This is a genomic window from Streptomyces sp. VNUA24 (genome assembly GCF_029167005.1).
Taxonomy (GTDB): Bacteria; Actinomycetota; Actinomycetes; order Streptomycetales; family Streptomycetaceae; genus Streptomyces; species Streptomyces scabiei.
In genome coordinates this window covers 1,891,619-1,949,159 of sequence record NZ_CP119143.1, presented here as the reverse complement: position 1 = coordinate 1,949,159, position 57,541 = coordinate 1,891,619, and the positions used below count along the sequence as shown (strand labels likewise).

General features: G+C 71.9%; 47 protein-coding genes and 2 pseudogenes (2 of these 49 cut by a window edge). 28 read left to right on the top strand and 21 right to left on the bottom strand.

The window, feature by feature from the left end; all coding sequences use genetic code 11:
* Together PYR72_RS08130 and PYR72_RS08125 are read left to right on the top strand one after the other, a co-directional pair.
* Positions 1-310 carry the end of a phospholipase D-like domain-containing protein gene (locus PYR72_RS08130; RefSeq protein ID WP_275454647.1) on the top strand. It extends 866 nt beyond the left edge of the window, so only the last 310 of its 1,176 coding nucleotides appear in the window; the start codon falls outside the window, past its left edge; its stop codon occupies positions 308-310.
* Positions 311-369: 59 nt separating this feature from the next.
* The gene (locus tag PYR72_RS08125) at positions 370-795 is read left to right on the top strand and encodes a DUF6003 family protein (RefSeq protein WP_275454646.1); all 426 of its coding nucleotides are present in this window, start codon (positions 370-372) and stop codon (positions 793-795) included.
* Positions 796-1,233: 438 nt separating this feature from the next.
* Here the strand turns inward: PYR72_RS08125 and PYR72_RS08120 are convergent, their stop codons facing one another.
* Positions 1,234-1,788 carry a S1 RNA-binding domain-containing protein gene (locus tag PYR72_RS08120; protein ID WP_275454645.1) on the bottom strand — a complete coding sequence of 185 codons (555 nt, stop codon included), beginning with the start codon at positions 1,786-1,788 and terminating at the stop codon, positions 1,234-1,236.
* 40 nt (positions 1,789-1,828) lie between these two features.
* Positions 1,829-2,344, bottom strand: coding sequence for a YceI family protein (locus tag PYR72_RS08115; protein ID WP_275454644.1), 516 nt, complete (start codon positions 2,342-2,344; stop codon positions 1,829-1,831).
* Positions 2,345-2,456: 112 nt separating this feature from the next.
* Between PYR72_RS08115 and PYR72_RS08110 the strand changes: the two genes are divergently transcribed.
* From PYR72_RS08110 to PYR72_RS08100, 3 genes are all read left to right on the top strand, one after another.
* Positions 2,457-2,981, top strand: a complete 525-nt coding sequence (locus PYR72_RS08110; RefSeq protein ID WP_275454643.1) for a MarR family transcriptional regulator — start codon at positions 2,457-2,459, stop codon at positions 2,979-2,981.
* A gap of 211 nt (positions 2,982-3,192) precedes the next feature.
* Positions 3,193-4,149, top strand: coding sequence for a polyphosphate kinase 2 (gene ppk2 / locus PYR72_RS08105; RefSeq protein ID WP_275454642.1), 957 nt, complete (start codon positions 3,193-3,195; stop codon positions 4,147-4,149).
* Positions 4,150-4,245: 96 nt separating this feature from the next.
* The gene (locus PYR72_RS08100) at positions 4,246-5,211 is read left to right on the top strand and encodes a YihY/virulence factor BrkB family protein (RefSeq protein ID WP_275454641.1); all 966 of its coding nucleotides are present in this window, start codon (positions 4,246-4,248) and stop codon (positions 5,209-5,211) included.
* Between the two features lie 15 nt (positions 5,212-5,226).
* Here the strand turns inward: PYR72_RS08100 and PYR72_RS08095 are convergent, their stop codons facing one another.
* The 6 genes from PYR72_RS08095 to PYR72_RS08070 form a co-directional block, all read right to left on the bottom strand.
* The gene (locus tag PYR72_RS08095) at positions 5,227-6,186 is read right to left on the bottom strand and encodes a hypothetical protein (protein ID WP_275454640.1); all 960 of its coding nucleotides are present in this window, start codon (positions 6,184-6,186) and stop codon (positions 5,227-5,229) included.
* 10 nt (positions 6,187-6,196) lie between these two features.
* Positions 6,197-7,681 (bottom strand): APC family permease, encoded by a 1,485-nt coding sequence (locus PYR72_RS08090; protein WP_275454639.1) that lies wholly within the window; start codon positions 7,679-7,681, stop codon positions 6,197-6,199.
* Positions 7,682-8,198: 517 nt separating this feature from the next.
* The gene (locus PYR72_RS08085) at positions 8,199-8,987 is read right to left on the bottom strand and encodes an SGNH/GDSL hydrolase family protein (protein WP_275454638.1); all 789 of its coding nucleotides are present in this window, start codon (positions 8,985-8,987) and stop codon (positions 8,199-8,201) included.
* A gap of 9 nt (positions 8,988-8,996) precedes the next feature.
* Complete coding sequence (locus tag PYR72_RS08080; protein WP_275454637.1) at positions 8,997-9,803, bottom strand: rod shape-determining protein; 807 nt, start codon at positions 9,801-9,803, stop codon at positions 8,997-8,999.
* Complete coding sequence (locus tag PYR72_RS08075; RefSeq protein WP_275454636.1) at positions 9,800-10,180, bottom strand: hypothetical protein; 381 nt, start codon at positions 10,178-10,180, stop codon at positions 9,800-9,802. Before PYR72_RS08075 ends, PYR72_RS08080 begins: the two co-directional genes overlap by 4 nt.
* A 47-nt stretch (positions 10,181-10,227) precedes the next feature.
* Positions 10,228-10,554 carry a TraR/DksA C4-type zinc finger protein gene (locus PYR72_RS08070; RefSeq protein WP_275454635.1) on the bottom strand — a complete coding sequence of 109 codons (327 nt, stop codon included), beginning with the start codon at positions 10,552-10,554 and terminating at the stop codon, positions 10,228-10,230.
* A gap of 293 nt (positions 10,555-10,847) precedes the next feature.
* On the opposite strand from PYR72_RS08070, the gene PYR72_RS08065 reads away from it, so the two are divergent.
* The 5 genes from PYR72_RS08065 (at position 10,848) to PYR72_RS08045 (ending at position 16,182) form a co-directional block, all read left to right on the top strand.
* Positions 10,848-11,801, top strand: a complete 954-nt coding sequence (locus PYR72_RS08065) for a sensor histidine kinase (RefSeq protein WP_275454634.1) — start codon at positions 10,848-10,850, stop codon at positions 11,799-11,801.
* A complete protein-coding gene (locus tag PYR72_RS08060; RefSeq protein ID WP_275454633.1) occupies positions 11,798-12,463 on the top strand; it encodes a response regulator transcription factor in 666 nt (221 codons plus the stop codon). Before PYR72_RS08065 ends, PYR72_RS08060 begins: the two co-directional genes overlap by 4 nt.
* Before the next feature lie 96 nt (positions 12,464-12,559).
* Entirely contained in the window at positions 12,560-12,991 is a 432-nt protein-coding gene (locus tag PYR72_RS08055; RefSeq protein WP_275454632.1) for a hypothetical protein, read from the top strand.
* A 66-nt stretch (positions 12,992-13,057) separates the two neighbouring features.
* Entirely contained in the window at positions 13,058-15,307 is a 2,250-nt protein-coding gene (secD, locus tag PYR72_RS08050) for a protein translocase subunit SecD (RefSeq protein ID WP_275454631.1), read from the top strand.
* 92 nt (positions 15,308-15,399) lie between these two features.
* Positions 15,400-16,182: a maleylpyruvate isomerase family mycothiol-dependent enzyme gene (locus tag PYR72_RS08045; protein WP_275454630.1), complete on the top strand. Its 783-nt coding sequence runs from the start codon at positions 15,400-15,402 to the stop codon at positions 16,180-16,182.
* Between the two features lie 116 nt (positions 16,183-16,298).
* Here PYR72_RS08045 and PYR72_RS08040 read toward each other — a convergent pair.
* Together PYR72_RS08040 and PYR72_RS08035 are read right to left on the bottom strand one after the other, a co-directional pair.
* A pseudogene (locus PYR72_RS08040) lies at positions 16,299-17,351 on the bottom strand (endo-1,4-beta-xylanase); the annotation flags it as partial.
* Positions 17,352-17,423: 72 nt separating this feature from the next.
* Positions 17,424-19,070, bottom strand: coding sequence for a glycoside hydrolase 43 family protein (locus PYR72_RS08035; protein WP_275460361.1), 1,647 nt, complete (start codon positions 19,068-19,070; stop codon positions 17,424-17,426).
* 522 nt (positions 19,071-19,592) lie between these two features.
* On the opposite strand from PYR72_RS08035, the gene PYR72_RS08030 reads away from it, so the two are divergent.
* Complete coding sequence (locus tag PYR72_RS08030; RefSeq protein WP_275454628.1) at positions 19,593-20,510, top strand: hydrolase; 918 nt, start codon at positions 19,593-19,595, stop codon at positions 20,508-20,510.
* 204 nt (positions 20,511-20,714) lie between these two features.
* Positions 20,715-21,167, top strand: a complete 453-nt coding sequence (locus PYR72_RS08025) for a DUF5707 domain-containing protein (RefSeq protein WP_275454627.1) — start codon at positions 20,715-20,717, stop codon at positions 21,165-21,167.
* Between the two features lie 71 nt (positions 21,168-21,238).
* On the opposite strand, the gene PYR72_RS08020 is transcribed toward PYR72_RS08025, so the two are convergent.
* Together PYR72_RS08020 and PYR72_RS08015 are read right to left on the bottom strand one after the other, a co-directional pair.
* Positions 21,239-22,381, bottom strand: coding sequence for a cellulose binding domain-containing protein (locus PYR72_RS08020; protein WP_275454626.1), 1,143 nt, complete (start codon positions 22,379-22,381; stop codon positions 21,239-21,241).
* 410 nt (positions 22,382-22,791) lie between these two features.
* Positions 22,792-23,049, bottom strand: coding sequence for a hypothetical protein (locus PYR72_RS08015; RefSeq protein ID WP_275454625.1), 258 nt, complete (start codon positions 23,047-23,049; stop codon positions 22,792-22,794).
* Between the two features lie 282 nt (positions 23,050-23,331).
* On the opposite strand from PYR72_RS08015, the gene PYR72_RS08010 reads away from it, so the two are divergent.
* Entirely contained in the window at positions 23,332-25,086 is a 1,755-nt protein-coding gene (locus tag PYR72_RS08010) for an IS1182 family transposase (RefSeq protein WP_275454624.1), read from the top strand.
* A gap of 258 nt (positions 25,087-25,344) precedes the next feature.
* On the top strand, positions 25,345-25,893 hold the full coding sequence (locus PYR72_RS08005; RefSeq protein WP_275454623.1) for a hypothetical protein: 549 nt from the start codon (positions 25,345-25,347) through the stop codon (positions 25,891-25,893).
* 277 nt (positions 25,894-26,170) lie between these two features.
* Here PYR72_RS08005 and PYR72_RS08000 read toward each other — a convergent pair whose 3' ends face one another.
* Positions 26,171-26,680: a recombinase family protein gene (locus PYR72_RS08000; RefSeq protein WP_275454622.1), complete on the bottom strand. Its 510-nt coding sequence runs from the start codon at positions 26,678-26,680 to the stop codon at positions 26,171-26,173.
* A gap of 305 nt (positions 26,681-26,985) precedes the next feature.
* Here PYR72_RS08000 and PYR72_RS07995 point away from each other — a divergent pair, with 305 nt between their 5' ends.
* Positions 26,986-28,488 carry a carboxylesterase family protein gene (locus PYR72_RS07995; RefSeq protein WP_275454621.1) on the top strand — a complete coding sequence of 501 codons (1,503 nt, stop codon included), beginning with the start codon at positions 26,986-26,988 and terminating at the stop codon, positions 28,486-28,488.
* A 142-nt stretch (positions 28,489-28,630) separates the two neighbouring features.
* On the opposite strand, the pseudogene PYR72_RS07990 reads toward PYR72_RS07995, so the two are convergent.
* Together PYR72_RS07990 and PYR72_RS07985 are read right to left on the bottom strand one after the other, a co-directional pair.
* Positions 28,631-29,362 (bottom strand): annotated as a pseudogene (locus PYR72_RS07990) (Tn3 family transposase); the annotation flags it as partial.
* 383 nt (positions 29,363-29,745) lie between these two features.
* Positions 29,746-29,955 carry a TetR family transcriptional regulator C-terminal domain-containing protein gene (locus PYR72_RS07985; RefSeq protein ID WP_275454620.1) on the bottom strand — a complete coding sequence of 70 codons (210 nt, stop codon included), beginning with the start codon at positions 29,953-29,955 and terminating at the stop codon, positions 29,746-29,748.
* Between the two features lie 103 nt (positions 29,956-30,058).
* On the opposite strand from PYR72_RS07985, the gene PYR72_RS07980 reads away from it, so the two are divergent.
* Positions 30,059-30,622 carry an MBL fold metallo-hydrolase gene (locus PYR72_RS07980; protein WP_275454619.1) on the top strand — a complete coding sequence of 188 codons (564 nt, stop codon included), beginning with the start codon at positions 30,059-30,061 and terminating at the stop codon, positions 30,620-30,622.
* A 147-nt stretch (positions 30,623-30,769) separates the two neighbouring features.
* The gene (locus PYR72_RS07975) at positions 30,770-33,259 is read left to right on the top strand and encodes a SpoIIE family protein phosphatase (protein WP_275454618.1); all 2,490 of its coding nucleotides are present in this window, start codon (positions 30,770-30,772) and stop codon (positions 33,257-33,259) included.
* A 148-nt stretch (positions 33,260-33,407) separates the two neighbouring features.
* On the opposite strand, the gene PYR72_RS07970 is transcribed toward PYR72_RS07975, so the two are convergent.
* The gene (locus PYR72_RS07970; protein WP_275454617.1) at positions 33,408-34,178 is read right to left on the bottom strand and encodes an SDR family NAD(P)-dependent oxidoreductase; all 771 of its coding nucleotides are present in this window, start codon (positions 34,176-34,178) and stop codon (positions 33,408-33,410) included.
* A gap of 242 nt (positions 34,179-34,420) precedes the next feature.
* On the opposite strand from PYR72_RS07970, the gene PYR72_RS07965 reads away from it, so the two are divergent.
* Together PYR72_RS07965 and PYR72_RS07960 are read left to right on the top strand one after the other, a co-directional pair.
* The gene (locus PYR72_RS07965) at positions 34,421-37,633 is read left to right on the top strand and encodes a cytochrome P450 (RefSeq protein ID WP_275454616.1); all 3,213 of its coding nucleotides are present in this window, start codon (positions 34,421-34,423) and stop codon (positions 37,631-37,633) included.
* 199 nt (positions 37,634-37,832) lie between these two features.
* Positions 37,833-39,020 carry an MFS transporter gene (locus PYR72_RS07960; protein ID WP_275454615.1) on the top strand — a complete coding sequence of 396 codons (1,188 nt, stop codon included), beginning with the start codon at positions 37,833-37,835 and terminating at the stop codon, positions 39,018-39,020.
* Between the two features lie 70 nt (positions 39,021-39,090).
* Here PYR72_RS07960 and PYR72_RS07955 read toward each other — a convergent pair whose 3' ends face one another.
* Positions 39,091-39,714, bottom strand: a complete 624-nt coding sequence (locus PYR72_RS07955; RefSeq protein WP_275454614.1) for a TetR/AcrR family transcriptional regulator — start codon at positions 39,712-39,714, stop codon at positions 39,091-39,093.
* A gap of 487 nt (positions 39,715-40,201) precedes the next feature.
* Here PYR72_RS07955 and PYR72_RS42935 point away from each other — a divergent pair, with 487 nt between their 5' ends.
* Together PYR72_RS42935 and PYR72_RS07945 are read left to right on the top strand one after the other, a co-directional pair.
* A complete protein-coding gene (locus tag PYR72_RS42935) occupies positions 40,202-41,473 on the top strand; it encodes a discoidin domain-containing protein (RefSeq protein ID WP_343245519.1) in 1,272 nt (423 codons plus the stop codon).
* A gap of 200 nt (positions 41,474-41,673) precedes the next feature.
* Positions 41,674-42,621, top strand: coding sequence for an ester cyclase (locus tag PYR72_RS07945; RefSeq protein WP_275454613.1), 948 nt, complete (start codon positions 41,674-41,676; stop codon positions 42,619-42,621).
* On the opposite strand, the gene PYR72_RS07940 is transcribed toward PYR72_RS07945, so the two are convergent.
* The gene (locus PYR72_RS07940) at positions 42,584-43,645 is read right to left on the bottom strand and encodes a LacI family DNA-binding transcriptional regulator (protein ID WP_275454612.1); all 1,062 of its coding nucleotides are present in this window, start codon (positions 43,643-43,645) and stop codon (positions 42,584-42,586) included. The genes PYR72_RS07945 and PYR72_RS07940 overlap by 38 nt on opposite strands.
* A 323-nt stretch (positions 43,646-43,968) precedes the next feature.
* Here PYR72_RS07940 and PYR72_RS07935 point away from each other — a divergent pair, with 323 nt between their 5' ends.
* The 3 genes from PYR72_RS07935 (at position 43,969) to PYR72_RS07925 (ending at position 46,555) form a co-directional block, all read left to right on the top strand.
* Entirely contained in the window at positions 43,969-45,285 is a 1,317-nt protein-coding gene (locus PYR72_RS07935) for a ferredoxin reductase family protein (protein ID WP_275454611.1), read from the top strand.
* 313 nt (positions 45,286-45,598) lie between these two features.
* Complete coding sequence (locus PYR72_RS07930) at positions 45,599-45,973, top strand: hypothetical protein (protein WP_012998513.1); 375 nt, start codon at positions 45,599-45,601, stop codon at positions 45,971-45,973.
* A 210-nt stretch (positions 45,974-46,183) separates the two neighbouring features.
* Positions 46,184-46,555, top strand: coding sequence for a metalloregulator ArsR/SmtB family transcription factor (locus tag PYR72_RS07925; protein WP_012998512.1), 372 nt, complete (start codon positions 46,184-46,186; stop codon positions 46,553-46,555).
* Between the two features lie 11 nt (positions 46,556-46,566).
* Here the strand turns inward: PYR72_RS07925 and PYR72_RS07920 are convergent, their stop codons facing one another.
* Complete coding sequence (locus PYR72_RS07920) at positions 46,567-46,947, bottom strand: VOC family protein (RefSeq protein WP_275454610.1); 381 nt, start codon at positions 46,945-46,947, stop codon at positions 46,567-46,569.
* A 157-nt stretch (positions 46,948-47,104) separates the two neighbouring features.
* Positions 47,105-48,931, bottom strand: coding sequence for a serine/threonine protein kinase (locus PYR72_RS07915; RefSeq protein WP_275454609.1), 1,827 nt, complete (start codon positions 48,929-48,931; stop codon positions 47,105-47,107).
* Positions 48,932-49,363: 432 nt separating this feature from the next.
* Between PYR72_RS07915 and PYR72_RS07910 the strand changes: the two genes are divergently transcribed.
* The 3 genes from PYR72_RS07910 (at position 49,364) to PYR72_RS07900 (ending at position 53,824) form a co-directional block, all read left to right on the top strand.
* Positions 49,364-52,636: a glycoside hydrolase N-terminal domain-containing protein gene (locus PYR72_RS07910; RefSeq protein WP_275454608.1), complete on the top strand. Its 3,273-nt coding sequence runs from the start codon at positions 49,364-49,366 to the stop codon at positions 52,634-52,636.
* Positions 52,637-52,765: 129 nt separating this feature from the next.
* Positions 52,766-53,389, top strand: a complete 624-nt coding sequence (locus tag PYR72_RS07905) for a TIGR03086 family metal-binding protein (RefSeq protein ID WP_275454607.1) — start codon at positions 52,766-52,768, stop codon at positions 53,387-53,389.
* A gap of 165 nt (positions 53,390-53,554) precedes the next feature.
* Positions 53,555-53,824 (top strand): hypothetical protein, encoded by a 270-nt coding sequence (locus PYR72_RS07900; RefSeq protein ID WP_275454606.1) that lies wholly within the window; start codon positions 53,555-53,557, stop codon positions 53,822-53,824.
* Here the strand turns inward: PYR72_RS07900 and PYR72_RS07895 are convergent.
* A complete protein-coding gene (locus PYR72_RS07895; protein ID WP_275454605.1) occupies positions 53,777-56,650 on the bottom strand; it encodes an XRE family transcriptional regulator in 2,874 nt (957 codons plus the stop codon). The genes PYR72_RS07900 and PYR72_RS07895 overlap by 48 nt on opposite strands.
* 236 nt (positions 56,651-56,886) lie before the next feature.
* Between PYR72_RS07895 and PYR72_RS07890 the strand changes: the two genes are divergently transcribed.
* A protein-coding gene (locus PYR72_RS07890; protein ID WP_275454604.1) for a tryptophan dimethylallyltransferase family protein crosses the window boundary here: on the top strand, positions 56,887-57,541 show its 5' portion. Its footprint extends 569 nt past the window's final position; 655 of the gene's 1,224 nt are visible here — the first part of the coding sequence; it begins with the start codon at positions 56,887-56,889; its stop codon lies beyond the right edge, outside the window.

Sequence of the window (57,541 nt, the reverse complement as noted above, 5' to 3'; positions counted from 1 at the left end):
CTACGAGCAACTCATCGCCTGTGGCGTGAAGATCTACCAGTACCAGCCGACGATGATGCACGCCAAGGTCATCACCGTCGACGGTGTCGCCGCGCTGATCGGCTCGACCAACTTCAACCGCCGCTCCCTCGACCACGACGAGGAGATCATGCTCGCCGTCCTCGACGACGCGTTCACCTCCACCCTCGACGACCACTTCGACGCGGACGTCCAGGTGAGCGAGCCGGTCCGGGCCGGTCGCTGGAAGAGACGTTCGGCCGTGCAGAGAGCCAGGGAGATGGCCGTGCAGCCCATCCGACGTTTCCTGTGACACCGCCCCGCACCGGGGTAGAGGGATGTCGATCCGGCCCCGTGGAGAGAGAGTTGAGGATGACCGACGACGCCTATCTGTTCCTGCTGGACGACGCGTCCGCGCCGCTCGGTGTGGCCCCGGCCGCGGTCGAGGGTCTCACGTGCATGGAGACTCCGGCGGTACGCGCCTGGCTGGACGCCCAGGGCAGCGCGCCGAACTCCCCGCACCTGCGCCTGCTGCCCCCGGAGGAGACCGCCGCCATTCCCGAGGGCGCGGAGCGCCTGCCCGTTCCGCTGAGCGACGAGGAACTGAGCCGGGTGCGCCACCAGTTGGCACCCGAACCGCTCGCCCGGGTCGAGGAGGAGCTGCTCGCCTACCGCGACAACGCGGACGGCCGGGACGGGCTGATCGCCCGCGCGCTGGCCGCCGGCGTGCCGCCGCACCGCATCGTCGAGCTGACCGGGGTGGACCCCGCCACGGTGACGGCCGCGGCGAGCGGCTGACGACGCGCCGCCCACGGCCTCTGGGGCCCGGCGGCCCGGCGGCCCGGTGGCCCGGTGGCTTCTGCGACGAAGTGGCGCAGGACCCGGCCGGACCCGGACCCGGACCCGGACCCGGACCTGGGCCTGGGCCTGGCCCCCGGACCCGGAACGGGAGCCGAATACGCAGCCGCAGCCGCAGCCGCAGCCGCAGCCGCAGCCGATGCCGGCCGTGGAGTGGGCCACATCGCACGGGCCGGCGGAGGCACCGTGCCCGGCGCACGGTACGGAACGCTGCCGCATGCGGTCCGACGGGCTCCCCGGCACCCGGCCCGGGCACCGGGCGGCGGTGGTGACACCCGGGAGACGAGGCATCGGCGGCAGGCACGGGACGTCGAGCCCCTGCACCTCACCCCACGTTCAGCCCGCGGACGGACCGCCCCCGCTGCGGCCCGCGAGCCCTCAGGAGAGGACCCCCTCGGCCGCCAGCAGCACGTGGCGCGCCTCGATCTCGACCGCGATGATCCGTACCGTCACCTCCTGGCCCACGCGGACGGTGCCCGCCGGGTCCTCGGCCGCTCCGGTGACGGGTACGAGCCCCTCCACACAGTCGGCGACACCGACGAAGTACCCGATCGGTGTGCGTCTCGTGACCGTGCCCGTGACGACCTGGCCCACGCGCTCGGCGCATCCGGGGAGCAGGTCCTCGTGCTCGGCCCATTCGCTCAGTTCGATGCCGACCTGGTGCTGGTGATCGGCATGCCAGACCACCTGGCCGGTGACCCGCTGTCCCACGAGCGGCAGTTCACGGCACCGGGGCATCCGGTCGATGCGTGCCAGGCCCACCGCCTCGGGGTGGCCGTCGACGGCGAGGAAGGCGCCGAAGGGCTGTCTGCCGATGACCTCGCCGGTGACCGGTGTGCCGACCGGCAGGGCACGGACCGTCGCGGTCCAGGCCGCTGCGTCACCGGCCGGAGTGGGCCGGCCGTTCTCGTACGGCCAGGAGTACGCGGACATGAACCGATCATGACACGGGACGGGCCGCGGGCGGCGACGGTCAGGCGCCGGCCCGGGCGAAGCGCAGGGTCGCGGAGATCGTCGCCGGGCCGCGCATCATGCCCAGTTGGTTCCAGCCGATGCCGAACTGCTCGCGGTCTACGGTGAACGCGGTCTCCAGGGTGAGCCCGGCGGCGCTCGCGTCCGTCAGGCGCGCGGTCAGGGAGTGCGACCTGCTGATGCCGCGCACGGTGAGCTGACCCACCACCTGCACGGTGTCCCCGTCGCGGAGTTCGGCGCTGCGGACCGCGAAGGTGATCTCGGGGTGACGCTCGACGTCGAAGAAGTCGGCGGAGCGCAGGTGCTCGTCGCGCTTGGCGTTCCTGGTGTCCAGGGAGGCGGCGTCGAAGGCCACCACGCCCGCGGCGGAGCCGTCGGGCCGGACCTCTCCCTGACCCCGGACGGTGCCGAAGGTGCCCTTCACGTTGACGAGGCCCCACATGGTCCTGTGCTGCACGGCGACGGTCGAGGCGGTGGTGTCGAGCTGCCACAGTCCGGTCTCCACGGCGACGGTCATGGTCCTTCTCCACTCGGTGAGGTCGTCCAAATTTGCATGACTGAAGCTAGTCTGTTATCCGAATTTGGACAACCCTGATTCTTCAAAATTGGACAACAGTTACACTTGGCCCATGGCCGACCCCGACGAGCAGCCCGCCCACCTGCCCACATGTCCCTCCGTCGGCGCGGACGGGCCGCTGCCCGCCGAGCTGCACGCCTGGATGCTTCTGCTGGCGGCGACGGGTGCGGTGGAGCAGCGGCTGCGCGCCGTCGTGAAGGAGCGGCTCGGGGTCTCGCACGACGAGTTCCTCATCCTCTGCCTGCTGGCCGCGCAGCCCGAGGAGGGGCTGCGGATGACCCGGATCGCGGAACTCCTGGGCCGCCCCAAGACCCGCCTCACGTACCAGATCGCCTGCCTCGGCCACGCCGACCTGGTGACCCGCGAGTCGGTGTGCGGAGACCGGCGCGGCATCCAGGTCGCCCTCACCGGCAAGGCGCGGCGCCTGCTGGAGGAGGCGTCCGGCACGCTCGCCGAGACGGTCACCTGTGCACTGGGCGAGTTCATGGGACCGGCCCAGCGCGAGGCCCTGCGGGGACTGCTGCCGGACCTCGTCGCCGGCCCCGCCGCCGCGCCGTCGGGGCCGGCGCCCGCGTGACGCGGAGCGTCGTCCGCGGAGCGCTCACATAGGCGGACGCCGACGGGGAACCCGTGCGCTCCCGACCGGTCGAGGGACGATGCGGGATCGTCGCCGCCCGGGCGGGCTGTGCGGCAGGCCGTCCCGGACGCGTTCCCGCGCCGTCGGACGCGGCGGCTCGACGGGCCGCCGTACCCGAGGCCGTATGCCGTTCTGACGCGGGAGTGGTGTGATGAACGCTGAACATGCCGACGGGCTGCTGGACGGACTGACCGTGGACACCAGCCGACGGGAGCGGCCGGTCGTGCTGGACGGGACCGGCCGCCCCCTCACGACATGGCGCGAGAACCATCCCTACGGGCGCAAGGTCGGCCGTCAGGAGTACGAGCGGCGCAAGCGCGTCCTGCAGATCGAGTTGCTCAAGCTCCAGCGGTGGGTGAAGGACGCCGGCGCGCGGGTGATCGTGGTGTGCGAGGGACGTGACGCGGCCGGCAAGGGCGGCACGATCCAACGTCTGACCGAGCGGCTCAACCCCCGTGGAGCCAGGGTGGTGGCCCTGGACAAGCCCACCGAGCGGGAGGCGGGGCAGTGGTACTTCCAGCGGTACATCGCGCACCTGCCGACGGCAGGAGAGATCGTCTTCTTCGACCGGTCCTGGTACAACCGGGCTGGCGTGGAACGGGTGATGGGCTACTGCTCGAAGGACGAGTACGAACTGTTCCTCGAACAGTGTCCGGCCTTCGAGCGGATGCTCGTCGACGACGGCTTCCTGCTGTGCAAGTTCTGGTTCTCCGTCTCCCGCGCCGAACAGCGCACCCGTTTCGCCATCCGGCAGGTCGACCCGGTGCGCCAGTGGAAACTGTCGCCCACGGACCTGGCCTCACTGGACCGGTGGGACGAGTACACGGAGGCCAAGGTCGACATGTTCCGGGCCACCGACACCGAACAGGCACCCTGGACCGTCGTCAAGAGCAACGACAAACGCCGCGCCCGACTGGAGACCATGCGCAGCCTGCTCTCGCGTATCGACTACGGCAACAAGGACACCACGGCGGTCGGCACCCCCGACCCGCTCGTCGTCGGCGCCGCCAACACCCTCCTGGAACCGGGCGAGGAGGACACGGCCCTCTCCCCGACACCTCTGTCCCCGCGCACCGACGGGCCCGGCAGCCATCCCGCATCCACCTGACGGCGGGGCGGGCCGCGCCCGGCTGTACCGTTCTCCCGGCGGCATGATCGCGTTCTCGCCCGGGCCGCGGGGAACGACGGGGAGGAGAGGTTCTCGATGGGGACCGTCGTACACGTCCCGCAGACACGGGACATGATCGGCGAGGAGCTGTCCGGCGACGAGGCGCTCACCGCGCTGCGCCACTACGGAGGCCGTCGGCTGCTCCTGGACGCGTTCTCCCGGTTCCGGTACGCCGACGGCTTCACCAACGCCCGTTCACTGGCGTTCCAAGTGGTCCTGGGGCTGGTGCCGTTCACCATCGCGCTGGTCGGCGTGGCCACCACCGTGCACACGGAGAGCGTGGGACGGATCATCGAACTCACCCTCGGCCAGATCGTGCCGGGCGCGAGCGCGGACCTGGTCGAGGACGCGCTGGACGGCACCGCGCGCAGCGCCGGTTCCGGCGTCTGGGGCGCCGTGGCGATGTGGGTCGGCCTGGCCTTCGCCGTCCTCAACCTCGCCTCCGCGCTGGGGCAGGTGGAACGCGGCGCCAACCGCATCTACGGCATCGAGCGCGACCGCCCCTTCCTCCACAAGTACGGCCGGTCGCTGCTCCTGGCCCTCGCCGCCGGCATGCCGATGGTGCTGGGGTTCCTCGTGCTGGTCGCGGGGGACGCCGTCGTCAACGCGGTGGTGCAGGCGCTCGGCCTGCCCGAGGACCGGCTCGACTGGCTGCGTCCCCTGGAGGTGCCGCTGGGCGTGGCCCTGGCCTGGGTCGCCTCGGCGGTGATCTTCCGGTGGTCCCCGCGCAGGGACCAACCGGGCTACACCTGGCTCGCGTTCGGCTCGGCGGTCCATCTGGTCCTGTGGATCACGGCCACCTGGCTGCTCTCCCTGTATGTCGCCGAGAGCGGCTCCTTCGGTGCCGTCTACGGGCCGCTGACCGCGTTCGTCGCCCTGCTGCTGTGGGCCAACCTGACCGGTGTGGCGCTGTTCCTGGGCATCGCCTTCGCCGCTCAGCTCGAAGCGGCCCGGGCCGGCATCACCGAGGCCGTGCGTCCGGACCCCGGACCGGGGCCCTGAGCCGGCCCCGGAGCCTCACCCGCGGGGCAGGAACTCCTTGCGCCACTTGGTGAACTGGCGCGACGGATCGCCGGTGTAGGACCACGGAGTCGGTGTGGCGCGCCGCCCGACGATATGGAACAGCGACCCGGCGATGTCCGTCAGCCCGGCCGAACAGGCCGCGTGCGTCAGGTAGTTGAGGTCGCGCACCTCGCCGGGAGGAAGAGGACCGTCCGGCCGTCCGGTGATCCAGCGCTGCCAGGTGCGCCGTACGTCGCTGGCGGCGCCGTCGTGGCTCCAGTGCTGACCGATACCGACACCGGTCTGCCGCGACCCGTTCTGCTCCCGCAGGGTGCGGTACTCCTCGACCCGGGCGTACTGCACCAGCACCGGCAGCGGGGACCCCGGGGGCGCCACACCGGCCGCGTCCCGGGCGAAGTCGTACATCAGTCCGTGCGAGCCGTGCCAGCGCGACGAGTAGTAGTGCAGCACCTGGAGGTGGCCCTCCACGCTGAACGGGTCGCGGTCGTACAACTCGTCCCACCAGCGGGCCAGTTCCTGGCGACGCACCCCGCCGCTGTAGAGCCGGGCCACCGAGATCAGGGAGACCCAGGGCGTGGGGTCGTCGGGGCATGCCTCGGCCGCCTCGAAGCAGGCCACCGCCGCGCCGTCGATGCGCCGCGGATCGATGGGGACGCCCCGGCCGGCGGCGATGGCCAGGTTGAAGGCCCGAGCCGTCTCGGTGGCGGCCCGCAGCACCAGGGCGTCGGCGCTGCGGGGGTCGGCGGCCAGCCAGGACTCCACGGTCGAACTGCCCGCGCACGCCTGCGCGAGCATCCGGATGCGGTGCCCCCGGGCCACCCACGCCGGGCCCGTCGTGCGCAGCAGCTCGCGGGGGCCCTGCCAGCGGCCGATGACGATGTCCTGCCGGGCCGACGTCAGCGGCGCGTCACCGCAGTCGGAGTCGAAATCGGGTGTGAAGCGGTCGCGCGCCATCGGGTCCCTCTCAGAAGTCGGTCGGCAGACCCTGATGGGCGGAGGAGCGGTCGGCCGCCGCCGCGGCCGCGGCGTCGCCCGACGTGGCACCCGTCCCGACGGCCTCGGCGGCGTCGAGCGGGGCCGGCCGGTAGTACTCGCTGCCCTTGCGCCAGTACCAGAGCATCGGGATCACGCCGACCCCCAGACCGCCGAGTCCGATGGCCACGGACGCGCTGCTCAGCTCGCCGAGCGACTCGACGAGCACCCAGAACATGAACAGGGCGCCGAGCAGCGGCCACAGCCCGCCGAAGACGAAGTTCGACACGGACTTCAGCAGCATCCTGCGGTAGGCGACGACCACCGCCAGCCCGGCCAGGCCGTAGTAGACGGCGATCTGCAGACCGATCGCGGAGATGGCGTCCGCCAGGATGTCGCCGACCGAGCCGAGCGCGTTGGAGGCGACGAACATCACCAGCGCCACACCGCCCACCACGGTGATGGCCACGTAGGGGGTGTTCCAGGTGCGGTGGACGCGGCCGAGGGCCTCGGGCATCGTGCGGTCGCGGCCCATCGCGAACAGGGACCGGGTGACCTGGATGAGGGTGGTCTCCAGCGTCGCGATGGTCGACAGCATCACGGCCACGATGAGCAGCTTGCCGCCCAGCCCCGGCCACACCACCTCGCCGAGCACCGCCAGGACGTTGGCGTCGTTCTGCTGGATCTGGGTGTCGGTCAGGATGACGTTGACCGCGATGGTGAAGACCTCGAACAGCAGGAAGACGATGCCGACGCCGATCAGACCGGCGAGACCGGTGGTGCGCCGGCTGTCGCGGGTCTCCTCGCTGAGGTTGCTGGTGACGTCCCAGCCCCAGTAGTAGAAGGCGGCGATCAACGCACCCGAGGCGAACCCGCTCACCCCGTCGAACTGGCTGAAGCCCAGCCAGGACCACTCGAAGGACCGGGCGCCGTCGCCGTGCAGCAGCGCGAGCACGGCGAACAGGGCCAGGATGACCAGCTCCACGCCCGACATGATCAGCTGGGCGCGGACGGTGAGGCGTGCGCCCCCGAGGACCACGAACAGCATCACCAGGAACCAGAAGGCCCCGACCGTGGTGGCCAGCGCGGTGTTGTCGGCCAGGTCCTCGTCGAACAGGGACAGCGTCATCGCGCCGGCGGGCAGCGAGCCGGCCACCATGAAGATGGTCGCGGAGATCACCAGGGCCCAGCCGCTGAGGAACCCCAGGAAGGGGTGGAGGGTGCGCCCCACCCAGGAGTAGCTGGCGCCCGCGTTGACGTCGATGCGGCTGAGGTAGCTGAAGGCCAGGGCGATGCCCAGCATCGGTATCGCGCAGTACAGCAGTGCCGCCGGGCTCGCGAGGCCCACCGCGCCGACGAGGACGGCGGTGGTCGCCGCGATCGAGTAGGCGGGCGCGCTGCCCGCCACCGCCATGACCACCGTGTCGAACGTGCCGAGGACGTTGGCCTGCAGTCCTCTGCCCCTGGTGCTGCTCATGGGATGTGCTGCCTTCGTGAGGGCACGACGGACGGACGCCTGGTGGCCGCCGGCGTGGAGGACTGGGAGGTGATGCTGCCTCGGGCCCGGAGGGGGAGGTCTTCGGGCCCGGGGCGGGAACGGGGAGGCCTCGTGCGCCGATGGTCGGCGACCGAATGATCACACCGTGTGTGCGTGTGATGATATCCGCGCTGTTTGAGCGTTCAAGATTGACCGGTGGGTAACCTTCCGAGTTGGCGAAAATTTTCACCAACGCGACGACCGTGCCCCTGTGGGGCAGCCGTGACGGAAGGGATTCGCTCCGACGCGCCAAGGGCTCCCGGCCAGGGCGGGTCACCGGGCTGCTCGCCGGCTCCCGAGCGGTGGATTCCTGCCCGGCGGGCCCAGGCACTGCCCCCAGGGAATCCGGCGCCCGCGGCGGGGACGCATGCGGCGGCCCGGCATGCCGGACGGTGGGCCTCGGACCGCGGCAGTGGATCAGGCCGCGGCGGTGGACCTCAGGCCGCGGCGGAGAATTTCAGGCCGCGTCCGGGAGCTTCACCGGCCCCGGCGACGGGCGCTTGGCCGAGTGGCCGTCGCCCGAGGAACGGCCGCGCAGCCGCCGCCACAGCCACGGCCCGAGGAAGTCCACGGCCCAGCGCACCTCGCCGCCCACGGCCCGCAGCGCGGGAACCGGCGGCCGGGGAGGCAGCGGCTCGGCCCAGTCGTCGTGGCCCGGCAGACCCAGGGTGTGGGCCATGCCGGACGCGATCCGCGCGTGCCCCAGCGGGCTCGCGTGCAGCCGGTCGTCGGCCCACAGACGCGGATCGGTGGTGACCGGACGCGCGAAGACGTCCAGCACGAGGACACCGTGGCGGTCCGCAGCGGCGCGCAGACGGCTGTTGAGGTCCACGACGCGGGGGAGCATCCGGCGCGCGAGCGGCGAGACCTTCCCCAGGTCCGGGAAGTTCACGGTGGCGACCCGCGCGCCCGACGCGCCGAGCCGGGCGAACATCTCCTCGATGTCGGCGGCGACCGACGCCGCGTCGAACCCGGACCGCACCAGGTCGTTCATCCCGGCCATGACGGTCACGAGGTCCGGCTCCAACTCCAGTGCCGCCCCCAGCTGCCCGGCCCGGATCTGCCCCGCCGTCCGGCCGCGGACGGCCAGGTTGGCGTAGGTGAGGTCCGGCTGTCGTTCCGCCAGGGTCTCGGCCAGCCGGTCGGCCCAGCCGCGGTGCCCGCCCGCCGGACCGGGGTCGCCGAGCCCCTCCGTCATGCTGTCGCCGATCGCCACGTAGCGCAGGTAGGGGTGCGGAGCCGTCATGGCGGAACCCTACCCAGGCACCCCGACGCCCGTGCAGGGGTGGTCGTGGGCGGACCGCAGAAGGGCGGCGGCCCCGCGGACGGCCGCGGTGTGCGGGCCGGGCACCGGGCGGACGGGCGCGCCCAGCCGCTCGGCGAGCCGGGGGCCGGTGGCGGGGCCCAGGGCTCCGCCACCGGCCAGCAGGACGCCCCGGCGCAGCGCGTCCCGGGTGCGGGACGTGCCGTCCTGGTCCAGCATGGCCGCCGTCATCGCGCCGACCGCCTCGGTGAGCCGCCCGGTCGGGGCGTGCCCGCCGAGGTCGGCGGTGCCGAGGGTGGTGCGGCGGGCGTCGGTCACGGCGCCGTCGTCGAGCAGGACGACATCGGTGACCTGCGCCCCGATGTCGACCACGAGCAGCGGCCGGGTCAGGTCGGCGTCGGCGGCGACGGCCACGGCGCGGGCGGCGGGAACGGTCAGGACCGTGTGCGGCCGCAGGACCTCGGCCGCGGCCCGGGCCTCGGCGCGGAAGGCGACGCCCCCCAGGGCCGGTGTGGTGAGGATGAGCAGGGGGTGGGCCGAGCGGGGGAGCCGGTGGGCGAGCAGACGGTCGAGCATCGTCGCGGTCGCGGCGGTGTCGACGATGGCGCCCCGCCGCACGGGCCGGACGATCCCGTCGCCGAAGGCGACCGTGGGGACGTCGAAGAGCGGCTTGCCGTCGAAGCCCCAGGCGCGGGTGCGGTCGCTGCCGAGGTCGAGGGCGACGCCGTGGCACCGGCGGCACCGGGGCCAGGGCCGGTGCCGGGGCCCGGCGGAGCGCGGACCGCGGAACGTGGTCACCGGCCCGCCTCCCTGAGATGCCGGCAGCGGGCGCAGGAGCGGGCCTGCGGCACGATCGTCAGAAGGCCGCGGTCGATGGGGCCGTGACACAGATGGCAGCGGCCGTAGCGGCCCTGGTCCATGCGCTCCAGGGCCGCCTCGACATCGGCGAGGACCATACGGGCCGACGCGGCGAGCTGGACGCGTACCTCGGTCTGGGCGGCGGCCCGCCGGTCGAGCGGTGCCTCGGTACGGGGTACGGCCGTGGCCGTGAGCTGCTGGATCTGTTCGCGGCGGAACAGGCGCTGCTCGTTCAGGCTGTCGCGCAGCGCTGCGAGGTCCGCGGCCGACAGGGCCGTACCGCGTGCGCGTTCGCCGATGGTCTGCTGGTTCACCACTTCACCCCTCGGGCTGTCAGGGAGACGGAGTCACCGGGCGGCGGCCGTCAGACCGCGTCGCGCCGGCAGGGGACGCAGAACCGCGTGTACGGCAGGATCTCCAGGCGCTCGACCGGAATGGGCTTCGAGCAGCCCAGACAGGTGCCGTAGGTGCGGTCCTGGACACGGGCGAGGGCGGCGTCGATCTCCTTGAGGACGCGCTCGATCGTGTCCCGTTGCCCCGACATCAGCAGCTCCTCCGACGCGTGGCCGCCCTCGGCGAGGGCCCGCAGCTGTGTCAGGCGGGTGTCGCGTTCGTGGGCTAGGCGCTGCCGGGCCTCGTGCGCGGACAAGCGTCCGGGCCGGGACTCGGTCCGGGGCGTATCGAGTGACATGGCGGGTCCTGTCTTCCGCACGGTGGACGGGGGTACGACCTCACCGTGGCCGACGCGCCGCCCGAAACCCATCGGGCGCAATACCCATTCGCCGCCGCACGCGGGCTACCGTGGCCCGGGCCGGCCGGCACCGGAAATGGGCATCGGACCCCATCGACGCGACCGCCCCGGCGCGGGCAGGCTTGCGGGGAGACCGGTGGGGAGCGGCGGGACGCGGCACACGGGCCGGGTCGTGTGCCCTCGGTGCGGACGACACGGCCCGTGTCACCGGCAGGAAGGAAGGCGTCGTCGCGGTGTCCCTGTTCTGGCGGATCTTCGCCCTCAACGCCGTGGTGCTGGGGACCGCGACCGCACTGCTGCTGTGGGCCCCGGTGACCGTGTCCGTGCCCGTGGTGCTGACCGAGGCGATCATCCTCGTGGCCGGCCTGGTCGTCATGCTGATCGCCAACGCGGCCCTGCTGCGGATCGGGCTCTCCCCCCTGGAGCGGCTGACCAGACTCATGACCACGGTCGACCTCCTGCGGCCCGGCCAGCGGCTGCCGGAGCACGGCCGGGGCGAGACCGCCGAGCTGATCAGCACCTTCAACGCCATGCTGGACCGGCTCGAACACGAGCGGGCGTCGAGCAGCGCCCGCGCGCTGCTCGCACAGGAGGACGAACGCCGCCGTATCGCCCAGGAACTTCACGACGAGGTCGGCCAGAGCATGACCGCCGTCCTGCTGGGGCTGAAACGGGCGGCCGACGACGCGGACGAACCGCTGCGCGGCGAGCTGCAGCAGGCGCAGGAGATCACCCGCGAGAGCCTGGACGAGGTCCGCCGCCTGGTGCGCCGGCTGCGACCGGGCGTCCTGGAGGACCTCGGCCTGGTCAGCGCCCTGACCTCGCTGACCACCGAGTTCGCCACCCACACCGGGCTGCGCGTCGTCCGCCGTTTCGACACCGGCCTGCCCGCACTGGACCAGGAGACCGAGCTGGTGCTCTACCGGGTCGCGCAGGAGGCCCTGACCAACGCGGCCCGGCACGCCGACGCCGGCCTGGTCGAGGTCAGCCTGAGCCCGGGCGACGGCGTGGTCGTCCTCGCCGTCGTGGACGACGGCCGGGGGACGGGGGTGGCCCGGGAGGGCGCCGGGATCCGCGGGATGCGCGAGCGGGCCCTGCTCATCGGGGCCGCGCTGGACGTCACCTCCCGGCCGGCCACCGGCACCCACGTCCGCCTGACCGTACCCGTCCCCAGGAAGCAGCCATGACCCCGAGCGACCCGACCGAGATCCGCATCCTCCTCGCCGACGACCACGCGCTCGTACGGCGCGGGGTGCGACTCATCCTCGACGGCGAGCCGGACCTCCGGGTCGTCGCCGAGGCCGGGGACGGTGCGGAGGCCATCGCCCGGGCCCGTACGCACGAGGTCGATCTCGCGGTGCTGGACATCGCCATGCCCCGGATGACGGGTCTGCAGGCCGCCCGCGAACTGATCGCGCTGAAGCCGGAACTGCGCGTCCTGATGCTGACCATGCACGACAACGAGCAGTACTTCTTCCAGGCGTTGAAGGCCGGCGCCAGCGGATACGTGCTGAAATCGGTCGCCGACCGCGATCTCGTCGCCGCCTGCCGGGCCGCCATGCGCGACGAGCCCTTCCTCTACCCGGGGGCCGTCACCGCGCTCGTGCGCAACTACCTCGACCGGGTCCGCCACGGGGAGGAGCCGCCCGACCAGGTCGTGACCCCCCGGGAGGAGGAGGTCCTCAAACTCGTCGCCGAGGGGCACTCCTCCAAGGAGATCGCCGAGATGCTCTTCATCAGCATCAAGACCGTCCACCGGCACCGGGCGAACCTCCTGCACAAGCTCGGCCTGCGCGACCGGCTGGAACTCACGCGCTACGCCATCCGCGCCGGTCTCATCGAACCCTGACACCGCCCGCCCGCGGCCGGAACTCTCGGGCAGGGCAAGCGCGTTGGGGCTGACGAGACACTTACATCAGACACCGGAACGGGGAGGGGACGGCGCATGGCACGCGGCTCGTCCCCCGCCCCTCGCAGGGTCGGACCCGCTCCGGCGGCGGCGCTCGCCGTCCTCCTCGCCGTCCTCACCGCCCTGTTCCTGCCCCCTTCGTACGGCGGTGCCGCGCACCTTCCGTCCTCCGGCGCCGCCGCCTCGGTGGCCGGGGGCCGGGTCACGGCGGCCTTCGAGATCACGCGGGCCGACAGCGGGGCACCGGCGGACGACGGGCACGGCGCGGCCCTGCTCCGCAGCCCCCGTGATGTCCCCGGGGACCGGCTGCCGCCCCCGCACACGGCCGCCCTCGCCGCACCGCACGAGACGGCCGGTCCGCCCCGGCGCGGGCCCACGGCCGCCCCGGCCGCGCCGTCCGCGCCGGCCCCGCCCCCTCCGACGGGCCGTCACCAGGGGCGCGCACCGCCTCCTCCACCAGGCACCTGAGCTTCCCTTTCCCATTCCGTCGACCGCGGCCGTGTCCGGCCGCGGTGTGCCTGCCGGAGGCCCCTCTTGACCCGCGCCCCGCGCGTCCGAGGGCTGCTCGCCCTCGCCGCCGTCGCCCTGTCCCTCTTCATCGCCCTCACCACACCCGTCCAGCTCGGACTGGACCTGCGGGGCGGCACACAGATCGTGCTGGAGACCCGCCCCACCGACACCACCCCCGCCGACAGCGAGGCCACCGACCGCACCCTGGAGGTGCTGCGCGGCCGCGTCGACGCCCTGGGCGTCGCCGAACCCACTCTCACCCGCTCCGGGGACAACCGGATCGTCGTCGAGCTGCCCGGAGTGCAGGACCCGGCCGAGGCCGCCGAGATCCTCGGCCGCACCGCCCGGCTCACCTTCCACCAGGTCCTCGGCACGACCACCGCCGACGCCACGGACGAGGCCGAGGACAAGGAGCAGACCACGGAGGAGAAGAAGAAGCCGCGTGACACCGTCCTGGCCGACGAGTCCGGCACCCTCCTGCGCCTGGAAGCGGCCGCGCTGACCGGCCAGGACGTCAAGGAGGCGGCCGCCCGGCTCGACCAGCAGAACGGCACCGGATGGCATGTGACCGTCGACTTCGAGGGGGCCGGCGGCGACGGCTGGGCCCGCCTGACCGGGCGGGCCGCCTGCGCCCCCGCGGGAGACCCGGCCCGACGCATCGCCATCGTCCTCGACGACAAGATCATCTCCTCGCCCCAGATCGATCCCTCGGTCCGCTGCGACACCGGCATCAGCGGTGGCTCCACCCAGATCACCGGCTCCTTCGACGCCGACGAGGCCAAGGAACTCGCCCTGCTCATCAACGGCGGCGCACTGCCCGTCCCGGTGGAGAACGTCGAGCAGCGCACCGTCGGCCCCACCCTCGGCGCCGAGGCCATCGAGGCCAGCGCCTGGGCAGCCGCGGTCGGCACCACGCTCACCGCGCTGTTCATCATCGCCGTCTACCGGCTGATGGGCGTCCTCGCCACCGTGGCACTGCTCTGCTACGGCCTGATCTCCTACGCCGCCCTCGCCGCCCTGGGCGCCACCCTCACCCTCCCCGGCCTCGCCGGTTTCGTCCTGGCCATCGGCATGGCGGTCGACGCCAACGTCCTGGTCTTCGAACGGGCTCGGGAGGAGTACGCCGCCCAGCGGCGGCCCAGTCCCCGGTCGGCCCTGACGGCGGGCTTCCGGGGCGCCTTCAGCGCGATCACCGACTCCAACGTCACCACCCTCATCGCCGCCGGCCTGCTGTTCTTCCTCGCCTCCGGACCCGTGCGCGGCTTCGGTGTCACCCTGGGCATCGGCGTCCTCGCCTCCATGTTCAGCGCCCTGGTGATCACCCGTGTGCTCGCCGACCACGCGGCCTCCCGGCCCTCCGTCCGCCGCCGTCCACGTCTGACGGGCATCGCCGGCACCGGCGCCGTCCGCGACCGCCTGACGCGCACACCGCCGCAGCTGATGCGCCGGCCCCGGCGGTGGCTGGCCGCCTCCGCCGTGGTCCTGGCCGTCGCGGTGGCCGGCATCGGCGTACGGGGCCTGGACTTCGGGATCGAGTTCACCGGCGGCCGCCTGGTCGAGTACACCACCGCCACCCCGGTCGACCCCGACCGGGCGCGCGCCGCGCTCGCCGACGCCGGATTCCCCCGCGCCGTCGTCCAGACCTCCGGAGACGACGGACTCACCGTCCGGACCGAGCGGCTGAGCGAGGCGCAGGCGGCCCTCGTCACCGACACCGTCGGCACCCTCACCGACCGCGCGGAGAAGGTCCGTGACGAGGCCATCGGCCCCAGCCTCGGCAAGGAGCTGCGCAACGGCGCCCTGATCGCCCTCGCCGTCGCCCTCGGCGCCCAACTCCTCTACCTCGCGGCCCGTTTCCGCTGGCTGTTCGGCACCTCCGCCGTCGCCGCCCTCGCCCACGACGTGGTGATCCTCGTCGGAGTCTTCGCCTGGCTGGGCAAGCCCGTGGACGGTGTCTTCCTCGCCGCCCTGCTCACCGTCATCGGCTACTCGGTCAACGACTCCGTCGTGGTCTTCGACCGCGTCAGGGACCTCGGCCGCGCCGACCGCACCGCACCCTTCGCGGCCGTCGCCAACCGGGCCCTGCTACAGACGCTGCCCCGCACCGTCAACACCGGCATGGGCGCCGCCTTCATCCTCACCGCCCTGGCGGTGCTCGGCGGCGACTCCCTCACCGACTTCGCCCTCGCCCTGCTCATCGGCATCGCCGTGGGCACGTACTCCTCGATGTTCACCGCTACCCCCCTCGCCGTCGAACTCCACAGGCGCCGCTGAGGCGTTCGGGCGCGCGGCCGGTGCCGCGCGCCCCGTGGGGGCCCCGGGAAAACCGCTGTCCGGGCCGATGAGCACGGTGATAGACAGGCGGCGTGACGACGACTGAGGCCATCACCCCGGAGTTCCCCGCACTGCTGCGGCTGATCGAGGAGCGCTCCGCCGCGTTCCGCGCGGCGGTCGCCGCCGCGCCCGACCTTGCGGAACGGGTGCCGACCTGCCCCGAGTGGACGCTGCTGGACCTGGTACGGCACCTCGGCTCGGTGCACCGCTTCTGGGCGGCCACCGTCGCCGCCGGCCCGGCCGACGCCCCCCTGCGCAGGGACGACCCGGACGCGCCCCGCGAACGTACGGCCCTGCTGGCCTGGTCGGCCGAGTCCACCGGCCGGCTGCTGGACGCCCTGCGGGAGTCCGGCCCGGACCGCGGCTGCTGGACCTGGTGGGGCACGTCGCAGTCGCCGCGGACCAGCGGCGCGGTCGCCCGGCACCAGGTCCAGGAGGCCGCGGTGCACACCTACGACGCCCAGGTCACCACGGGGACCGCGCAGCCGCTGCCGGACGCGGCGGCACTCGACGGCGTCGACGAGTTCCTGTCCACCTGCTGCGCCGGTACCGCCCCCTGGCCCCACGAGCCCGCCACCGTGGACTACCACGCCGCCGAGGGCCGCTCCTGGCGTCTCACGCTCGCCGCCGACGGCACACGGGCCACCCGCCTGACCACCCCGGGTGCCACGCCCGCCGACGCCTCCCTGCACGGGACGGCGGGCGAACTGGTCCTGGCCCTGTACGGCCGCATCCCCGTGGACTCCCTGAAGTCCGACGGCGACCGTCGGCTCTTCGACCTGCTCCTGGCCTGGGACCCGGACGAGGACGAGTAGCCGCACGTCCACCGTGCGAACGTCCTGCCGCGACGCCTGGAGGGACACAGGCCCCCGGGGGTGAGCCGAGGGCCTGCGTCCGGTTCAGGGGGTGGGGCCGGCCCGCCTCACGCGAGCGAACCGCCCATCGTGGTGAGCGCCGACCGGTACGCCGGCTTCTTGTTGCCACCGCGGTCGAACAGCAGCGGGTTCTCGCCGCTGCGCCAGGAGTCGCTGTCGCGGATGCCCCAGACGGTGATGCCGGTGCAGCGCGGCACGTTCAGACAGGCCCTGACCGTGTTGGCGTACCCGTTCGCCGGGGCCTGAGCGATGTCCAGCTCGGTGATCTGGACGTCCACCCCGAGAGCGGCGAAGCTCGACAGCGTCGCCTGGAAGGTGCCGGGAGGGCCGCCGGCACCGAAGTGGGACTGGAGTCCGACGCAGTCGATGGGCACGCCCCGGGACTTGAAGTCGCGGACCATGCGGTAGACACCCTGGGTCTTGGCGGCGTTCCAGTCCTCGATGTTGTAGTCGTTGTAGCAGAGCTTGGCGCCCGGGTCGGCCGCGCGGGCCGTGCGGAACGCCTCCTCGATGAAGCCGGTGCCCAGGACGTCCCGGAAGACCGAGCTGCGCATCTGGCCGCTGCCGCCGTCGGCGAAGGCCTCGTTGACCACGTCCCAGGAGTGGATGCGGCCCTTGTAGCGGCCCGCCACGGTGGTGATGTGGTTGTTCATCACGCCGCGCAGCGTGTTCGCGTCCCTGATGGCCTTGACCCAGTCGGGCAGCTGGGAGTGCCACACCAGCGTGTGGCCGCGGACCTTCTGGCCCCGGGCCGTCGCGCGGTTCACGATCTGGTCGGCGGAGCCGAAGGTGAACTGGCCGCGGTTGCGCTCGGTGGCGTCCCACTTCATCTCGTTCTCGGGGGTGACCTGGTTGAACTCGCGGTCCAGGATGCCGGTGTACTGGCCGTCACCGAGCCGTCCGGCGGCGACGGCGGTTCCGAAGTACCGTCCGGACTGGGCGGCCTGGGCGCCCAGGGTGGACGCCTTGACCGCCGTCGGCGTGCCGGCCGCCGGGCCGGGACCGGCCTGCGGTGCGCCGTGCGCGAGGCCGGGCGTGGCGAGGGCCGTGAGTGCCGCCAGGCCCAGTACCGACGCCCGGCGCCGGCCGAGCCGTTTCCGCTGGTTCATCGTTCTCCTCGTACGGTCGGTGTGCGGGTGGGGGTGGAGCGGGTGCGGAGGGTTCAGGGGGTGTCGGAGGGTTCAGGGGGTGGACACCTCGAACCGGGTGATGCGGACCGAGCCGCCCAGTGCCCGGGTGGCGTGGTTGAACAGGGCGAACCGGTAACCCATGAAGAAGCGCCAGTCGTTGCCCATGGAGAAGGCGGGGCCGAGGCGGGTGAAGCGGGTGCCGTCGGTGCTGTAGGAGAAGGTGCCCGGCCGGGCCGATCCGGGGCGGATGTCGGCGTTCACCCGCAGCCAGAGCCGTCCGCCCGGCACGTTCGTGCTCGCCCGCTCGACTCCGGTGCCGGTGGTGTTCCAGCTGCCGTCCATGGTCAGCCCGTCGACCATGACCAGCCGGGTCGTGCCGCCGTCGCGTTTGAGCCCGATCCACGCGGAGGAGTCACGCAGCAGCGCGAGTCCGGCCCGGTCGCCGTCGCGCATGGCCGAGGGGTCGAGCTGGACGGTGGCGGTGGAGGTGGGGCCCTGGATGCGGTGGGTGAGGGTGTTGCGGGCCCAGTACAGGTCGTTGGTGACGGTCGCGGTGCTCAGCGTCAGACCGTTGTTCACCGACCACTTGCTGTTGTCCGGGTTGTGGTTCCACTCCCACCTCGGTTTGAGGGTCGTCCCGTCGAAGGTGTCGACGCCGATCATGGGGGTGACCGGGCGGGGTGGAGCGGGCACGGCCGGGGCGGGGTACGAGGCGCCCCAGGCGCCGTTGACGAGCTGCACCACGGGCCAGCCGTCCGAGGTCCAGGTGACCGGGGCCAGGGCGGGCACCCGGCCGCCGGGGTAGGCGTCCACGAAGGCCAGGTAGTACCAGGCGCCGTTCTGTGTCTGCACCAGTCCGCCCTGGTGGGGGACACCGCCGCCGGGGATCGGCCCGCGCAGGTCGAGAAGGACCTGCCGCATCGTGTACGGACCGAAGGGGCCGCTCGACGACTTCAGGATGTACTGGCCGTTCGCGGGACGGGTCAGGAAGATGTAGTACTGCCCGTTGATCCGGTAGAAGCGGGAGCCCTCCAGGGTGCCGACGCTCGACGGTGTGGTGAACACCTGCTGGGTGCGGACCTGGGTGCGGCCGTCCGGCGAGAGCTGGGCGACGCTGATGGTGGAGTTGCCGTACGCCACGTACAGGGTGTCGTCGGTGTCCACCAGCAATCCGGCGTCGTAGTAGGGCGTGCCGATGGTGGTGAGCCGGTTCCACGGTCCCTCGACGGCGGTGGCGGTGTACACGTACGTCCTGGCGAAGTCGATCTGGCCGAGCCAGTAGAAGGTCCCGTTGCTCGGGCGATGGGCCAGCGACGACGCCCAGATGCCCCGGACGTAGCCGCGGCCGCCGTTCAGGTCGTACTTGGCGCCGAAGTCGAGGGTCGGCACGGCGTGACCGGCGATCTCCCAGTTCACCAGGTCGTACGAGCGCAGCACCGGGGCTCCCGGCGAGTAGTGCATCGTGGAGGCCGAGGCGTAGTAGGTGGAGCCGACGCGGATGATGTCGATGTCCGCGAAGTCCTGCCAGACGACCGGATTCGTGAGGTCCGCGGCGGCGGCGGCCGACGGCCCCCGCTCCGGGCCGGGAGCCGCGAGGGCGCGCGACGCTCCGATCGGGGGAAGCAAGGTGCCCGTCACCAGACCGGTGGCGGCGGCCAGCGTGCGACGGCGATCCCAGAACTGATCAGGGCATGACATATCCATGGCGTTCTCCTCGCGCGGCCGGGCCGTCGTGGGGGCGGGGGTGGGGCCGGGTGCTGTGCCGAGGTGCGTCGTGGAGCGTGCGGTGGCTCGTCGAGGGGGCCTCCCGTGGCCGGGCCTGCCTCCGCCTCGTTCGTGATGTCGTACATCGATCGGCACATCGAGCACTTTGGATGATAGGAGGCCGGTGGACCTCGTCAATACCTCTCGCATGATTCGAAAGTTCTGGCGAAATATTTCGTTCGATCCGTACATCGGAGTGGGCTTCCGTCGGAAGGTCCGAGAGGGTTGCCTGCCTGGTCCGGGCCTGGGCCGTCGGGTTCCCGGTCTGTGGGACGCCGGGGGAGCGCCACGTATTGACATGCTCGACCGCCTCTCTATAGTCCCGGACTACCTGACGGCCGTAGGTGTTCGATCGCGGACGTGACCGAATCTTGCGTTCCCTAACCCTGTCAGGTGCACGACATTTCATGGGATCGGTTGCCGGAGGCAGCCGGAGATCGCCGGAGAAGGAGTCACATGATCACGAGGACCGGAACACGCTTATGGCCCGCCGTCGTCGCCTCGCTCGTGCTGGCCCTGGTCGGTACCACGACCGCGGCCTCGGGCACGGCCGCGGCCTCCGTCCGTGCCCCCGCCGCCTCGACCGCCGGCTGCGGCAAGGCGCCCGGACTGGCGAGCGGCACGCACACGATCCAGAGCGGCGGCAAGAACCGGAGCTTCATCCTGCGGGTCCCGGACGGATACGACCGCAACCGTCCCTACCGGGTGGTGTTCGGGTTCCACTGGCTGGGCGGCACCTCCACCGACGTCTCCACGGGCCGCACCGTGGAAACGGGCACGTGGGCCTACTACGGGCTGCAGCGGCTGGCCAACAACAGCGCCGTCTTCGTCGCACCCCAGGGCCTCAACAACGGCTGGGCCAACTCCGGCGGCGAGGACATCACCTTCGTCGACAACATGATCCGGCGGATCGACGACGCCCTGTGCATCGACACCGCCCAGCGGTTCGCCCTGGGATTCAGCTACGGCGCCGCCATGTCGTACTCGCTCGCCTGCTCGCGGGCGACGGTCTTCCGCGCGGTCGCGGTCCAGAGCGGCGGACAGCTCAGCGGATGCAGCGGCGGCACGCAGCCCATCGCCTACCTCGGTGTGCACGGCCTGCGGGACAACGTCCTCGGCATCTCCGGCGGCCGCGCGATGCGGGACCGGTTCGTCAGGAACAACGGGTGCACCCCCCAGAACCCGCCCGAGCCGGCCCAGGGCAGCCTGACGCACCGGGTCACCACCTACTCCGGGTGCGCGGCCGGACGTCCGGTCGCCTGGGCGGCGTTCGACGAGGGGCACATCGCGGCTCCCCAGGACCGGGCTCCCGGTGACAGCGGATCCAGGACCTGGCTGCCGGCCGAGGTGTGGCGGTTCTTCAACCAGGTGTAGGAGCACCGGACACCGAGAGAGCGAGCGGTGCACCCCGGCGGCCGGACCGCCGGGGTGCACCGCCGCGCTCGACAACACCGGCCTACTCAGGCCGAGTTGAGTAGGTGCGCTCATGCCCGGCGGTCCCCGGTGCGACGAAGATCGGTGCAGCGGCGCCGGTCGGAGGCGCCGGTCCTGTCCAGCTCGGATCCCATGGAGTACCTCATGTCCCGTCGTACCGTCCTGTCCGTGGCCGCCGGTGTCGTCGTCCTCGGTGCCGCTGGTGCCCTCACACTGGCCCACGCCGGGGACCAGTCGGTGAAGCTCGCGCACGGCACGGCCCGCTACGTCGCTCCTGAGGGCGGCCGCGACGGCTCGCTCACCTTCACCACCGACGTCACGGCGTCCTCCGGGGTCGAGAGCGTGAAGGTGCTGGCATGGCCGCAGCACTCGTCCTTCGCCGAGGAGGGGCCCACCGCCAAGGACATGGCCGCCGTGGAATCGGCCGTCTGCAAGCCCTCCGGAAAGGACACCGTGCACTGCACGTACCGCGTCGGGGTCACCGCCGCCGACGCGCAGTCCTCCCCGCGCGGTGCCTGGCACGTCGCCGTCCTGGCCACGGCGAAGGACGGCACCACGGTCCTGGACGCCGAGTGGGCCGGTTTCACCGTCCGGTGAACCGGCCGGCACGGGGCGGGAGGTGCGGACGGTGACATGCGCCCGTCCGCACCTCCCGCCCTCCGCCCGCCTCATGTCCGCGTGCAGGCCGTCCCGTTGAGACTGAACCCGCCCGGCGCGGCGAAGGTGCCGCTGTAGGTGCCCTGGAACCCGAACGACTGCCTGCCGCCGGGGGAGATGCTCGCGTTGTGGGCCAGCCCGCTCGCCGTGACCGATCCCGAGGACGGGGAGACGGACGAGTTCCAGGCGCTGGTGACGCTCTGGCCGGAGGGCAGGGTGAAGGCGAGGCGCCAGCCGTCGACGGGCGACGAACCGGTGTTGGTGACGGTGACGTCGGCGGTGAAGCCGCCCGGCCAGACGTTCGTGGTGTACGCCACCGCGCAGGCACCGCCGCCGCCCGGACCGCCGGGCCCACCGCCGCCGGTGTTCACGCTCGACGAGAAGGAGTTCACGCTCAGCCCGGTCCCGTTCTGCCAGGGCTCGAAACCGGCCTGAACACTCGTCAGGTACCAGCTGTTCTGGGCCAGTCCGCGTGCCACGGCCTGACGGACGAAGTCCATCACGTCGAAGCTCCAGCTGCCGATCGCCGACGGAGCCACGAAGGACAGCACGTCGTTGGTGCCGTTGCCGCCCGACCACACCTGCCAGGAGCGCCCGCCCACGGAGGCCGTGCCGACCTGCGAGCCGATGGGCTGGATCGGGCCCACCTTGTTGAACCAGATCATGATCTCGGTCCGGTTCACGCCGTCGGTACGGGGCGTCGGGTCGAGCCAGATGTCGTACGAGGCGTTGTAGACGGCATCGCCGACATAGCCGTACGAGATGCTGCTCGGTGCGCTGGAGATGGTCGAGAGCTGGGCCGGGAGGCTGGTTCCCGGGGAGCAGTTGGTGTAGTGGCAGCCGTTGAACAGGGACGGGTAGGACTTCGGCGCGCCGTTGGTGGGGACGGAACCGTCGGCCCGGCTGAGCCGGAAGCCGGTGTCGGTGGCGGTGACGCACTGAGGGGCGCTGGTGCCCCAGCGGTTGTTCTGGACGACGTAGCGCCCCTGGACGACGGTCGAGCCGAACTGTTCGCAGACGGTCGTGTCGGCCTGGGCCGGTGGCGTGGCGGCGAAGAGTGCCGCGACGGTGGCGAGCGCGGTGACGAGCGCGCCCAGCGCGCCCCGCAGGGAACGTCCACGGGGAGCACGCGGAGGGTACGGCGACGGTCGCATGGGGGCCTCTTTCGGAGGTACGGCCGGGAGGTGGGGGGTGATGCCGGGCGCTCCCCGTGGCCACATTGTGGGAGCGCTCCCATTTCCGCTCTGCCCTGGACTGTAGAAGCGGTCCATCGCCCTGACAACCCTCCGGTGGCGGTCCGGTCGCCGCGCGCCGCCCGGCGGTCCGCCGGGCGGAAGGAGGTCAGAGAGTCGTCAACAGGCTTTCGAGTGAGACCCGTTGATGTGCCGCTGTGGTGGAGTGTGGGACGAGCAGCGCGTTGACCTGAAAGCCTGCCAGGGCCGCGAGCAGGGTGTCGGCGCGCCGGCCGTCCGGCACACCGTCCGCGATCTCACCCGCGGCCCTCGCCTGTGCCAGGTATCCCGGCCCCGGGGATCAATCGAACCGTGGTTGGCGCTGAGATTGATCATGGTCCGGCTGTAGCGGACCGAAGGGTGTTGATACGGTTCTCGTACTCGCGGCGGGCCTTGCGCTGGGCCGGGACCGCTGCGGTGCCGTCGAGGGGCTGGCAGTGGTCGAGGAGTTGGCGGTGGACCGCAGGCGCGGTGGTGATGCGCAAGGTGTAGCCCTGGCCGCGTCGTACGGTCACGCCTTGGTCGAGCGCGGCCCGCTCGGCGTCGGCCAGTTCGGTTGCGCGGAGGAAGTCGGCGATCTTGCCCGGCATGTCGAGGGTGACCGGCAGTTCCGGGGCCGGGGTGTCTTCGGCGCCGGCGGCGGTGTGGTCGGGCAGGAGGTCGGCGACGGCGGTGCGGATGGCGCCGCGGCTGACGTCGTGGTCGCGGGCGAGGGCGAGGGCGGCGATGGACCGGCCTTCCAGGTACGCGGGGTGCCGGTAAGAACGCTGTCACCGATCCTGCTGGCTTATTCCGTGCCCGGCGGGGTTGGCTGCTCGTTGGTCGGGGCAGCAGCGGCCGTCTTGGCGTTCCGGTCGCGGGTGGGGTGTGGAATGTCGATGCGACCGATGCCGTGGCCGAAGGTGCCTGAGCTGACCGCGCAGGTGGCGCGGGCGGTGGCGGCACGGGGCCCGTATCCGTTGGCGATGCGGGTCCGTGACGAGCTGGGCGAGTTGTTTGAGGATGCCGAGTTCGCCGAGGCGTTCGGATCCAGAGGGCGGCCGGGCTGGTCACCGGGCCAGCTGGCGCTGGCCTGGTCACCGGGCCAGCTGGCGCTGGTGACGGTGTTGCAGTTCGCCGAGAACCTCACCGACCGGGCGGCAGCGCATCGGGTGCGGTACGGCATGGACCTGAAGTACGCGCTCGGCCTGGAGCTGGATGATCCCGGGTTCGACGCCTCGGTGCTGTCCGAGTTCCGCACGCGGCTGGTCGAGCACGGGATGGAGGAGAAGGTGCTCGACCTGCTGCTGACCGCGCTCAAGGACCGGGGCCTGGTGAAGTCCGGAGGCAAGCAGCGCACCGACTCCACCCGCGTGCTGGCGGCGGTACGCGATCTGAACAGGTTGGAGCTGGCCGGGGAGACGCTGCGGGCCGCGCTGGAGGCGCTGGCCTGTGCGGCCCCGGTCTGGCTGACCCACGCGGTGCCCGTTCGGGAATGGGCCGAAAGCTATGGTCCGCGGATTCATTCCTGGCATCCGCCGGCTTCCACGAGCAAGCGCGAGGAGAGGGCTCTGGTCTACGGCCGGGACGGGTTCGCGCTGCTGGAGGCGGTGCACGCCCCTGACGCGCCGGCGTGGCTGCGGGAACTCCCGGCGGTGCAGGTCCTGCGCACGATGTGGGTGCAGAACTACCACCGCACCGTGTCCGAGGCCGGAGCGGAGGTGAAGCGGCGGGAGGGCAAAGACCTCCCGCCCGGCAGACTGAGGCTGGCCTCTCCGTACGACACCGAGGCGCGCTATGGCCTCAAACAGGGCTCCTGGTGGACCGGCTACAAGATCCACATCAGCGAGTCCTGCGACGATGCCGACGACCAGGACCCGGCTACCGGCCAGGTGCTGGTCCCCGGAGCCGACGGACCGCCGCCGCGCTTGATCACCGGCATCGCGACCACCGACGCCACAGTGACCGATGCGGAGATGACCGAACCGGTCCATCACATGCTCGCTGCCCGCGATCTTCTGCCCGCCGAGCATTTCCTCGACTCCGGTTACGCCTCCGCCGAGTTGATCGTGGGCATCAAGAAGAACTTCGGGGTCAGCCTGGTCACTCCGGTCCTGATGAACAGCTCACCCCAGGCGCGTGCCGGCGCCGGGTTCGACCGCACCGCGTTCACCATCGACTGGGACAAGCGGCAGGCCACCTGCCCACGCGGGGACACCAGCACCTGGTGGAGCCCCGCCACCCTGCGCGGCACCAGGGCCATCGTCATCAAGTTCAACAAGGAGACATGCCGTCCCTGCCCGGTGCGCGACCAGTGCACCAGCTCGAAGACCGGCGGCCGGACTCTCTCCCTGCAACCCCGCGAGGTTCAAGAAGTCCTCGACCACGCCCGCCTCCAGCAGGGCGACGAGCAGTGGCGAGTCAACTACGGAGCCCGCGCGGGCATCGAGGGAACCATCCACCAGGCCGTCGCGGTCACCGGGATGAGACGTGCCCGCTACCTCGGTCTCCAGAAGACCCACCTGGAGCACGTCTTCTCCGCCGTCGCGCTCAACCTCATTCGCCTCGATGCCTGGTGGAACGGTCACCCGCTCGACCGCACCCGCGTCAGCCACCTCGCCCGACTCGATCTCTCCCTCGCCGCGTAACCGAATTGGAGTATGCAATGGGTAGGCGGCGTTGATCGTGAGGTCGGTGTTCGGCTGCCCGCTGTCGTGGATGGGGAGCGAGTGTCACGGACTGTGATCGCGTCCGTCCCGTGGGGCGAAGGCTGAGAGGGCGTCGGTGTCGGGGGAGGCGCTGTGGCGTGAGCCCGTTGATGTGTGTTAGTGCAGCTCGGCGCCGGTATGTACTGGTTGCAACAGGTGTGGCGGTATCGCTGAATCGAGGGACGCACGTTGTCGGGCATGACATGGAGAACAGACCACCTGAATGTGGAGTACAGCCAGTACTACCTCTGCGAATGGGGCAGTCTCCCCGACCCTGAAGAGATTCCGAGGATTCCAAGAGGGAACACGCTCGCAGGAGCCGGGAGTGGCTATCTGACCATCATGTCGGGAACGCACAGTGGCTATATCGCGCTGGCCATCGAGTGCCGGGATAATGAGCCGCCCCAGGATTTCAAAGCGTGGGAATCGGTCGTGGACGTCAGCCATTACAGCGAGAAAGGAATCATGTTTCCTCTCCTCTGGGCAGGAGATACTCTGCGCGAAGCCGGGAATCTGGCTCGCAAGGGGCCCGGCTGGTACCGCATCCGAATTCACACCCGTGGACGTGACGAAGGGCGACAGCTTAGTGCGGTGCCTGAACTCCCCGACTATCCCGTTGAAGACCATCTAATCACCATCTGGCCCGCGCCCCCCACGAATGAGAAGGTCCACAAGATTGAGGACCAATACGGGCTAAAGTCCTGGGACCCGTCAAGATCAGCAGCCCCACCCGTTTACCCCGGCTGAGGATTTCCCATCACCTTCGCTGTCGGTTGCCTGGCCGCCCATCCGCACCACCGGCCCGCAGCGACGACCTGAGCACCTTGGCTGTCCCCGATATCCGCCATGCATGTCGTCGGCCCGGTCTGGCACGACGACAGGGGCATCAGCGCATCGACATTTCGCACCCCACCCGCGACCGGGAATGCCAAGGCGGCCGCCGCTGCCCCGACCAACGAGCAGCCAACCCCGCCGGGCACGGAATGAGCCAGCAGGATCGGTGACAGCGTTCTTACCGGCACCCCTACGCGGTGTGCACGGCGTCGGTTTTCCCGGCCGCCACGGCTGGGCGCCGGCCGCCCTTGTTGCCCTTGGCCTCGGCGGCCCGCAGCCCGTCGTAGGTCAGGTCGCGCTGGAGTTCGCCAGCGGCGGCGAGGGTCTGCACCATGAACTTCACGGTGGACAGCAGCTCGCCGGTACGCGGGTGGCGGGCGGTGAGGTCCATCGCGGAGAACGCCCCGTCGTGGATGCGCAGGGCGAGACGGTCGCGGTGCAGGACGTCGAGCACGTCGAGGATGTGCCCGGTGCCGCGCACCAGGCGGAACATTTCGGAGATGTGGACGGTGTCGCCCGGCCGCGCGTACACGAGCAATTCGGCGAACTTCGGGCGCTGAAGCGGGTGGAGGCGGCTGGAGGTGCCCGCAGCTTCCTCGAAGGCGACTGGGTCCTCGATCCCGGCCTCGTCCAGGACGAGGTTCTGGCGGTCGGTCGACTGCTGATCGGTCGACACCCGTTTGTAGACCAGGTTGGCCATGCCGCTCCCCGTGTCGGTGCTCGCATTCGACCCTAGCTGTCAGCAAACCCTGTCAGCAGCCGTCATCGGATCTGTTTGGATCTGCGCCGCCCTCGGACCCCGGAAAGCCGGGGTTCATTGGACGCCCGCCATGCCTGTCGTCATTCGTTCGTTTGCCGACACTGCGGACTGGTCGCAGCGGGGGATTGACATGGCTGGCGCGTCAATCATCATGATCTTGGTGTTGGTCCCGGGGCGCCGCCCAACGCAAAGCTGAAGCCCCGTCCTCCTCGGCGATCTGGCGTGCAATGAGAGGCAGTCTTCCGATGGACACCTTCAAGACGAAGAACGGCTTGGTCCAGGGGTTTCGGGCTTCTGCCGAAGTCGTCGCCGTCCTTGGTATCCCCTATGCCGCCCCGCCGTTCGGCGTCAACCGGTTCCGGGAACCCTTCCCGGCACCGGCGTGGACCGGAGTGCGGGACTGCACGGCCTTCAGCCCGATCGCCCCGCAGTCGGCGCAACTGCCCGGCGCACCCGTGTGGTCGCCCGACGACAAGGACATCCTCACCGTCAACATATGGACCCCGGCCCCCGAAGGTGGTCGTCTGCCCGTCCTGGTCTGGATCCATGGCGGTGCCTACACCTTCGGATCCTCAGCCCAACCCGACTTCGACGGCACCGCGCTGGCCCGCGCCGGTCTGGTCGTGGTCACCCTCAACTACCGGCTCGGTTTCGAAGGCTTCGGCCATGTCCCCGCCGCCGAAGCAACCGCCTACCCGGACAACCGGGGCCTGCTCGACCAGGTCGCGGCCCTGCGCTGGGTCCGTGAGAACATAGCCGCCTTCGGCGGCGATCCTGGCAACGTCACGGTCGCCGGCCAGTCCTCCGGCGCCGCTTCGGTCGCCTGCCTGATGGTGATGGACCACGCCCGCGGCCTCTTCCACCGCGCCATCGCCCACAGCGCCGCCAGCCCTTGCTACACGCTCGAAATCGCTGCGGCGACCACCTGCGAGATCGCTGCCGCAGCGGGCTGCCCCGCCACAGCCGAGGGTCTGACTTCCGCGACCCCGGAGACCCTGGTCATCGCCTCCGACCGGGTGGTCGACGACTACCGGCGTGACCCCGCCTCCGGATCCCGCCACTACGACCCCGCGCTCTACGCCCCCGTCCTTGACGGCGCTGTACTGCCCACCGACCCCCTCACGGGGATGGCCGCCGGCGCGACCCGGGGAGTGGACCTGCTGGTCTGCCACACCACGGAGGAGTACTGGCTGCTCGACGCCGTCGGCAGCAGCGCGAAGATCACCACCGACGAACAGCTGGCCCTCTTCGCCGAAGACTTCAGCCTCCCCGACGGCCTGGTGGCTGGCTACCGCGCCGCGATGCCCCACGCCCCGGTGCTCGACGTCTACCTCGCCGTCTTCGGGGATCTGCTGTTCGGCGAGTACAGCAACCGACTCGCCGAGCTTCACGCCCAAGCCGGCGGCCGGGCGTTCCTGTCGCGTTTCGATCGACGGCGCACCGGCCCGAACGGGGTCGTGCGGGCCTGGCACTGTGCGGACATCCCCTTCGCCTTCGGCAATCTCGACAGCGATTGCCTGGCTTTCCTCATCGGCGGCGCACCCACCTCCGCAGACCACGGACTGGCACGCCGCATGGTGCGCGCATGGGCTGATTTCGCCACCACCGGGAACCCGGGCTGGCCATCGGTCAACAACTCCACGGCCCAGGCCAAGCTTTGGAGCACCGACGACGACCCCGCCGATGACAAGGCCGCCGCTGTCCGCGCTCTTTGGGCCAGTGCCGACTTTCCGGTCCTGTATCCGTGAACTGGGAAACCACCCCACACCTCGAACACCCCCAGTCGTCACTCAGCCCACTTGCACCTCGTCCCGTCTCATGAGCTGCTCAGCTACCGGCCGCCGCCGATGTTGTCGGTTTCGTCAGACGTCCGGCTGGGACCGGTGTGGGTCATTCGTCGTCGTCCTCGTCGAGAGCGCCAGCACCCGGGGCGCGCAGTGGCCGCAGACCGCCGTCGACCGGGGTGGAGGCGCGGAAGCTGTAGCGGCCGAGCACATTGAGGTTCGCATGCTTGAGCGGGGAGACGCGGGCGACGTCCTCGTCCAGAACGTCATGCTCGCGTTCCTCGGCTGACGGCGCCCGCAACTCCGCTACGGCGGCGTCCAGATAGCGCGTCGTCCACAGCACGGCGGCATTCAGCACGAGACCGAGCGCGCCGAGCTGGTCCTCCTGCCCCGTCCGGTACGCCTGCATGATCTGCCCGCGCTTGCCGTGGCAGATGTCGCGGGCGAGCTTGTGGCGGGACTCCTGCACGGTGAGCTGTCGGTTCATCTGCCGCCGGTAGGTGTCGTCGACCGGGTCGACCACGCGCAGCAGGTGCAGGGTCTTGGCGATCCGCCCGTACTCGGTGAACGCGGTGCCCAGCGGGGTGGGGCGTCCCTCGCGGCCGAACATCCGCAGCAGGTCGTACGCCCGCACCTGCCCGGTGACCAGGGAGCCGACCACCCGGAGCATGTCCGGCCAGTGCGTGATCACCTTGTTCAGATTCACCTTGTTGCAGGCCAGCGGCTCCAACGGCCCGTACCCACCGATCTCCACCCCGGGCAGCTCCGCCCGCCAGAACCTCTGGTCGGCCAGGTCGCGGAAGCGGGGCGAGAAGTTGTAGCCGAGCAGGGAGAACAGGCGAACCGACTACGACTTCCTGATATCGCCGCAGGCCCTCGCACTCCTCCAACAGGAAGGCATCGCCGTGATCGACTACAGCACTATCCAGCAAGCGTGGTCTCAGCCCAGCGCACCGTAGTAGATCGTCCGCGCACCTTCCCGCTCCACGGCGACGGCACTCGCGCATCCGCCAAAACGCGTTATGCCTGACACTGTCAGCAAGGTGAACACCCAGCTCAACGCAGTAGATGAACGCAAAAGGCCCAGATAACGGCCTGCTCATCAGTCAGAAATTCCACCGGCACCCGGCGGACGGTAGCCACCCGTCATCCGAGCCCACCGGGCTTCCAAGGAAACCTGACGCCGCATCCCGGAGCTGTGCTAGACGGCCATGATCAATCTCAGCGCCAATCACGGTTCGATTGATCCCCGGGCCCGTATCCGGTCATGCGCCGGCGCCAGGTGTCCGTGGTGCTCGCGTGGACGTCCGCCATGCGCGGGTCGTGCAGGGCCCGGCCCCAGAAGGCGACGACCACCCGCGCCTCCAGCAGTCGTGTCGCGTCGAGCGGCATGATCTCGTGGCCCGTACTCGTCGCTTCCGGGCGCCGCATTCCCCGTGGCAGGATCCCAGGACCGCACACCACGGCCCGCACACCACGGCCCGCACACCACGGCCCGTACGGCCGGCCCGTCGGGCCCCATCGGAGGACCGCCATGACCGCCACGTTCCACGTCCTGACCACCGGCTACGCGGACACGCGGGTGGCGGGGACCGTCACCCTGCTCCGCGACGGCGCGACCGTCGCGGTCGTCGATCCCGGGATGGTCGCCGACCGCCGGCTCATCCTGGACCCGCTCGGGGAGCACGGGCTGGCCCCCGAGGACGTCACCGACGTGGTCTTCAGCCACCACCACCCGGACCACACGCTGAACGCCGCCCTGTTCCCCGAGGCCCGCTTCCACGACCACATGGCGATCTACCGCGACGACATCTGGGAGGACCGGGACGCCGACGGGCACCGGCTCTCCCCGTCGATCACGCTGATGACCACCCCCGGCCACACCGCCGAGGACGTCAGCACCCTCGTGACGACGGCGGAGGGGCTGGTGGTCCTGACCCACCTGTGGTGGACCGCGGAGGGACCGGCCGACGACCCCTTCGCCCCCGACCGGGACCGGCTCCGGGCGGCCCGGGAGAAAGTCCTGGCCCTGGACCCGGTCCTGATCGTCCCCGGCCACGGCGCACCCTTCGCGCCCTCCGCCTCGACTCCCCTCTAGGGCCCGGCCGGGACCCAGGGGGTTCGCGCACGCCACGCGAGCCGGTTGAGCGGGTGGTGCCGGGGCGCGATGCTGGAGGCAGCGCCCGTGCAGGGTGACCCGTCGCCCGTGCCCGGGCGACGCAGGGGACGAGGTCGGTAGACGCCCATGTACCAGGAACCCGACACCACCACAGCGGCACCCGAGGACTTCGCGGTCGTCATCGACACCCGCGGGGCCGTCATGGTGTGGAGCGCGGGAGCCGCGAGGCTCCTCGGACACCGTCCCGAGGACGTCGTGGGCAGGCCCGCCTCCGGTCTGCTCGGCGGAACACTGCCGTTCGCGACGCGGCGCCACCTGGCGGCGGCCGAGCAGTGGACGAGCGACCTGGTGCTGCGCAAGCGCGACGGCGGCCGCGTCACCGCGCGGCTGCGGGGCACCCCGCTGACGGGCGCGGACGCCGGCACGTACTGGGTCGTCACCTCGGTGGGCGTGAGCTATCCCGCCGGCCCGACGGAGGTGGAGTCGGCGGAGCTGTGGGGCCTCACGCTGGCGCAGCTCCCGCTGCCCGTGGCCATCTACGACAGCGAGGCGCGGTTCGTCACCTGCAACGAGGTCATGACCAAGGCCATGGGGCTGCGGCCGGACGAGATGCGGGGGCGGACCCTGTGGGAGATCTACCCCGCCCCGCCCCTGGACGAGATCGACCGCCTCCAGCACCAGGTGGCCCGAACCGGCGAGATGGTCTTCCGCGAGGAGCAGCCGTTCCGCGCCTCCGGCGAGGTCCGCGACCACGCGTGGTCGGTGTTCCTCTCCCCGCTGAAGGACCGCGCGGGCACGGTGCTGGGTGTGTCCGCGCTGGTCATCGACATCACCGAGCAGTACTGGGCCCGGCGCCGCCTGGCCGTGCTCAACGACGCCGGCGTGCGCATCGGCAGCACCCTCGACGTCACCCGTACGGCCGAGGAACTGGCCGAGGTCGCGGTGTCGGGGTTCGCCGACTTCGCCACCGTCGACCTGCTGGAATCCGTCGTCCAGGGACACGAGCCGCAACCGGTGCCGCCCGACACGCCGGTCGTCTGCCGGCGCACCGCGCAGCGGTCGGTGCTCACGGGATGCCCCGAATCCGTGGTGCCCACCGGCGACACGGACGTCTACCCGCCCGGCTCGGCCCCGGCCCTGACGCTGATCAGCGGCAGGGCGAGCCACTACAGCGCGGGCGACGCCTCGCTGCGCACGTGGGTGACGGCCTCCCCGGCCCGCGCCGGGAGCGTACGCCGGTTCAAGATCCACTCGATGCTGATGGTCCCCCTGCGCGCGCGGGGCGTCACGCTCGGCGCCCTGCACCTCATGCGGCACCGGACCGCGGACGCCTTCGGCCCCGACGACCTGATCCTCGCCGAGGAGATCGCCGCCAGGGCCGCGGTGAGCATCGACAACGCCCGCCGCTACACCCGTGAGCGCCGCACCGCGCTCACCCTCCAGCGCAGTCTGCTGCCCGAACGGCTCCCCGAGGTGGCGGCCGTGGACCTGGCCTACCGCTACCTGCCCGCCGGGCCCGGCGACGAGATCGGCGGGGACTGGTTCGACGTCATCGCGCTGTCCGGGGGACGGGTCGCGCTGGCCGTGGGCGACGTGGTGGGACACGGGGTGCGTGCCTCGGCCACCATGGGCCGCCTGCGCTCCGCGGTACGGACCCTCGCCGACGCCGACTTCGCGCCCGACGAGCTGCTCACCCGTCTGGACGATCTGGTCATCCGTCTCGACCGCGAGGAGGGCCCCGACGCGCGGCGGCAGGCCGAGGAGGCCTCCGGGGAGGTCGGGGCCACCTGCCTCTACGCCGTCTACGACCCGGTCGCCGGCCGGTGCGACCTGGCGCGGGCGGGACACCCGCCGCCCCTGCTGATGGACCCCGACGGCACGGTGCGCGTGCTGGACCTGCCGGCCGGGCCGCCCCTCGGTCTCGGCGGACTGCCCTTCGAGGCGGCCCGGATCGACATGGCCGAGGGCAGCGTGCTCGCCCTCTACACCGACGGCCTGATCGAGGCCCCGGGCCGTGACCTCGACGTCGGGCTGGACCTGCTCGGCGAGGCCCTGCGCCACCCCTCCGCCGGCCTGGAGGAGACCTGCGAGGAGGTGATGCGCAAGGTACGGCCCGACCCGCCGGCCGACGACATCGTCCTGCTCCTGGCCCGTACGTCCCTGCTCGGCGCCGACCAGGTGCGCACCTGGTCGCTCCCCGCCGATCCCGCCGCCGTCGCCGGCGCCCGCCGCGGGGCGAGCGAACAGCTGGCCGCCTGGGGACTGGGCGAGCTGGAGTTCTCCACCGAGCTGATCGTCAGCGAACTGGTCACCAACGCCATCCGCTACGGCACCCCGCCGATCCAGCTGCGCCTGGTCCGGGCCGACGCGCTCATCTGCGAGGTCTCCGACGGCAGCGCCACCGCCCCGCACCTGCGACGGGCCCGGACCTTCGACGAGGGCGGACGCGGACTGCTCCTCGTGGCGCAGGTGGCCGAGCGCTGGGGCAGCCGCCACACCTCCGCCGGCAAGACGATCTGGGCCGAGCAGCCGCTGCCGGCCGACGCGCGGGAGGCTGCACCCGCACCCGCACAGGCACCCGCACCCGCCACCGCGCCGCCCGGCCCGGCCGGATAGTCGGGGAGCCGCGCCCCGGCCCCCGGCGGGCCTGCGCCCCGGCCCTGCGCCCCGGCCCTGCGGCGCCGCCGGGCGGCGCGGCCGGGCGGCGGACGGCCCGCCCCGGTCCTGTCCCGGACCTGCCCCGGTCCTGTCCCGGTCCTGCGGGTCAGCCGGAGGCCAGCCGCCGCAGCACCGCGGCGGAGACGGGCGCGGGGAGGGTCCGCAGGGTGCGGACCAGCGCGGCCGTCGGCCACGGGAAGTACGCCTGGGCCGGTTCGCGCTCCAGGGCGCGGACGACGTACCGGGCCGCGCGCTCCTGGCTGATCTGGAAGGGCTTCGGCAGCCCGTCGCCGCTGATGCGCTCCGTGGCGACGAACCCCGGGTGGATCGAGGTGAACCGGATGCCGCGGGGCGCCAGTTCGACGCGGGCCGCGTCGATCAGCGTGCGCGCGGCGGCCTTCGCCGCCGAGTACGGGCCCTGACGGGGTATGCCCATCAGCCCGGCGAGGGAGTTGGTGTGGGCGATCAGGCCGCCGTCCGCCTGGGAGCCCATCCGGTCGATCAGCGGGACGAGGTAGTTGACCACCGTGTCGTAGTTCAGCGCCATGATCCGGGCGACGTCCGCCACGCTCACCCGGTCCATCGCCATGTCCGGGCCCTGGCCCGCGTTGAGCAGCGCCACGTCGATCGTCCCGAACTCCGCGGCGCCGGCCGCCACCACCTCGGCCGCGGCCGACGGGTCGAGGGCGTCGGCGACGAGGTCCAGGCAGGCGCTGCCCGCCGCCCGCACCTCCTGGGCGACGCGGGCCAGTTCGGGGGCGCGTCGTGCGGTGAGGACGAGGCGGTTGCCGTCGGTGGCGAGCTGCCGTGCCACCTCCGCGCCGATGCCCGACGAGGCGCCGACGATCAGAACCGTGCGGTCGGTGACGCGTGCCATGGTCTCCCTCGCTCCGAGCCGGAACGTCACCGGCCCTCGCTCCGCGCCGGAACCTCACCGGCTGTCCGTGCCGGTCACCCTACGGCGGCCGCACCCCCTGCTCGTCCCCAGGACGTTCCGGCTCCCGCCCCGGTTCCGGCATCCGACTGTGTCACCCAACACAATCGATCGACATTGTCACTCGACAATGTCGGTCGTATGGTGGTGCCCGGCGACAGCCAGTGCGGATGAAAGGCAAGCCCATGACCTACGCGACCGACCGCGGAACCGAACCGATCCCCGAGCGTCCCGCCCTCCCTCTGGTCGGCCACGCGTTCGACATACCCGGTGGTGCCGACGGCCTGCTCCACGTGATGAAGGAGGCCAGGGAACTCGGTCCGCTGTTCAAGCTGCGGGTCTTCGGCAACGAGATCAACATCGCCTCCGGCCTCGACCTCGTCACCGAGCTGGCGGACGAGAGCCGCTTCCGCAAGAACGTGCACGCGGACCTCTTGCTGGTGCGGGAGATCACCGGCGACGGTCTGTTCACGGCGTTCAACGACGAGCCCAACTGGCGCAAGGCGCACGACGTCCTCATGCCGGCCTTCTCCCTCGGCGCGATGCGCGGCTACCACGCCACGATGCTCAAGGTGGCGCGTGAGCTGATCGGGAAGTGGGACGGGGCGGCCGGGACCGAGCCCGTCGACGTCGCCGAGGACATGACCCGGCTGACCTTCGACACGATCGGACTGTGCGGCTTCGGGCACGACTTCGAGTCGTTCGGCCGCCCGGAACCGCATCCCTTCGTCACCGCGATGTCCCGCGCACTCGGCTTCGCCCAGGCCAAGGGCGAGTCCGTCCCCGGCCTGGACCTGTTCAAGTGGAAGCAGGCCGAACAGTTCCGGACCGACGTCGCCGTGATGCGGGACCTCGTCGACGACGTGATCCGGGAGCGCAGGGCCTCCGGCGACACCCGCACCGACGACCTCCTCGGGCGCATGCTGCACACCCGCGACCAGGTCACCGGCGAACCGCTGGACGACGTCAACATCCGGCACCAGGCGATCACGTTCCTCATCGCCGGGCACGAGACCACCAGCGGGGCCCTGTCGTTCGCCCTGTACTACCTCACCAAGCACCCCGAGGTCCTCGCCCGGGCCCAGGCCGAGGTGGACGCCCTGTGGGGCGACACGGACACCCCCGACCCCGAGTACGGGGACATCGGGAAGCTGACGTACATCAGGCAGGTGCTCAACGAGGGCCTGCGGCTCTGGCCGACGGCTCCCGCCTACGCCGTGGAACCCCTGGAGGACACCGTCATCGGCGGCAGGTACGCCGTGCGCGAGGGCGAGACGATCCAGGTGCTCATCCCGCAGCTGCACCGGGACCCCGCCTGGGGCGAGAACGTCGAGCTGTTCGACCCCGACCGCTTCCTGCCCGAGCGGGAGCAGGAGCGGCCGGTCCACCTGTTCAAACCCTTCGGCAGCGGCGAACGCGCCTGCATCGGCCGCCAGTTCGCGCTGCACGAGGCCACGCTCGTCCTCGCGCTGGTGATCCACCGTTACCGCCTGATCGACCACAGCGACTACCAGCTGAAGATCAAGCAGTCGCTCACGATCAAGCCCGACGCGTTCACCCTGCGCCTGGCCCGGCGCACCGGCGGGGAGCGACGGCTGCCGCCCGTCACCTCGGACCGGGCCCCGGCCGGGGAGGCCCCGCCCGCGGCCCGCAGGGCGGCCGGAACCACGCTGACCCTGCTGCACGGCTCCAACCTGGGCACCTGCGCGGGCATCGCGCGTGAACTCGCCGAGGACGGCGAACAGCACGGCTTCGCCCCCACCGTCGCCGCCCTGGACAGCGCCGCGGGCACCCTCACCGCCGGCGACGGGCCGGTGGTGATCGTGGCCGCCTCGTACAACGGCAGGCCCACCGACGACGCCACGCGGTTCATGGAGTGGCTCGACGGCCTGGCACCCGGCTCCCTCGACGGGCTCCGGTACGCCGTCCTCGGCGTCGGCGACCGCAACTGGGCCGCCACCTACCAGCGGGTTCCGACCCTCATCGACGAGCGGCTGAAAGCGGCCGGCGCCACCGCACTGCTGGAGCGCGGCGCCGCGGACGCCTCCGGCGACTTCGCCGGCACGGTGGACCGCTGGACCGGCGACCTGTGGACCACCCTGCTCGACCACCACGGAACCGCACAGGACGGGGCGCCAGCGCGGCCGGACACGGAGGCGGAGGACGGTCTCTACGTACTGGAGGACACCACCGACTCGGTCATCGGCGGCCTCGCGGCACGGCACGGCGTCCAGCCCATGGAGGTCCTCGACACCCGCGAACTGGTCGACATGTCCCACGGTCTCGGCCGCTCCAAGCGCTTCCTCAGGCTGCGACTGCCCGAGGGGGTCACCTACCGCACCGGCGACCACCTGGCCGTCCTCCCGCGCAACCCCGACCACCTCGTCCAGCGGGTCACCGACCGGTTCGGCCTCGACCCGGACCGCACCGTCCGGCTGCGCGCCCGCCGGCGCGGCCGCAACACCCTCCCCGTCGACCGCCCGCTCACCGTCCGCCGTCTCCTCACCGATTTCGTGGAACTCCAGGACCCCGCCACGCGGGAGCAGATCGCCGTGCTCGCCGAGCACACCGCCTGCCCGCCGGAGAAGCGCCCCCTGACGGAACTCGCCGCGGCCGACCCCGAGACCTTCCGCGAGCAGGTGACCGCCGCCGGACGCAGCGTCCTGGACCTGCTGGAGCGTCATCGCGCCTGCGAGCTGCCGTTCGAGCGCTTCCTCGAACTGCTCCCCGTCCTGCGCCCCCGCCCCTACTCCATCTCCTCGTCCGCCCTGGCGGCACCCGGCGAGGTCGATCTGATGGTGTCGCTCCTCGCCGCCCCCCACCGGGCCGGCGAGGGCATGTTCCACGGCATCGGCTCGCACTTCCTGCAGACCGTGCGGCCGGGGGACACCCTGCAGGCGAGGGTCCTGCCGTGCAGCGAGGCGTTCCGCCTGCCCGACGACACCTCCGCCCCCGTGATCCTGGTCAGCGCGGGCACGGGACTCGCACCCTTCCGCGGTGCCGTCCTCGACCGCCGGCACGCGGGCTCCACCGGGACACTGCTGTGCTACTTCGGCTGCGACCACCCGGACGTCGACTACCTGCACCGCGCCGAGTTCGAGGCCGCCGAGGCCGCGGGCGCCGTCAGCATGCGGCCCACCTTCTCCTGCGCCCCCGAGGACGGCGTCCGCTTCGTGCAGGACCGGATCACGAAGGAGAGCGACGAGGTCTGGGCGGCGCTGGAGGCGGGCGGACGCGTCCACGTCTGCGGCGACGGCCGCCGTATGGCCCCGGCGGTGCGCGAGGCGTTCAGGGCCCTCTACCGCGAGAACACCGGCGCCGACGACGCCGAGGCCGCCGCATGGCTGGACGCCCTGACCGAGTCCGGCCACTACGTCGAGGACGTCTGGGCCGGCTGACCGACCACGGCGGAGCGGCGCCGGCCCCGCGCCGCGCCCGCCCTCCGGCGGGGCCTCGGACGTTCCCCTCGTCCGAGGCCCCGCACCTCGAAAACCCCTGACTCCCGCCCCGAACTCGTGAGGTTCCCATGCCTGTCGCCCGCTCGGCACTCCGCCGAGGACCGACCGCCCCGTCCCGCCACCCGCACCGGAGCGGACGGTGACCGCGCGGGGCGGCTCCGCCCTCACCCTCGGCGTCGCGGTGGCGCTCGTCGCCGGAGTGACCCTGGGCAACGGCGGAGCGAACGTGATGCCCGTCTTCGTCGACGACTTCGCCTCGCGCTTCGCGCTGTCGGACTCCGGCGCCGGACTCGTCGCGGCGGCCCAGCTGACGGCGACCGCGCTCGTCACCCTGCTGCTCGCCGGACGCGCCGCCCGACCCGGGCGGGTGCGGATGGCCCGCCTCGGGCTCGCCGTCTCCGGGACGGGCTTCCTCGGCGCGACGGCCGCCTCCGACCCCGTCCTGCTGATCCTGGCCAACCTCGTGATCGGTGCCGGGCTCGGCGCGGTCTACGCCGCGGCCACCGCCGCCCTCGCCGCCACCGACGACGCCGACCGGACCTCGGCGGTCGCCGTCTCCGGCACGGTCTGCGCGACGGCACTACTGCTGATGGGGGTCGCCGCCGCCAACCACGACGTGGGCGGGGGCACCGGCTTCCTGCTGATGGCACTGGGCTGCCTGCTCGCCTGGCCGCTGGTGCGCGGACTGCCCGACGGCCCCGGAGCGCCGGACGGCCCGTCGCTCGGGGGCGCCGAACCCGCTCCGGCGAGGCCGTCGGCCGTGCTGCTCGCCGGAACCGCGCTGCTGTGGGCCGTCACCCAGGGGGCGTGGTCGTACACCTCCGTCCTGGGCCGCGAGCACACCGGCATGTCCCACTCCATCGTGTCGGCGGTCCTCGCGGCGGCCAGTGTGGTGGCGCTCGTCGGCGCCGTCGTGGGCCCTCTCGCCGCCCGGCGCTTCGGACGCATGCGGTCGATGGCGTTCTTCGTCGCCCTTCAGGCCGTGTCGATGACGGCCCTGATCATCACGCACGACCCCGTGCTCTTCGTCGTCGCGGCGGTCCTGTGGCAGACCTGCCAACTGGCCGTCCTGGTCCAGATGCTGGCCGCGGCCTCCCTCATCGACGCGAGCGGACGGCTGGTGGCCTCGCTCAGCGGCGCGGGCGCGCTCGGCACGGGTGTCGGACCGCTGGCCGTCGGCGCCCTCCTCGACGGCGCGGGGGCGGAGGTGCTGGGCGTCGTCCTCGGCGCCGGTACGTTCGTCGCCTCGCTGCCCCTGCTGCGGATGACGGTGGACGGCGCCGCGGCACACGGCGAGGGCCGGTCCGCCCCGATGCCCGCACCCTGATACGCCCGCGTCCACGGAAACGGTCGCCGTCCCCACCGCAGGAGGGGGAGGGCGACCGTTTCCGTGGCCGTCAGAGCACGGGGACCGTCACCAGCTCCAGCCGGCCGCCCGCGAGGGCCACCACGGCCGAGACCAGGGCCTGGAGACCGACGCGTTCTGCCTCCTCGTCGGGCAGGGAGAGGTGCTGGACGGACAGTCCGTCGAAGCCGGCGAGGAAGAACCGGGCCAGGTTCTCCGCGGGCTGGGCCAGCCGGTGACCGGTGCGTTCGGCCGCCTCCGTCACCAGCTTCGTCGTCGACGCCGTCACCTCGCCGTAGTGGGCCTGGAGAGCCTCCTGCAGCCGGGGTGTGCGCAGGGCGAACATCGACAGCTCGGTGAGCAGCTGATGAGCGGTCGGCTGTTCGCGCAGGGTCCTCCACAGCGCGGCGGCGAGGGAGGCGACACTCTCCTCGAAGCCGCCGTCCGACGGGGCGGCCGCCTGGACCTGGGTGATCAGGTCGTGGGTGAGCTGCTCCATGACGGCGCGGTACAGATCCTCCTTGGTGCCGAAGGTGTAGTGCACCGTCGCCTGCGCCACGCCCAGCTCGGCGGCGATGGCACGGGTGCTCCCGGCGGCGACGCCCTCCCTCGTCATGAGGTCGATGGCGGCCTTGATCAACTGGGGGCGGCGCTCCGCCGCGGACACATGAGCCATGTTCCCCATCATACGACTGAGTCGACCGATCCAGTCGGCTGGTGTCCCTCGGACGTCGCTGTCACGACCACGTGGAAGTCCTTCGCCGGCCGCCGGACCGCCTCGACGAACTGCACGAACGAGCACGGCCGGCCGTGTCGCGGGACACCCTCGTGCTCGCTGACTCGCTCGGCTTCCCCCGATGCCGATGCCGATGCCGATGCCGATGCCGACGCCTGAGCCCGGCGCGGCGACGGCCCGGGCGCGGCGACGGCGCGCACACGCCGCTCGTCGGGCAATCTTCAAGCCGTTCGCGTCCGCTCACCCCCCTTTTCTCTTTCCTTCCGTGCCGCGGAAGTTCACAATCCGGCGAACTCGCGCCGTTCCCACCGCGCGGGCGCACCTCGCTGTCCGGTTACCGCGCTCACCGCTATCCGGAGGTAAAGCAATGCGTCCCTACAGCCGTTCACCCCACCCGGCCGCCCCGTCGCGGTCCCGATCCCGCGCCATGACGTCACTGATCGCCCTCGCGACCACCCTCGGCCTGGCACTGGCCCTGCTGACGGTCGCCGCCCCGCCGGCGGCCGCGGCCGACCTGCTGTCCCAGGGCAGACCCGCGACCGCCTCGTCCACCGAGAAGGAGTCCACTCCCGCGTCGGCGGCGGTGGACGGCGACACCGGCACACGCTGGTCGAGCGCGTTCGGCGATCCGCAGTGGCTGCGGGTCGACCTGGGCGCCATCGCCACCGTCAGCCGGGTCGTCCTGCGCTGGGAGGCCGCCTACGCCCGCACGTTCCGGATCCAGATCTCCGACGACGGCACCGCCTGGACCACCGTCCACTCGACCACGACGGGTGCCGGGGGCGTGCAGACCCTCGACGTGAACGCCACGGGACGATACGTCCGCCTGCACGGCACGCAGCGGGGGACCCTCTACGGCTACTCGCTGTGGGAGTTCCAGGTGTACGGATCCGGGGGCGCCACCCCGCCGGACGGCACGATCCCGGACCCGACGACGGCCTCCCTGGAAGCCGCCGCCGGACCGCTGCCCACCGCCGCCTACACCGTCCCCAGCCCCAGCGGGTACGGCTCCGGCACGGTCACCTACCCCACGAGCGGTGGCCCGTACCCGGGCGTCGTCCTGATGCCGGGCTACCAGGGCACCCAGGAGAACCTGCGGTGGCTCGCACCCCGCCTCGCCTCCTGGGGTTTCGTGGTGCTGAACGTCGGGACCACCACCCTGCTCGACGACCCCGCCTCGCGCGGCCGTCAGATCTCGGCGGCCGGCACCCAGTTGCTCGCGCTCGGCGACACCCCGGGCAACCCGCTGTCCGGGAAGCTCGACGGCACGCTCGGGGCGGTCGGGCACTCGATGGGCGGCGGCGGTGTCATGGCGGCCCTGCGGGACGACGCGCGCTTCCGGGCGGGCGTGCCCACGGCCCCGTACTACCCGAACATGAACTTCTCCCAGGTCACCGACCCCACGTTCTTCCTGACCTGCCAGAGCGATCCGGTGGCCCACGGCAACACCTACGCGGTGCCCTGGTACACCTCCATGTCCCGCGCCGAGAAGCTCTACGTCGAGGTGCCGGGCGACCATCTGTGTCCGATGACGGGGTACGGCGACAAGGCCAGGCAGGGCAAGTGGATCGTGTCGTTCCTCAGTCTCTGGCTGCGTTCCGACACCCGCTTCGGCCCGTTCCTGTGCGGACCCGCGCGGGAAGCGGACAAGAACAACACCGCCCTGGTCACACGCTGGATGGACACCTGCCCGTTCTGACCGGCCCGCGCGCACCTGCCCCGCCCGACGGGCGCGGCAGGTGCGTCTTTCGGAGGACCGGGGCCCGGCCTGTCGGCGGGGTGTGTCCCGCCGGTCGGCGGAGTGAACGCGGGACACCGGCGCGGTGGGATGGGGCCAGAGACGCTCCGTGAGCGTCGCTGCATCCCGTCGGCCGACGTCGACCGTCCACAGGAGAGCACGTGAGACACCGCAAGACCCTGCCCTGGCTCGCCGCCGTGGCCTGCTTCGCGACCGCCTGCGCCGGCACGTCCGGCACCACGCGGTCCTCCGCCTCCACCTCGTCCTCCGCGTCCGCCCCGTCCTCCGCGTCCGCACCGTCCTCGGCGGCCCGCTCCTCGGCGGCCGAGGAGCGGAACAAGGCGCTCGTGCTGCGTCTGTACGCGGAGGCGTTCGACAAGAAGAACAGCGACGTGGTGACCGAACTCGTCGCCACCGGCTTCGTCCAGCACGAGAAGTCGGTGTCCGGGGGAGCCGAGGGACAGATCGAGCAGTTCGAGAAGCTGAGGGCGAGGATTCCCGGGGCGGTGGCCACCGTCAAGCACGTGGCCGCCGACGGCGATCTGGTGGCCGTCCACTGGCAGGCGTCGGCCACCCCGGCGGACGAGGCCACCGGGGTGGCCAGGGCGGACCTGTACCGGGTCGCCCGCGGCAGGCTCGTCGAACACTGGGGCATCACCCAGACCGTGCCGCCGAAGACGGCCAGTGGGAACTCCCTGTTCGATGACGTGTACCGGTACCCGAAGGGGACCCCGTCGCTGTCCGAGGCACAGGAGGAGAGGAACCGGAAGTTCGCGGTCACCGCGTACCGTGAGCTGTCCGACGGCGACGTGACCGTGATCGACAGGAAGTGGGACCCGCGGTACTACCAGCACAACCCGATGATCCCGAACGGCACGGGCCCGCTGAAGCGGCTGATGCGCCAGGCCACCGAGGACGCCCCCTCCTCGAACGACGAGCCCGGCGCGAGCGCCTCACCCGGCGCGGGCGGCCGGACCCGGTTCGGCAACACCCTCGCCGACGGGGACCTGGTGTGGGTCTTCAGCGTCGACTACACCGTCGCGGACCTCTTCCGCGTGGTCGACGGGAAGATCATCGAGCATTGGGACGTCGCCGCCGACGGGCAGTAGCGGGACCGGAGGACCGCCGCGGGACCAGGACCGGCTGGACGAGCCGGCGCCGGTCCACCCCCGCGCGGCCGTTGACGAGAGCGATCAGCAGGTCGATCGCCTCCTCGCCCAGGCGGTCCGGGCGGAGGCTGAGCGTGGTGACGGGCGGGTCCGTCGTCGCGTAGTCCGTGTCCTCGCTGACGCACGCCACCAGCAGATCCTGGGGCACCCGGAGCCCGTGCCGCCGCGCGGCCGCGAGGATGTTGTGACCGGAGTCGGAGTAGACGCCGATGACGGCGTCGGGCCGTGGATCGCGGTCGAGCAGCCGGCCCACCGCCTCGCGTTCGGCCCGGAAGTAGTCGGGCACGGAGGCGTACTCCTCGACGAGGCGGGGCAGGCCGTGCTCGGCGCACCAGGACGCGTAGGCACGTTCGATCAGGCGCGGGTACTCGGCGTCGTGGACCGGCAGGGAGAGCCCGATCCGCCGGGCTCCGGACTCGGTGAGATGGTCGAGCAGGAGACGCATTCCCGTGTCGTGGTCGGTGTCCACCCACGCGTCGCACCAGTGCGGCTGGGGCGGCCGGCCGTCACAGACGAGGGGGACGCCCCGCTCGCGCAGGAGGGCACGCACCGGATCGTCGGCCCGCGGATCCATGTGCACGACGCCGTCCACCGGGGTGTTGAGCCACATCCACCGCGACAGCGAGTTCGGCATCACCATGAGCAGGAAGCCGCGCTCGTGCGCCGCGGCGGTGGCGCTCAGCGCCAGCTGCGCGTAGTACGGGATCTCGGTGTACGCGACGGGCAGATCGCCGTACGCCGTCATGGTCAGACCGAGTACGCCCGTGCCGCCGCGGGCCAGGGTCCGGGTCGTGCCGACCGGGGCGTAACCGAGTTCGCGCGCCGCGGCGAGCACGCGCTGCCGGGTCGCCTCGGACAGCCGGCCGGTTCCGTTGAGCGCGTTCGACACCGTGGCCGTGGACACCCCGGCGTGCGCGGCCACGGCGTCGAGCGTGGGGCGCTGCCAGACACGCGAGCTTCTCATATGCACCCCAACAGCGCCTGTCGTGTTCCAACAGCCCTGTGACGGCTTGTGATTAAGACCTTAATCACGCAGCGTACCGGGCGACGGACACCGGAACGGCCGACGGGTGGGACAAAGTCCGGGAGCCCACCGGGCAAGGAATATCGAAAGCAAGAATGTTTGAGGCCGAACAGGGTCTCGTTCGCGTCGGATTTCCTATTCTTGCCCCCGAGCGGTGCCGTATCCGGTCGGAATTGCCCGGTCCCCGCGGCCTCGTGGGGGCCGGGCGCGAGTACATCACTGGGACAGAGAAGGGAAAGCCCGTGGAGGCGACGATTTCAGGGGTGCCAAGAGCAGCCGTACCCCCTGTGGTTGCGGCGCGGTGGGTGCTGTGGACGTTCGTCATCGTCAACTTGGTGATCGTCGAGGTCCTGTTCCTCACCGCGGGGACCGGCAAGAACGGGGTGCTCACGGTCGCCAAGTTCTTCGGTCTGCACGCGGCCGTGCTGATGCTGTTCCAACTGCTGCTCGTGGCCCGGCTGCCGTGGCTGGACCGCCGTATCGGCATGGACCGCCTGACGGTGTGGCACCGGTGGGTCGGCTTCACCCTGCTGTGGACCCTGCTGACGCATGCCGTCCTGGTGGTGCTGGGCTACGCGACGCTCGACGACGCGTCGATGACGAAGACCTTCTTCGCGCTGGCCGGAGTACCGGCCTCGCTGCTCGGGATGCTGGCCGCGGCGATCGTCGTCGTGATCGCCGCGGTCTCCGCCCGCAAGGTCCGACGGCGGCTGCGGTACGAGACCTGGCACGCCCTGCACCTGCTGCTGTACGTGGCGCTGGGCCTGGCCTTCGTCCACCAGCTGCAGGAGACCACCACCTTCACCTCCTCCGCGGCCGCCGAGATCTACTGGTGGGCCCTGTGGCTGTTCGCGTTCGGCTCCCTGCTCGTCGGCCGGATCGTGCTGCCCGTGTGGCGCAACGCCTACCACCGGTTCGAGGTCGTGGCCGTGGTGCCGGAGTCGGACGAGGTCGTGTCGGTGCACGTCACCGGACGCCACCTGGACAGGCTGCCGGCCCGGGCGGGCCAGTTCTGCTTCTGGCGCTTCCCCGGACACAACTCCTGGTGGACGGCGAACCCCTTCTCGCTGTCGGCGGCCCCCGACGGCCGTACGCTGCGCCTGACCGCGAAGGCGTCCGGCACCACCAGCGCCGGCCTGCGGCACCTCCCGATCGGGACGCGCGCCTTCGTCGAGGGACCGTACGGGGCGTTCACCTCGCTGCACCGCACCCGGCCCGGCGCCCTGCTCATAGCCGGCGGCGTGGGCATCACGCCGGTGCGTGCCCTGCTGGAGGAGGAGGCGGCCGGTGACGTCGTCGTGCTCTACCGGGTGCGCAGCGAGGACGACGCCGTACTCGTCGCCGAGGTGCGCACGCTCGTCGAGGACCGCGGCGGGCGGCTCCATCTGCTCACCGGCAGCCGGGACCAGGGCGGCTCACCGTTCGAGCCGGAGAACCTGCGGGCCCTGGTCCCCGACATCGCCGAGCGCGACACCTACGTCTGCGGCCCGCCCGGGATGACCTCGGCCGTGCTCGCCGCCCTGCGGGGACTGGAGGTTCCCCGCGCGCAGGTGCACGCCGAGCGGTTCGGTCTGGCCTGAACCGGGCGGACCCGACCCGACCCGGTCCGGTCCCGTCCGACCACGCCGAGGCTCCGACGCGCGTACGCGCGTCGGAGCCTCGGCGTGGTGTCGGGCCGTGCCTGTCAGGCGGCACGCCACGGGCCGCCTGACACAGATGAACCGTCTCCCTGTCATCGGCGGTCGCCAATCATGCGATGATCCGGCAATTTCGGGCTCGCTCGTGCAGTAGCGGAACTTCGGGAGTCTCGGTCGGCAGGGCTTCGTAGGGTCCTTGCACCCGGCGGCGGAAGGGTGACGCCCGAGCCGCGCATCGACCAGAGGAGACGCTGTCATGAGCAATGCGGAGATTTCCCTGAAGGAGATCATGACGTCGATCGAGGGCGCGTTAGGGACCGCGCTGGTCGACTACACCAGTGGCATGGCGCTGGGCACGCTGGGGGGAGGCAAGGACCTCGACCTGACGATCGCGGCGGCGGGCAACACGGACGTGATCCGCGCCAAGACCCGCACGATGGAGCACCTCGGACTCACGGGTGCGATCGAGGACATGCTGATCACCCTCGGCAGCCAGTACCACATCATCCAGCCGCTCAAGGGCCGTGGCGGCAACGGGCTGTTCCTCTACCTCGTGCTCGACCGGGGGAAGTCGAACCTGGCGATGGCCCGGCATCAGCTCAGGCGCATCGGGGCGGAACTCGACGTGTAGCCATCTCCGTGATGCGCGGCGCCGCACGCCCATGACTTGAAGACTTCTTCAACTGGGCATATCCAGATCAGGTCAATCCCCTGGGTGTGCGGCGCCGGATCCACGAGGATGGACCGCACCACGTCTTCCGCACTGCCCACAACGCGGTGGCGCCCACGGGCCACCGCGCCCGGGATGAGCCCGTCACGCGCCAGGGAGTGAGCGAATCTCATGCAGGTCCCCCTCTACCAGGCCAAGGCCGAGTTCTTCCGCATGCTCGGCCACCCGGTCCGCATCCGGGTCCTGGAACTGCTGCAGGGCGGCCCCCTCGCCGTACGCGACCTGCTGAACGAGATCGACATCGAACCGTCCAGCCTCTCCCAGCAGTTGGCGGTACTGCGCCGGTCGGGGATCGTGATCTCCATCCGCGAGGGCTCCACCGTCAGCTACGCACTCGCCGGCGGCGATGTGGCCGACCTGCTGCGCGCGGCCCGCCGCATCCTGACCGAACTGCTCGCCGGTCAGCGCGAACTCCTGGCGGAACTGCAACAGGCGGACACCCGGCCGGCCCTCACCCCGGGCGGCGCCGGCCGACGGCCCTGACCGGCTGTGTGTCAGAGCGGGTTGAGGCGCGCCTTGAGCAGGCAGAACTCATTGCCCTCGGGGTCGGTCAGCACGTGCCACTGCTCGTCGCCGGTCTGTCCGATGTCGGCCGGGCGCGCACCGAGCTTCAGCAGCCGTTCGAGTTCGGCGTCCTGGTCACGGTCGGTGGCGTTGACGTCGATGTGCAGCCGGGACTTGCCCGGCTCCGGCTCCTCCCGGTAGCTGAGGATGATCGTCGGCTGGGGGCCTCCGAATCCCTCGCGCGGCCCGATCTCCAGCGTGCCGTCGTCCTCGCGGTCGAGGATCACGTAGTCCAGGACCTCGCACCAGAACCGTGCCAGCACCTCGGGTTCGCGGCAGCCGAGCACGAGTTCGCTGATACGACATGCCATGTGACGAAACCTTCTCTCGGCCGGGGGACCGCCACCGGAGCCCGTCCGTGCGCGTCGCACGGCCTCCGGCGGCGGAGGACAACCCGGCGACCGTACCCGACGAGGTGATCACGGGCGAGGCGATTTCGGCGCCGTGGCTGCGGGGAGCCGCGCGGGGTCAGCTGTCCGCGGGGTAGACGCGGGTCACCTTGCCCTTGGGGTCGGCCTCCAGGTAACCGGACTGGCTGTACTCGTCGCTGAAGTAGACGGCCATCCCGGCCGGGGTGTCGAAGATGTCGTTGGGCTGCTTCACCAGCAGGTAACGGTTCTCCGGGTCGGGGACGTTGAGCTTCTTCTCCGCCTCCTTCAGGAGCGCGGGCACCTTGTCCCAGTCGAAGTCGTCGAGGTCGACGGGCTGTTCACCGCCGGACAAGACGCCCTTGATGATGCCCTTCTCGACGCCCTGCCCCGGACGGTAGGTGTACGAGTCGTACTTCTTGTCGCTGCCCTTGACCATCAGCTGGGCCGACACGAAGTCCGGGTAGACGGAGAAGTCGCCGAAGGTGTCCCGGCCGGTCTCCTCCTTGAACGCCTTGATCGCGGTGCGGATGCCGTCCGGAGTCAGCATGTCGCCGGACTCCGTCGTGTCCTTCGTCCGCTCCGCCGTGGGGTCGGCGTCGGCCGGTGAGGAGGTCGACCTGGGGGTCGACTTGGGGGTCGACCTGGTGCCCGACGCGGTCGCGGAGCCGGTGGGCGAGCCCTTCGCGTCCGCGTCGCCGTCGTCCCCGTGGGGCAGCAGCCACCACAGCAGGAGCAGGGCACCGGCGAGGGAGACCCCGGTCATGCTCAGCAGGAGGCCGGTACGCCGCCCGCGCGGAGGGGGCGGGCCCACGGTCGTGGTCACCCGCTGGTGCGGGAGATATCCCGCGGACGGCTGGTACGGCGACGGCGGCGGGCCGAAACCGGCGGTCGTGGCCCGCGCCGGGTCGCCGGTGCTCTTGCCGAGCCCGACCGGGGGCGTCGGAGCGGCGTCGGAGGGGGTGAACGCGGCCGGCGAGGTGAAGCCGCCCGCATACGGAGACACCGGGGCGGTGGCGGGCGTCGGCGGGGTCAGCGGAAAGGACGTGGGCTCGGACAGGGCGGCCGCGGCGGAAGCCGGCCGGGCCTCGATCTCGGCGAGCCTCTGGTCGAACACCGCGGCCGACGGGCGTGCGGCCGGATCCCGTACGAGGACGCTCATCAGGACGTCGCCCAGGGCGCCGGCGCGCACCGGAGGCGCGACGTCGTCGTTGAGGACCGCGGCGAGGGTGGCCAGGGTGCTGCCCCGGCGCAGCGGGTGGTGGCCCTCCACCGCGGTGTAGAGCATCATCGCCAGGGACCACAGGTCGGAGGCGGAGCCGCCCTCGTGCCCGGAGATGCGTTCCGGTGCCATGAAGTCGGGTGTGCCGATGACGGAGCCGGTGGCGGTCAGACCGCTCGTCTCACGGATCGCGGCGATACCGAAGTCGGTGAGGACGGGACGCCCGTCGGGGCGCATGAGCACGTTGGCGGGCTTGACGTCCCGGTGCTGGATACCGGCGTCGTGCGCGGCGGTGAGCGCGGCCAGCACCTGCCGGCCGATCCGGGTCGCCTCCGTCGGCGCCATCGGGCCCTCGGCCAGCCGGTCCGCCAGCGAGCCGCCGCTGACCATCTCCATCACGATCCACGGATAGGTGCCCTCACCGCCGTCGACTATGTGGTGGATGGTGACGACGTTCGGATGGTCGATGCGGGCCAGAGCGCGGGCCTCGCGCAGGACACGTTCGCGCAGCAGCCGGGCGCCCTCGGGGTCGTACTCCGCGAGGTCCCGGTCGGGCGGGCGGACCTCCTTGACGGCCACGAGCCTGTGCAGCACCAGGTCCCTGGCCCGCCAGACCGTCCCCATCCCGCCGCCGCCGAGGCGGGTCTCCAACTCGAAGCGCCCGTCGACGACTCGTCTTTCGGGCCCTCTGTCGTCCTCGTTCATGGGCGGGAGCATAGTTGCCTTTACCGACAGGTTTCGCCGCCCCCGGGAAGGCGGGGGAGGGCCGCCCCCGCCTTCGGAACGGTGGAGGGATCGGTTCCGTGCGCGGGAAGGATCGCGGCATGCCGCCGCCGTACCGCGCGGCGCCTCGCTGTGATGTGCAACTGGTGTGTTCCGCCGTCGAGTTGACGTTCCGTCGGGGCCGTCGGCGGCGAGGGCCCGGGCGCGTGTGCGGCCGTGGAGGCAGGGGGCCGGTCTCGACCCGGCCGGGTCCCGTCCGCCGTGACGGCTCGGGGACGGCCTCGGGGATTCGCTGCCACCTTCCTCTAGACATCCGATCTATCGACCGGGGACGATGATCGCGCCCACGGCGGAGGCCGATGTGGCTGGTATTTCCGCACGAAAGAGCCGATGAATGGGCTGGGAGATCTTACTGTGATCAATGAATCCGAACCGCAGCGACGGAGCATCCTCAAGTTCGGCGGCGCCCTCGCCTTCGCGCCGTTGATCACCCAGCTGACCGGAGGCATCCCCGTGGACCCAGCCGTCGCCGCCGGGGCCGACGCCTCGGCGCCCGCCCCGTGGCCGACCCTCTCCCGCAAGGCGCTGACCTACCGGGTCCCCGCCACGGACTGGCAGTCGCAGGCACTGCCGATCGGCAACGGCCGGCTCGGCGCCATGCTCTTCGGCGATCCCGACGAGGAACACGTCCAGTTCAACGAGCAGAGTCTGTGGGGAGGGGTCAACAACTACGACAACGCCCTCGCCGGCAAACCGGACAGCGACTTCGACACCGGCATGAACGGCTTCGGTTCCTACCGGACCTTCGGTGACCTCGTCGTCACCTTCGCCTCCCGCCCGCGTCCCAAGGTCACGGCCCCCGGCGGCCCGTACAACAGCTCCCCGTCGGAGGGCGTCGACAAGACGTACGACGGTGCCTCGGCCACCAAGTGGTGCATCGACGGGCCCGGTGCGAAGGTGCGCTGGCAGGTCGAGCTGCCCGACCCCGTGGCGGTCGCCTCGTACCGGCTGACCAGCGCCAACGACGTTCCGCAGCGCGACCCCCAGGAATGGACCTTCTCGGGTTCCGCCGACGGCGACACCTGGACCCCGCTGGACCGCCGCACCCTGGACGCGCCCTTCGAGAACCGTTTCCAGACGAAGGAGTTCACCTGCGACGACAGCGCCGCCTACCGCTTCTACCGGTTCGACTTCGTCCCCAAGGCCGGCGTCAGCCACTTCCAGGTGGGCGAGATCGGCCTCGCCGGAGTCGACCTGGGCGGTGCCGGCGCGACCTACCTGTCGTCGCCGAGCGGCCACTCCGCCGGAGCCGGAACCGGAGCCGGAGCCGGAGCCGGAACCGGAGCCGGAACCGGAACCGGGGCGGCAACCGGAACCGGGGCCGGGGCGCGTGCCACGGACATCTCCCGCTCGGTGGACGGTGATCCGGCGACCGTCTGGCGGGTCGGCTCCCCCGCACCGGCCGTCGTCTGGCAGGCCGACCTGACCCGTGCCGCCGTCGTCACCGCGTACACCCTCACCTCGGCACCCGACCGGCCCCAGGAGGACCCCCGGCGGTGGCACCTGGAGGCGTCGCAGGACGGGCACACGTGGACGACCCTCGACACGCAGAACTCCCAGGAGCCCTTCCACGACCGCGGGGAGAGGCGGACCTTCCGGATCGGCAACGGCACGGCCTACCGCGTCTACCGGCTCACTTTCGCCTCCGGCGCCTCCGCGACCGGCCTCCAGATCGCGGAGATCGCGCTGACGGGCCCGGACTTCGACACGCGCGCGCAACGGACGGTCGTCGACTACGAGCGCGGCCTCGACTTCGTCAAGGGCCTCCACGTCACCCGCTTCGGCCCGCCCGGACGGCGCGTCCTGCGCGAGGCGTTCGCCGTCCGCTCGGCGGACGTCATGGTCTTCCGCTACACCTCCGACAGCCCCCGCGGACTCTCCGGAGCGATCGCGCTGACGTCCGGCCAGGACCGGGCCCCGACCTCCGTCGACGCCGACGCCCGGCGGATCGCCTTCGCCGGCGTCATGGGCAACGGCCTCAAGCACGCCTGCACCGTCCGGGTCGTGGACACCGACGGCGACTTCAGCGCCGACGGCTCGACGCTCCGGTTCCGCGACTGCACCACACTGACGCTGCTCCTCGACGCCCGTACCGACTACAAGCTCGACGCCGCGGCCGGATGGCGCGGAGGCGATCCGCGGGCGGCCGTCGACCGGACGCTCGCCAAGGCGGCGGCCCGGCCCTACGCCCGGCTGCGCGACCGGCACACCTCGCGGACACGCGCCCTGATGAACCGCGTCTCGGTTGACTGGGGCACCTCGGACGCCGGCGTCATGGCCCTGCCGACCGCCGCCCGGCTGGCCCGCTACGCGGCGGGCAAGGCGGACCCGACGCTCGAACAGACCATGTTCGACTACGGCCGGTACCTGCTCATCAGCTCCTCCCGCCCCGACGGCCTGCCCGCCAACCTCCAGGGCCTGTGGAACGACAGCAACCAGCCGGCGTGGGCATCCGACTACCACACCAACATCAACATCCAGATGAACTACTGGGGGGCGGAGACGACCAACCTGTCGGAGTGCCACAAGGCGCTCGTCGCCTTCATCGAGCAGGTGGCGGTGCCCAGCCGCGTGGCGACCCGCAACGCCTTCGGCGCCCGCACCCGCGGCTGGACCGCCCGTACCAGCCAGAGCATCTTCGGCGGCAATGCCTGGGAGTGGAACACCGTCGCCAGCGCCTGGTACGCCCAACATCTCTACGAACACTGGGCGTTCACCCAGGACATGGGTTACCTGCGCACCGTGGCCCACCCGATGATCAAGGAGATCTGCGAGTTCTGGGAGGACCATCTCAAGGAGCGCGAGGACGGACTCCTCGTCGCGCCGGACGGCTGGTCGCCCGAGCACGGGCCGCGCGAGGACGGCGTCATGTACGACCAGCAGATCATCTGGGACCTGTTCCAGAACTACCTCGACTGCGAGGCGGTCCTGGGTGCGGACCCCGCCTACCGGGCCAAGGTCGCCGACCTGCAGGCGCGCCTCGCACCCAACAAGATCGGCAAGTGGGGCCAGCTGCAGGAGTGGCAGGAGGACATCGACAGCCCCACCGACATCCACCGCCACACCTCGCACCTCTTCGCGGTCTATCCGGGCCGCCAGATCACCCCGAAGGACCGCGACTTCGCGGCCGCCGCGCTCGTCTCGCTCAAAGCCCGGTGCGGGGAGAAGGACGGCGTCCCGTTCACGGCCGCGACCGTGTCGGGCGACAGCCGCCGCTCATGGACCTGGCCCTGGCGGGCGGCCCTCTTCGCCCGCCTGCGCGACGGGCAGCGTGCCCAGGTCATGCTGCGCGGGCTGCTGACCTACAACACGCTGCCCAACCTGTTCTGCGACCACCCGCCCTTCCAGATGGACGGCAACTTCGGCATCTCCGGTGCCGTGGCCGAGATGCTCCTGCAGAGCCACGACGGTGTCATCGACCTGCTGCCCGCCCTCCCCGACGACTGGAAGGCACAGGGCTCCTTCACCGGGCTCCGCGCACGCGGCGGTTACGAGGTCCGCTGCGAGTGGCGCGACGGCAAGGTCACGTCGTACGAGATCGTCGCGGACCGGGCACCCGACCGGAAGAAGAAGGTCACCGTGCGGATGAACGGCACCGAGAAGAAGGTGAGGCCGACCCGGCCCTGACGGATGGGCCCGGGCACCTGACACCCGGAAACCGGGACGCCCTGGTGATCTCCGCCCGCATACGCGAGAGAGTGGACGCGTGACGACAACCGTCAGCAGGGTGCACGCACCACGAAGGAGGGCTCGGCGATGAGCGAGGGCACGATCTCCAGCGGCTGGGACGTCCTGGACGCCTCCCACGAGGCACTCCGCGCGGCGGTCCGCGCCGTCCCCGCCGACGGCTGGCAGCTGCCGACGCCGTGCGCGGACTGGACCGTCACCCAGGTCTTCCAGCACGCCGTCGGCGACCAGATCGGCTTCGCCGCCGCCCTGACCGGCGAACCCGGCCCCGACTTCGACCCGTTCGCCCCGTCGGGCGAGCTGGAGGGAGCGGACCCGGCGGTGCTGCTGGAGGACGCCCTGGCACGCGCGGCGAAGGCGTGGGCGGGTGTCGACCGGAACACCGCCGAGGTGCCCGTGCCGGTGCCGCCGCACAACCTGTCCCCCTGGTCCGGCTCCGCGGCGTGCGGACTGGACGCGGCGGTCCACGCCTGGGACATCGCCCGGGCGACGGGCCGGCCGTCCCCGCTCACGCCCGAGACGGCCCGCCCGCTCCTCGAGGTCGCCAGGGAGATCGTCGAGCCGCTGCGCTCCTACGGCGCGTACGCCGCCGCCCTGGCCCCCGAGCAGGGCGACGACGACGTGGCGGCCCTCCTGCGCCACCTCGGCCGTGACCCGCGCTGGACCGCCCCTCGGGGCGACGACAGGGCCTAGGCCGCCGGAGACGTCGGCCGGCGCGTGCTCGGCACATGCGCCGTGGGCGGACCGGCCGCGTCGGCGTACCCGCGCGGCCGGTGGCCCCGCCACGGGTTCCGGAACCGGCATACCATCGGATCCGCGCGGAGGGTGCCGGGCGCGGGGGACCGAGGGGGCCGCATCATGGTCGGAGTCGACTGGGTGTCGTTCGTCGTGCAACTGGTCTTCCTCGGCCTGCCGGTGCTGTGGATGGCGTTGCTGCTCGTGCTGGGGTGGTCGGAGAACGGCTGGGGCGGCCTTGTCCTGCGTATCGTGTGCGCGCTCTGCATGGTCGCGGCAGTGACCTCCCTGGCCTGGTACCTGGCGTCGCGGGAGGTCCGCACCGCACCGGGTGGGGGTGGGGTGTCAGGTACGGCAGGGCGGGCGGTGGTCCAGGCCCGGGAAATGGCGTGACCACCGGGACGCGCTGATGGGGGTGCGGACCTGTGCGCAGGCGTGGGCGAGTACCCGGCTCACGTCCGTCTGCCAGATCTCGACGCTGTGGTCGTTGCTCAGGGTGACGACGGCGCCGGGGGCGGCGAGCGGCTGGACGACCGCGAACCCTCCGGAGAGCCCGGTCAACCGGGCCCGTTGGACGGGGCGTTCACGGTCGGTCGCGTTCCACAGGCGTACCGCTCCGTCCTGGCCGGCCGTGATCACCTCCTGGCCGTCGCGCGTGAACTCCACGTGGCCGATCATGCCGGTGTGGGCGTCGAGCCGGCCCAGCCGTCGGTGGTGGCGGGGGTCGGCGACGTCCCACAGGCGCGCGGTGTTGTCGTCGCTGCCGGAGACCAGGGTGCGGCCGTCCCGGCTGAAGGCGAGCCCGACGACGAAGTCCGCGTGGCCGCGGAGCACGGCGATCGCGGGCGCGTCGCGCGGGTCGCCGACGTCCCACAGACGGACGGTGCGGTCGTCGGAGCCGGACGCCAGGGTGGTGCCGTCCGGGCTGAAGGCCACCGGTTTCACGTTGAGCGTGTGGCCGGTCAGCGTGCTCAGGAGGCGGGGGCGGGCCGGGGTGCCGATGTCCCACAGGCGGATGGTGTGGTCGTAGCTGCCGGTGGCGAGCGTGCGGCCGTCCGGGCTCACGGCGAGGGAGAAGACGAGGTCGGTGTGGCGGCTCGGGGTGGTGGACAGCAGCCGGGGCCGCCTGGTGTCGGACACGTCCCACAGCCGGATCTCGCCGTCCCGGCCGACGCCGGCCAGGATGCCGCTCCGGTGGCCGTAGGCCAGGGTGAAGGCACTGTCGGGGTGGCCGTGGACCGCGCCCAGGAGACCGGGCTCCCGGGGATCGGTGAGGTCCCACAGCTTGAGGTCGCCGTCGTCGCAGGCGGTGGCCAGCGTACGGCCGTCCGGGGAGACGGCGAGGGCGTGGACGTGCCGGACCACCGTGCGCGGTGCCACACCGAGCAGGGCGTCGCGGGTGACCTCGCTCGGTTCCAGCCGGTGTGCGGCCAGGGCGAGTTGAACGGCGAGAGAGCGGTCGCGGATGCGCAGGGCCGCCGAGGTCTCGGCGGCTTCGAGGGCGAGGAGGTGGTTGCGCTGGGCCGTGACGGTGCGCTGGGAGCGCACGGCGAATCCGACCGCGGTCGTGGCGCAGATCAGCAGGGCGACGAGGGCGGCGACGAGGCGGCGCAGCCGGCTGACGCGGTGGCGGGCGCGCCGTGCCTGCGCCCGTTCCGCGCTCTCGCTCGCGTCGAGGAAGGCGCGTTCCCGGGTGGTCAGCGCCTGCACGGACAGGTCCCTCGTGGCGGCGAGACGCACGCCTCGGTACAGGGCGTCGGGGTCGCGGTCCAGGGATTCCCACACGGCGGTGGCCTCGGTGAGCGCGCGGTGCAGCCGCAGGTGCTCGCGGTTCTCGCTCAGCCAGCGGCCCAGACGCGGCCAGCAGCGAATCAGCGCCTCGTGGGTGATTTCGACATGGTGCCGGTCGACGGTCAACAGGCGCGCCCGGGTCGCCTGTTCGAGGACCAGCGCCGTGTCGCGGCAGTCGTCGAGCTCATTGCGCGGGACTCGGCGCTTGGTGTCCTCGGTGCCCTCGCCCAGGGCGATGAGCCGCAGGAAGAGCCGCCGGGTGATCGTCCGCTGGGCGTCGCTGAGGCCGCTGTGGAAGTCCTCGGCGGTCTGGGCGAGCGCCCCCTCGAAACCGCCGGCCGCCTGGAATCCGGCGAGAGTGAGGGCGTTGCCCCGGCGGCGGCGCCAGGTCTCCAGGAGCGCGTGCGAGAGCAGCGGAAGCGCCCCGGGCCGCCCGTGGGCGTCCGCGGTCAGCGCCGCGAGGAGGGCGCCCTCGACGGTCAGCCGGGCGCGGGCGGCGGGCTGGACGATCGCCGCCCGCAGCTCCTCCAGGGTCATCGGGCCGACGGGGAGGTGCGCGTCGCCCATGGCGTCCACGAGGGCGGGCAGCCGGGTGCAGTGCGTGTAGAAATCGGACCGCACGGCCAGCGCGACACGGCAGCGGCTGCCGGCCGTGTGCGCCGCGTGCAGGAGCGCCCCGACGAAGGCGTCGCGTTCCTCCGGGTCGTGGCAGAGCGTGAAGATCTCCTCGAACTGGTCCACGACGACGATCAGTTCGTCCGCCGGTTCGCCGGAGCGGGCCAGGATCTGGCGTACGACGCGATGCAGGGTCCGCGGCTCCGCCAGGAGTTCGGCACACACCGATCCGGGGGTGAGGTGAGCGCGGGCCGCCAACTGGATCGCGCATTCCTCCACCGGGTGCGCGCCGGGAGTCAGAACCAGGGCGGGCGGACCGCTGAATCGAGGGAGAACTCCGGCGCGCAATACCGATGATTTCCCGGATCCCGAGGCGCCGAACAGAACAAGAAATCTCTTTTCCCTCAGATGTTCGACGATGGTGGCGGTGAGTTTCTCGCGACCGAAGAACGTACCGGCGTCGGACTGCTGGAAAGCGGCCAGACCGGCATACGGCGCGGAAACCGTCACCTCGTTCGGATCCGGGTCCGGGACGACCGCTTCCGCGGCGCATGCGGCGGCCGCCCCGCGCCAGATCAGCTCCCATTCCCGCTCGTCACCGCCGCAGGCACGGACATAGGCGAGGGTGACGGCCAGGCTGGGGAGTTGACGTCCCGCCGCGGCCGCGGAGAGGGCCGCGACGGAATAGTGCGCCCGCCGCGCGAGGTCCCGGTACGTGGGACTTCCGGCCCGCCTCCGCAACTCCCGCAGACGCGTGGCGAAATCCAGCAGCGGACCGCTTCCGGGATCCAGTGGACGCTCTCCGCGTGGCACCTGCACACACCTCCCCCCGAGCCCTTCGGAATTGTTCACCATGCGTTTGTCCAGCGCCAGTCCGCCGATCGTGGACAACGCGCCACGGCTACAAACGGTGCGGCGGGGCCGGGCCCGTCGCAGGCCCGGCATTCCACGGAATTCCTGCGGCCGCCACGAGCGCCGGCACGACCACGACCCACGACCACGACCCACGACCACGCCCCCACGACCACGGCGAACCGTTCGGAGGACACATGAACGCCCACACGCGGCACTGCGCCGGACACCCCGGCACTGCTGCCGACACCCCGCACCCACCGACCGTCGCACTCCCCTCGGCCGCGACCGGCCCGGACGAGGAGGCGGCCGAGCGCCACGACCCGGACCGGCTGGGCGGGTTCACCGCCGGGCAGCTGGGACGGCTGTGCGAGGCGGCCGGGATCGACGCGCGCCGGCGGCTCGCCCACCAGAGGGTGCTGTACGAGCTCCTGGGCCCGGCCGCCGCACGCCCCTTGACCGATCCGCCGCCCTCGCCGTCGTACGTCTCCGACGATCACACTCCGGTGGAGTACTCCCTGACCTTCCCCACCGACGCCGCTCCCGTCCTGCGGGTGCTCGTCGACCCGGGCTGTGCCGCCCGGAACCTGACGGACAACGCCCGTACGGCGTGGGCGGCGGCGGGACGGCTGGCGGCCCAGTGGGGCGTGCGACCGACGGAACTCGCACGCGTGAGCGACCTCTTCCTGCCCCCGGCACCGCACGGACCCCTCACCCTGTGGTGCGCCCTCGAACTGCGAGCGGAGGGCACGCCGCGGATCAAGCTGTACCTCAACCCGGGCGCACGGGGCGCCGAGCGGAGCCTGGAGACCGTGCGGGAGGCCATGGCACGGCTCGGCCACGAACAAGCCT

Excerpts from the sequence above, each read along its gene's own strand:
- PYR72_RS08125 (WP_275454646.1), top strand. The coding sequence starts at position 370 with ATGACCGACGACGCCTATCTGTTCCTGCTGGACGACGCGTCCGCGCCG.
- PYR72_RS08120 (WP_275454645.1), bottom strand. The coding sequence starts at position 1,788 with ATGTCCGCGTACTCCTGGCCGTACGAGAACGGCCGGCCCACTCCGGCC.
- PYR72_RS08115 (WP_275454644.1), bottom strand. The coding sequence starts at position 2,344 with ATGACCGTCGCCGTGGAGACCGGACTGTGGCAGCTCGACACCACCGCC.
- PYR72_RS08110 (WP_275454643.1), top strand. The coding sequence starts at position 2,457 with ATGGCCGACCCCGACGAGCAGCCCGCCCACCTGCCCACATGTCCCTCC.
- ppk2 (WP_275454642.1), top strand. The coding sequence starts at position 3,193 with ATGAACGCTGAACATGCCGACGGGCTGCTGGACGGACTGACCGTGGAC.
- PYR72_RS08100 (WP_275454641.1), top strand. The coding sequence starts at position 4,246 with ATGGGGACCGTCGTACACGTCCCGCAGACACGGGACATGATCGGCGAG.
- PYR72_RS08095 (WP_275454640.1), bottom strand. The coding sequence starts at position 6,186 with ATGGCGCGCGACCGCTTCACACCCGATTTCGACTCCGACTGCGGTGAC.
- PYR72_RS08090 (WP_275454639.1), bottom strand. The coding sequence starts at position 7,681 with ATGAGCAGCACCAGGGGCAGAGGACTGCAGGCCAACGTCCTCGGCACG.
- PYR72_RS08085 (WP_275454638.1), bottom strand. The coding sequence starts at position 8,987 with ATGACGGCTCCGCACCCCTACCTGCGCTACGTGGCGATCGGCGACAGC.
- PYR72_RS08070 (WP_275454635.1), bottom strand. The coding sequence starts at position 10,554 with ATGTCACTCGATACGCCCCGGACCGAGTCCCGGCCCGGACGCTTGTCC.
- PYR72_RS08060 (WP_275454633.1), top strand. The coding sequence starts at position 11,798 with ATGACCCCGAGCGACCCGACCGAGATCCGCATCCTCCTCGCCGACGAC.
- PYR72_RS08055 (WP_275454632.1), top strand. The coding sequence starts at position 12,560 with ATGGCACGCGGCTCGTCCCCCGCCCCTCGCAGGGTCGGACCCGCTCCG.
- PYR72_RS08035 (WP_275460361.1), bottom strand. The coding sequence starts at position 19,070 with ATGTCATGCCCTGATCAGTTCTGGGATCGCCGTCGCACGCTGGCCGCC.
- PYR72_RS08030 (WP_275454628.1), top strand. The coding sequence starts at position 19,593 with ATGATCACGAGGACCGGAACACGCTTATGGCCCGCCGTCGTCGCCTCG.
- PYR72_RS08025 (WP_275454627.1), top strand. The coding sequence starts at position 20,715 with ATGTCCCGTCGTACCGTCCTGTCCGTGGCCGCCGGTGTCGTCGTCCTC.
- PYR72_RS08020 (WP_275454626.1), bottom strand. The coding sequence starts at position 22,381 with ATGCGACCGTCGCCGTACCCTCCGCGTGCTCCCCGTGGACGTTCCCTG.
- PYR72_RS08015 (WP_275454625.1), bottom strand. The coding sequence starts at position 23,049 with ATGCCGGGCAAGATCGCCGACTTCCTCCGCGCAACCGAACTGGCCGAC.
- PYR72_RS08010 (WP_275454624.1), top strand. The coding sequence starts at position 23,332 with ATGTCGATGCGACCGATGCCGTGGCCGAAGGTGCCTGAGCTGACCGCG.
- PYR72_RS08005 (WP_275454623.1), top strand. The coding sequence starts at position 25,345 with ATGACATGGAGAACAGACCACCTGAATGTGGAGTACAGCCAGTACTAC.
- PYR72_RS08000 (WP_275454622.1), bottom strand. The coding sequence starts at position 26,680 with ATGGCCAACCTGGTCTACAAACGGGTGTCGACCGATCAGCAGTCGACC.
- PYR72_RS07995 (WP_275454621.1), top strand. The coding sequence starts at position 26,986 with ATGGACACCTTCAAGACGAAGAACGGCTTGGTCCAGGGGTTTCGGGCT.
- PYR72_RS07985 (WP_275454620.1), bottom strand. The coding sequence starts at position 29,955 with ATGCGGCGCCCGGAAGCGACGAGTACGGGCCACGAGATCATGCCGCTC.
- PYR72_RS07980 (WP_275454619.1), top strand. The coding sequence starts at position 30,059 with ATGACCGCCACGTTCCACGTCCTGACCACCGGCTACGCGGACACGCGG.
- PYR72_RS07975 (WP_275454618.1), top strand. The coding sequence starts at position 30,770 with ATGTACCAGGAACCCGACACCACCACAGCGGCACCCGAGGACTTCGCG.
- PYR72_RS07970 (WP_275454617.1), bottom strand. The coding sequence starts at position 34,178 with ATGGCACGCGTCACCGACCGCACGGTTCTGATCGTCGGCGCCTCGTCG.
- PYR72_RS07965 (WP_275454616.1), top strand. The coding sequence starts at position 34,421 with ATGACCTACGCGACCGACCGCGGAACCGAACCGATCCCCGAGCGTCCC.
- PYR72_RS07955 (WP_275454614.1), bottom strand. The coding sequence starts at position 39,714 with ATGGCTCATGTGTCCGCGGCGGAGCGCCGCCCCCAGTTGATCAAGGCC.
- PYR72_RS42935 (WP_343245519.1), top strand. The coding sequence starts at position 40,202 with ATGACGTCACTGATCGCCCTCGCGACCACCCTCGGCCTGGCACTGGCC.
- PYR72_RS07940 (WP_275454612.1), bottom strand. The coding sequence starts at position 43,645 with ATGAGAAGCTCGCGTGTCTGGCAGCGCCCCACGCTCGACGCCGTGGCC.
- PYR72_RS07930 (WP_012998513.1), top strand. The coding sequence starts at position 45,599 with ATGAGCAATGCGGAGATTTCCCTGAAGGAGATCATGACGTCGATCGAG.
- PYR72_RS07925 (WP_012998512.1), top strand. The coding sequence starts at position 46,184 with ATGCAGGTCCCCCTCTACCAGGCCAAGGCCGAGTTCTTCCGCATGCTC.
- PYR72_RS07920 (WP_275454610.1), bottom strand. The coding sequence starts at position 46,947 with ATGGCATGTCGTATCAGCGAACTCGTGCTCGGCTGCCGCGAACCCGAG.
- PYR72_RS07915 (WP_275454609.1), bottom strand. The coding sequence starts at position 48,931 with ATGAACGAGGACGACAGAGGGCCCGAAAGACGAGTCGTCGACGGGCGC.
- PYR72_RS07905 (WP_275454607.1), top strand. The coding sequence starts at position 52,766 with ATGAGCGAGGGCACGATCTCCAGCGGCTGGGACGTCCTGGACGCCTCC.
- PYR72_RS07900 (WP_275454606.1), top strand. The coding sequence starts at position 53,555 with ATGGTCGGAGTCGACTGGGTGTCGTTCGTCGTGCAACTGGTCTTCCTC.